46 protein-coding genes, 1 tRNA gene and 1 pseudogene (1 of these 48 running past the window's edge) are annotated in these 57671 nt (G+C 64.4%); 16 read left to right on the top strand and 32 right to left on the bottom strand.

The features are described 5' to 3' along the window. Both BFAL_RS11395 and BFAL_RS09270 read left to right on the top strand, forming a co-directional pair. Nucleotides 1–219, top strand: partial view of a hypothetical protein gene (locus BFAL_RS11395; protein ID WP_055428093.1) — the 3' portion only. It extends 732 nt beyond the left edge of the window; 219 of the gene's 951 nt are visible here — the last part of the coding sequence; its start codon lies beyond the left edge, outside the window; the stop codon is at nucleotides 217–219. A 128-nt stretch (nucleotides 220–347) separates the two neighbouring features. Next, on the top strand, nucleotides 348–1493 hold the full coding sequence (locus BFAL_RS09270; protein ID WP_236691729.1) for an ATP-binding protein: 1146 nt from the start codon (nucleotides 348–350) through the stop codon (nucleotides 1491–1493). A gap of 257 nt (nucleotides 1494–1750) precedes the next feature. On the opposite strand, the gene BFAL_RS09265 is transcribed toward BFAL_RS09270, so the two are convergent. The 5 genes and pseudogenes from BFAL_RS09265 to BFAL_RS09250 form a co-directional block, all read right to left on the bottom strand. Then, entirely contained in the window at nucleotides 1751–3643 is a 1893-nt protein-coding gene (locus BFAL_RS09265) for a DUF262 domain-containing protein (protein ID WP_152973619.1), read from the bottom strand. Between the two features lie 183 nt (nucleotides 3644–3826). Continuing rightward, nucleotides 3827–3958, bottom strand: a pseudogene (locus BFAL_RS11660) (LPXTG cell wall anchor domain-containing protein); the annotation flags it as partial. A gap of 8 nt (nucleotides 3959–3966) precedes the next feature. Next, entirely contained in the window at nucleotides 3967–4788 is an 822-nt protein-coding gene (locus tag BFAL_RS11115; protein ID WP_160319052.1) for a hypothetical protein, read from the bottom strand. Between the two features lie 138 nt (nucleotides 4789–4926). Then, nucleotides 4927–5529, bottom strand: a complete 603-nt coding sequence (gene recR / locus BFAL_RS09255) for a recombination mediator RecR (protein ID WP_055428089.1) — start codon at nucleotides 5527–5529, stop codon at nucleotides 4927–4929. Between the two features lie 57 nt (nucleotides 5530–5586). Continuing rightward, nucleotides 5587–8382: a DNA polymerase III subunit gamma and tau gene (locus BFAL_RS09250; protein ID WP_055428088.1), complete on the bottom strand. Its 2796-nt coding sequence runs from the start codon at nucleotides 8380–8382 to the stop codon at nucleotides 5587–5589. 294 nt (nucleotides 8383–8676) lie between these two features. Between BFAL_RS09250 and BFAL_RS09245 the strand changes: the two genes are divergently transcribed. Further along, a complete protein-coding gene (locus tag BFAL_RS09245) occupies nucleotides 8677–9249 on the top strand; it encodes a TetR/AcrR family transcriptional regulator (RefSeq protein ID WP_306345430.1) in 573 nt (190 codons plus the stop codon). A 151-nt stretch (nucleotides 9250–9400) separates the two neighbouring features. On the opposite strand, the gene BFAL_RS09240 is transcribed toward BFAL_RS09245, so the two are convergent. The 7 genes from BFAL_RS09240 to BFAL_RS09210 all read right to left on the bottom strand — a co-directional run bounded on the left by BFAL_RS09240 (nucleotide 9401) and on the right by BFAL_RS09210 (nucleotide 14148). Further along, nucleotides 9401–10552 (bottom strand): diacylglycerol/lipid kinase family protein, encoded by a 1152-nt coding sequence (locus tag BFAL_RS09240; protein WP_174514773.1) that lies wholly within the window; start codon nucleotides 10550–10552, stop codon nucleotides 9401–9403. A gap of 165 nt (nucleotides 10553–10717) precedes the next feature. Next, nucleotides 10718–11140, bottom strand: coding sequence for an Rv3654c family TadE-like protein (locus BFAL_RS09235; RefSeq protein ID WP_236691728.1), 423 nt, complete (start codon nucleotides 11138–11140; stop codon nucleotides 10718–10720). Nucleotides 11141–11190: 50 nt separating this feature from the next. Then, nucleotides 11191–11631: a TadE family protein gene (locus BFAL_RS09230; protein WP_082440499.1), complete on the bottom strand. Its 441-nt coding sequence runs from the start codon at nucleotides 11629–11631 to the stop codon at nucleotides 11191–11193. Between the two features lies 1 nt (nucleotide 11632). Next, nucleotides 11633–11923, bottom strand: a complete 291-nt coding sequence (locus tag BFAL_RS09225) for a DUF4244 domain-containing protein (RefSeq protein WP_055428084.1) — start codon at nucleotides 11921–11923, stop codon at nucleotides 11633–11635. A 194-nt stretch (nucleotides 11924–12117) separates the two neighbouring features. Continuing rightward, on the bottom strand, nucleotides 12118–12567 hold the full coding sequence (locus tag BFAL_RS09220) for a DUF1893 domain-containing protein (protein WP_055428083.1): 450 nt from the start codon (nucleotides 12565–12567) through the stop codon (nucleotides 12118–12120). 4 nt (nucleotides 12568–12571) lie between these two features. Further along, complete coding sequence (locus BFAL_RS09215) at nucleotides 12572–13159, bottom strand: ECF transporter S component (RefSeq protein ID WP_055428082.1); 588 nt, start codon at nucleotides 13157–13159, stop codon at nucleotides 12572–12574. 80 nt (nucleotides 13160–13239) lie between these two features. Further along, nucleotides 13240–14148 carry a DUF362 domain-containing protein gene (locus BFAL_RS09210; protein WP_152973617.1) on the bottom strand — a complete coding sequence of 303 codons (909 nt, stop codon included), beginning with the start codon at nucleotides 14146–14148 and terminating at the stop codon, nucleotides 13240–13242. Nucleotides 14149–14838: 690 nt separating this feature from the next. Here BFAL_RS09210 and BFAL_RS11655 point away from each other — a divergent pair. From BFAL_RS11655 to BFAL_RS09180, 6 genes are all read left to right on the top strand, one after another. After that, the gene (locus BFAL_RS11655) at nucleotides 14839–16053 is read left to right on the top strand and encodes a hypothetical protein (protein ID WP_236691727.1); all 1215 of its coding nucleotides are present in this window, start codon (nucleotides 14839–14841) and stop codon (nucleotides 16051–16053) included. Nucleotides 16054–16082: 29 nt separating this feature from the next. Beyond that, on the top strand, nucleotides 16083–17135 hold the full coding sequence (locus BFAL_RS09200) for a TadA family conjugal transfer-associated ATPase (protein ID WP_055428102.1): 1053 nt from the start codon (nucleotides 16083–16085) through the stop codon (nucleotides 17133–17135). Nucleotides 17136–17148: 13 nt separating this feature from the next. Next, nucleotides 17149–18393: a type II secretion system F family protein gene (locus tag BFAL_RS11110; protein WP_152973616.1), complete on the top strand. Its 1245-nt coding sequence runs from the start codon at nucleotides 17149–17151 to the stop codon at nucleotides 18391–18393. 186 nt (nucleotides 18394–18579) lie between these two features. After that, nucleotides 18580–20817 carry an RNA degradosome polyphosphate kinase gene (locus BFAL_RS09190; protein WP_055428101.1) on the top strand — a complete coding sequence of 746 codons (2238 nt, stop codon included), beginning with the start codon at nucleotides 18580–18582 and terminating at the stop codon, nucleotides 20815–20817. 437 nt (nucleotides 20818–21254) lie between these two features. After that, nucleotides 21255–22535, top strand: a complete 1281-nt coding sequence (locus tag BFAL_RS09185) for an NUDIX hydrolase (protein ID WP_370696075.1) — start codon at nucleotides 21255–21257, stop codon at nucleotides 22533–22535. 136 nt (nucleotides 22536–22671) lie between these two features. Then, the gene (locus BFAL_RS09180; RefSeq protein ID WP_236691731.1) at nucleotides 22672–23331 is read left to right on the top strand and encodes a hypothetical protein; all 660 of its coding nucleotides are present in this window, start codon (nucleotides 22672–22674) and stop codon (nucleotides 23329–23331) included. Between the two features lie 486 nt (nucleotides 23332–23817). Here BFAL_RS09180 and BFAL_RS09175 read toward each other — a convergent pair whose 3' ends face one another. The 3 genes from BFAL_RS09175 to cbiM all read right to left on the bottom strand — a co-directional run bounded on the left by BFAL_RS09175 (nucleotide 23818) and on the right by cbiM (nucleotide 26835). Continuing rightward, a complete protein-coding gene (locus tag BFAL_RS09175) occupies nucleotides 23818–24540 on the bottom strand; it encodes an energy-coupling factor ABC transporter ATP-binding protein (RefSeq protein ID WP_201780453.1) in 723 nt (240 codons plus the stop codon). Between the two features lie 180 nt (nucleotides 24541–24720). Then, the gene (locus BFAL_RS09170) at nucleotides 24721–25581 is read right to left on the bottom strand and encodes an energy-coupling factor transporter transmembrane component T (protein WP_055428080.1); all 861 of its coding nucleotides are present in this window, start codon (nucleotides 25579–25581) and stop codon (nucleotides 24721–24723) included. 99 nt (nucleotides 25582–25680) lie between these two features. Then, a complete protein-coding gene (gene cbiM, locus BFAL_RS09165; protein ID WP_055428079.1) occupies nucleotides 25681–26835 on the bottom strand; it encodes a cobalt transporter CbiM in 1155 nt (384 codons plus the stop codon). Nucleotides 26836–27313: 478 nt separating this feature from the next. Between cbiM and BFAL_RS09160 the strand changes: the two genes are divergently transcribed. The 4 genes from BFAL_RS09160 to BFAL_RS09145 all read left to right on the top strand — a co-directional run bounded on the left by BFAL_RS09160 (nucleotide 27314) and on the right by BFAL_RS09145 (nucleotide 30334). Continuing rightward, nucleotides 27314–28042 (top strand): urease accessory protein UreE, encoded by a 729-nt coding sequence (locus BFAL_RS09160; protein WP_055428078.1) that lies wholly within the window; start codon nucleotides 27314–27316, stop codon nucleotides 28040–28042. 22 nt (nucleotides 28043–28064) lie between these two features. Further along, nucleotides 28065–28904, top strand: coding sequence for an urease accessory protein UreF (locus BFAL_RS09155; protein WP_055428077.1), 840 nt, complete (start codon nucleotides 28065–28067; stop codon nucleotides 28902–28904). Nucleotides 28905–29022: 118 nt separating this feature from the next. Then, nucleotides 29023–29631 carry an urease accessory protein UreG gene (gene ureG, locus BFAL_RS09150; protein ID WP_055428076.1) on the top strand — a complete coding sequence of 203 codons (609 nt, stop codon included), beginning with the start codon at nucleotides 29023–29025 and terminating at the stop codon, nucleotides 29629–29631. A gap of 73 nt (nucleotides 29632–29704) precedes the next feature. After that, the gene (locus BFAL_RS09145; protein WP_055428075.1) at nucleotides 29705–30334 is read left to right on the top strand and encodes a CYTH domain-containing protein; all 630 of its coding nucleotides are present in this window, start codon (nucleotides 29705–29707) and stop codon (nucleotides 30332–30334) included. Between the two features lie 132 nt (nucleotides 30335–30466). On the opposite strand, the gene BFAL_RS09140 is transcribed toward BFAL_RS09145, so the two are convergent. The 3 genes from BFAL_RS09140 to BFAL_RS09130 form a co-directional block, all read right to left on the bottom strand. Next, nucleotides 30467–31432 carry a co-chaperone YbbN gene (locus BFAL_RS09140; protein ID WP_055428074.1) on the bottom strand — a complete coding sequence of 322 codons (966 nt, stop codon included), beginning with the start codon at nucleotides 31430–31432 and terminating at the stop codon, nucleotides 30467–30469. Nucleotides 31433–31621: 189 nt separating this feature from the next. Then, nucleotides 31622–32635: a DUF8094 domain-containing protein gene (locus tag BFAL_RS09135; protein WP_055428073.1), complete on the bottom strand. Its 1014-nt coding sequence runs from the start codon at nucleotides 32633–32635 to the stop codon at nucleotides 31622–31624. Beyond that, nucleotides 32632–33744 carry a hypothetical protein gene (locus BFAL_RS09130; protein ID WP_082440504.1) on the bottom strand — a complete coding sequence of 371 codons (1113 nt, stop codon included), beginning with the start codon at nucleotides 33742–33744 and terminating at the stop codon, nucleotides 32632–32634. Before BFAL_RS09130 ends, BFAL_RS09135 begins: the two co-directional genes overlap by 4 nt. Nucleotides 33745–34105: 361 nt before the next feature. Here BFAL_RS09130 and BFAL_RS09125 point away from each other — a divergent pair, with 361 nt between their 5' ends. Beyond that, nucleotides 34106–35092 (top strand): FKBP-type peptidyl-prolyl cis-trans isomerase, encoded by a 987-nt coding sequence (locus tag BFAL_RS09125; RefSeq protein WP_055428071.1) that lies wholly within the window; start codon nucleotides 34106–34108, stop codon nucleotides 35090–35092. Between the two features lie 426 nt (nucleotides 35093–35518). Here BFAL_RS09125 and nucS read toward each other — a convergent pair whose 3' ends face one another. The 10 genes from nucS to BFAL_RS09075 all read right to left on the bottom strand — a co-directional run bounded on the left by nucS (nucleotide 35519) and on the right by BFAL_RS09075 (nucleotide 46578). Next, nucleotides 35519–36355: an endonuclease NucS gene (gene nucS / locus BFAL_RS09120; protein WP_055428070.1), complete on the bottom strand. Its 837-nt coding sequence runs from the start codon at nucleotides 36353–36355 to the stop codon at nucleotides 35519–35521. A gap of 1772 nt (nucleotides 36356–38127) precedes the next feature. After that, nucleotides 38128–38424, bottom strand: coding sequence for a F0F1 ATP synthase subunit epsilon (locus BFAL_RS09115; protein ID WP_055428069.1), 297 nt, complete (start codon nucleotides 38422–38424; stop codon nucleotides 38128–38130). After that, entirely contained in the window at nucleotides 38424–39911 is a 1488-nt protein-coding gene (gene atpD / locus BFAL_RS09110; RefSeq protein ID WP_055428068.1) for a F0F1 ATP synthase subunit beta, read from the bottom strand. Before atpD ends, BFAL_RS09115 begins: the two co-directional genes overlap by 1 nt. 9 nt (nucleotides 39912–39920) lie before the next feature. Then, complete coding sequence (locus BFAL_RS09105) at nucleotides 39921–40841, bottom strand: F0F1 ATP synthase subunit gamma (RefSeq protein WP_055428067.1); 921 nt, start codon at nucleotides 40839–40841, stop codon at nucleotides 39921–39923. A gap of 3 nt (nucleotides 40842–40844) precedes the next feature. After that, on the bottom strand, nucleotides 40845–42473 hold the full coding sequence (gene atpA / locus BFAL_RS09100) for a F0F1 ATP synthase subunit alpha (protein WP_055428066.1): 1629 nt from the start codon (nucleotides 42471–42473) through the stop codon (nucleotides 40845–40847). Nucleotides 42474–42585: 112 nt separating this feature from the next. Then, on the bottom strand, nucleotides 42586–43416 hold the full coding sequence (locus tag BFAL_RS09095; protein WP_055428065.1) for a F0F1 ATP synthase subunit delta: 831 nt from the start codon (nucleotides 43414–43416) through the stop codon (nucleotides 42586–42588). A 28-nt stretch (nucleotides 43417–43444) separates the two neighbouring features. After that, entirely contained in the window at nucleotides 43445–43963 is a 519-nt protein-coding gene (locus BFAL_RS09090; protein ID WP_174514774.1) for a F0F1 ATP synthase subunit B, read from the bottom strand. A 55-nt stretch (nucleotides 43964–44018) separates the two neighbouring features. Then, nucleotides 44019–44249, bottom strand: a complete 231-nt coding sequence (atpE, locus tag BFAL_RS09085) for an ATP synthase F0 subunit C (RefSeq protein WP_004219171.1) — start codon at nucleotides 44247–44249, stop codon at nucleotides 44019–44021. Nucleotides 44250–44301: 52 nt separating this feature from the next. Continuing rightward, the gene (gene atpB, locus BFAL_RS09080) at nucleotides 44302–45114 is read right to left on the bottom strand and encodes a F0F1 ATP synthase subunit A (protein ID WP_055428063.1); all 813 of its coding nucleotides are present in this window, start codon (nucleotides 45112–45114) and stop codon (nucleotides 44302–44304) included. Between the two features lie 429 nt (nucleotides 45115–45543). Beyond that, nucleotides 45544–46578 carry a homoserine O-succinyltransferase gene (locus BFAL_RS09075; protein ID WP_055428099.1) on the bottom strand — a complete coding sequence of 345 codons (1035 nt, stop codon included), beginning with the start codon at nucleotides 46576–46578 and terminating at the stop codon, nucleotides 45544–45546. Between the two features lie 158 nt (nucleotides 46579–46736). On the opposite strand from BFAL_RS09075, the gene BFAL_RS09070 reads away from it, so the two are divergent. Continuing rightward, nucleotides 46737–46813, top strand: a tRNA-Met gene (locus BFAL_RS09070). Nucleotides 46814–46961: 148 nt separating this feature from the next. Here BFAL_RS09070 and BFAL_RS11650 read toward each other — a convergent pair. Next, entirely contained in the window at nucleotides 46962–48941 is a 1980-nt protein-coding gene (locus BFAL_RS11650; protein ID WP_055428062.1) for a hypothetical protein, read from the bottom strand. 593 nt (nucleotides 48942–49534) lie between these two features. Here BFAL_RS11650 and BFAL_RS09060 point away from each other — a divergent pair. Beyond that, nucleotides 49535–51778 carry an alpha-1,4-glucan--maltose-1-phosphate maltosyltransferase gene (locus BFAL_RS09060; protein WP_055428098.1) on the top strand — a complete coding sequence of 748 codons (2244 nt, stop codon included), beginning with the start codon at nucleotides 49535–49537 and terminating at the stop codon, nucleotides 51776–51778. 109 nt (nucleotides 51779–51887) lie between these two features. Here BFAL_RS09060 and BFAL_RS09055 read toward each other — a convergent pair whose 3' ends face one another. From BFAL_RS09055 to BFAL_RS11645, 3 genes are all read right to left on the bottom strand, one after another. Next, nucleotides 51888–54737: a beta-xylosidase family glycoside hydrolase gene (locus tag BFAL_RS09055; protein WP_152973615.1), complete on the bottom strand. Its 2850-nt coding sequence runs from the start codon at nucleotides 54735–54737 to the stop codon at nucleotides 51888–51890. A 210-nt stretch (nucleotides 54738–54947) separates the two neighbouring features. Continuing rightward, nucleotides 54948–57269, bottom strand: coding sequence for a family 43 glycosylhydrolase (locus BFAL_RS09050; RefSeq protein WP_152973614.1), 2322 nt, complete (start codon nucleotides 57267–57269; stop codon nucleotides 54948–54950). 197 nt (nucleotides 57270–57466) lie between these two features. After that, nucleotides 57467–57671 (bottom strand): hypothetical protein (locus tag BFAL_RS11645; protein ID WP_236691726.1); only part of this gene is annotated, 205 nt, incomplete at its 5' end.

Here is a 57671-nt window from a genome sequence, read left to right as displayed (position 1 = left end):
CGTGGCAAGTTCTTCGAGATGGGACGCTCCCTGATGGATGACTATCGTGCGGTCTGCGCGAAATACCATGTGGACGAGCCGACCGAGCTGCGCATCATCATCGATCCGCAGACACACGCGATGCACACCGATGTGAGCTACGCGCCGCTCACCGGCGACGACCCGTTCATGACGTGGGTGTCGCAGGTGTACTCCTCGCTGCACCCGACGGCCGCATAGGCCGCCAAGCATGCCGCGGCAGACGGCGGGGGAGAGACGCCTTCGGGCGGCTCTCCCCCGCCGAAACCGTTTTAGAAACTTTTAGATTGTTTTAGATTTCGCGGTATCATGGCCGTATGGTAGCCAAAATGAACCCGTTCAAACCGAGTGCAGGGCATGTGCCGCCGGTGCTCATCGGCAGGGATATGGTGCTTGCGGATTTCGAAGAGGGGTTAGACAATGGTTCCGGCGCTCCGGGCCGCCTGATGCGGGTCACGGGGGCGAGAGGCATCGGCAAAACCGTCATACTGGCCGAATTCAAGCGGATGGCCGAACAACGAGGATGGCAAGTCATCAGCGAAACCGCATCGGCAGGCATGGCGCGACGCCTGCTCGACAGGCTGCGGCCGAAGCAGAGAAGCTTCAGCTTCTCGTTCGAACCCTCCGTCAGCGTAATGAACGTGGGAGGGAGCCTTGGCGGCATCCACTACGAGAAGACGCAGCTGCCGCTGACGCTGCGCGAAGCTATGGGTCTGCGTCTCGATGAATTAGAGAAACATGGTGGCGGACTGCTGGTGACCATCGACGAAGCACAGGCGGCCGAACGTTCGGACATGGTCGCCATAGCCACGGCATCGCAGCATCTGACCAGCGAAGACCGGAATATCGCATTCGTATTCGCCGGACTGCCTTCGATGTCTTCGAAATGGCTCAACGACGATGTCATGACTTTTCTCCGCCGGGCGCAACCGGAACGGTTGGGGGATGTCCCTCTGACCGCAGTGTCGCAGGCACTGGCTGACACATTCGACTCCACGGGAATACCGCTTGTCGGAGAACCGCTACGTATCGCGACTCACGCGACCGCCGGCTACCCGTTCATGATTCAATTGGTCGGATACCACATCTGGCACAGAGCCAGACGCCGCACGGCGAACATGAAAGGTGATGCCGTCGCGGTGACGGTGGAAGATGCCGAACTCGGCGTGGCGGATGCGCTCAGCCGTTTGGGCGACACCGTCCACGGCCCTGAACTGGACGGCCTCTCCCCCATCGACAAGACGTATCTCCTAGCCATGGCCCAAGACGACGGCCCATCCTCGACATCGGTCATAGCCGAGCGCATGGGCAAGGATGTGAAATACGCTGGCATCTACCGCATGCGGCTCCTTGAAGCACAGGTCATCGAGGAGAAAGGCTATGGGAAGGTCGATTTCGCCATTCCCTATCTGCGGGAATATCTGCGAGAGCACGCGGCCTACATCCGCATGACGCTGGGATTGCCGGACGACTGACGCCACACACGCCATCGACTCGTAAGATGCCTCCGTTTCCATGACATACCAGTCGACCGGCGAACCTTCGCGCGCGCTCCGCATTTGCGATAGCCCGAACAATGTCACCGGGAAACCACCAAAATGAACGCGGTCCAGCGACGATGACTTAAGCGACGATTCCTCGGAACTTCTACTCCCTCCTCCTATGTGTGAAGCCCAGCGGCACAACAGCCACCGGGCTTCACACATGTAGGGCCGTCCGACAAACCGCCAAATCAGTCAGTCGGCGAATCGCGATGCGAATCGACCACCTGGTACAGTGCCCAGATAATGTCATTCGTACGATGTTCGATGAGCTCGGTACGTCCTTGTTCATCGGCATTATCCAACTTGTCGAAGAATCCAGACGCCACCAAGGACCGTACGACCTCGTTATGCGAGTTGCGATAATGCCTGGCCTTATCCTGCACTTCGTCAATTCCGCTCTCTTTATTGAACTGACGTTCCAGCCATAGCAGATTGCCCATCTGATGGGTGTACGAATTCAATGTTGGCGAATCAGGCAGAATGTGTTCCACATTCCACACAAAATTCGCAGGGACACCCCAATCATTCAGACTCTTCACGAACAGGATGCGCAGCACCTCGCCAACACGCACATTACGCATGTCCTGCACCCTACTTTTATGCTTGTTGGTGTATTGGAAGTCCTTCTCCTTCCTCAGATACGCTTCATCCAGCGCCTTTCTATCCCACTGTGGGAGCTTTTCTGCGAAATCGGCCTGCATCTCTTTAACGATGCCCCGCACACTTTCCGAACCATCAGTTTTGCCATTGGTACTTGCGAAGAACACCCTTCGCGCGTATGAATAATACAGATTCGTCAAGCGGTTAGTCGAACGGTCGGTTAGCGTATGCAGTATATTGAACGCCAGCAGAAAATCCAATGTCTGACATAGCTCCCTCTCTCTGATGGCCTTTTGCCGGGAAGCCCAGATTAAAGCGGAAATCAGAGCGAATGACTGTTTGAACAACAGGACATCAACGGACGCATACAGGTTCCTCCTAATTGCCATGCGGTATGTCTTGGAGAATGACTGATAGTCGGTGAAACCATGCATATCGGCCACTACCTGTGAGTAGCTCTCGGCCAATTCAAGGAATCGCTCAAGCTCAGCTGAGGATGCGTTCTCATATCGCTCTTTGAACTTATCGTACAGAGTTTTTTGGTCGCTTTTCGGCTGCGTCACCTTCCAAAACAAATCGAAGTATCCCTCCAGAGGAACCCAAGGGGTGCGAACGCGCTGTGACTTCTTGTTATTGGTCAGATTGTCTTTGATTGCAATCCATTGTCCCTTTGCCCGGTCCCTTGGCTGTGGAGAGAGATGCGAGAACACGAAGTTCTTGATGAGGTCAACGGATTTCAGATGGCTTCCCTTGGAATTGATGGCCTCGAAAATCTCATTGATCTGATCTTCCGAGGTCACCGAGATGATGATGACCTTCGGTGTCATAATCTGTTCATAGACGACGCTGAGCCTTTGAAGATACTCCGCCCCCTCTGGAAGGTTCTTTTCCAGCTGTTTCTCCTCCAGATGCGCATACAGATAGTCATAGGCATCCAGAAGATACTGCTCCGCCTCGCAATTCGCCTTCAATGACCTGCGCGACGAGGGCACGTCGAATACCAGCTTCTCCAACAGCTCATTGCCAGTCTGCAGGACAAGCGTGTTCTTGATATCGGACTCGTAGATCTCCTGCGTCTTCAGCTTCTGTTCGACAATCATGTCGGCAAGTTTGGCAGATTTTCTACTCACCTCCGGATCCTTATTCTTGCTGGCTTCCGATAATTGACTAAGACGATGTGCAAGCGCTCCCAGCAACAGGTATGTGGTCGTCAAACGTTGCTGACCATCGACGACGTCAAAATGGACATGCGACTTATCCCATTCTCCCCGCAGGAGAATGGTGCCGAGGAAATAGGATGTCGGAATCAAACGTCCTTCCTGGCAGGCGATATGGGAGATGATGTCATCAAAGAAAGTCTCCACCACCTCCTTCGTCCACGAGTAATCACGCTGGTACCTCGGTATTTCGAACCAATTGTTATTCCTGCCGAAGATATTACCGATGTTCTCCACATACGGTGTGAAATCACCCGCGCTCATATTTGTCTTAATCCCCCTGATGTATGTGGTCAAGGCCTGATTCCATCAAGCGCCGTTGCCCATATGCCTTAGTACGTTTCATAAATCATTGTACGACGAATTTGGCTGGCCGACCCGTTGCGGGCCGGCCAGCCTATAGTCAATGCACGGTGTGAATCACCGGCTGTCAGTCACCAATCCAACTCACGCACGCAGGGAGCGCTTGGTGGAACGGGACTTGAGGAACACGGTCACGCCGGCAGCGGCGAGGAGCACGGCGACGGCGGAGAACAGGATGGTGCCCGCGGCGCCGGTCAGCGGCAGCTGCGTGGCGGAAAGAGAGCTCACGTCGCCTTCGTACACCTTGAATTCAGCACGGTCAACGCAACGCCGTCCGTGCCGGCCTTCTGCCAAGAGACGGAACCGGCCTTGAACGTCTCTTGCTCCGTGGACTTCGCATCAACGATGTTTGTTCCGAGGACACCGGTGGCATTGTTCACATTCGGATTGGCACCCGTGATGGCGGTACCGGCGAGGAACGGCTTGTTGGCCGCCCACACAAGCTTGTGGGTGGCGTTGTCCTCAATAGTGAGTTCACCGCTCTGATAGACAATCAGGTACAGGCCGCCCTCGGTGAAGGTGAAGGTCAGGGTCGTGCCATCGTTGGAGGCGGTAGGAGTGATGTCGGTAATCGCGGAATCCTTAAGCGCGTTCACGAACTCCGTGGTCTGTTGCGCGGTTAACGCAATGCTGCCCAGCCAGTCCTGCTGGGTCCTGTAGGTAGTGTTGGACGCGTCGTATCCGACGGCGGTGAAAGCGTCGTTGACGGCGTCAGCGGTGGCAACGCCCTCCAACTGCACGCCACCGGCACCGTTGGCCACGTACTTGGCGAACTCCACATACTTGAACGTGCATAGGTTGCTCTGCAGGTTGTTCGTATCGACCGGCTGCGTGTAGAGCTGCTGATCGTCGGTCGAGATGACCGTGATGGCATTGCCGCTGATGTTTGCATCACCTTCCGCGGCATTCGCGGTGCCGGCGCCGAGCCGAACGACGTGCATGACTCGCGCAACATCGGCATCGGCACGGGGCTCGCCGTGCTGTTCATGGGCTGGGTGGCGCTGCTGCCGTGACGCAGGCGCAACACGATGTGCATCATGCACCACGCCGCGTTCTGGCCGTACGACCGCCCCGCCGAACGCCAGCCCGCGAACGACACGCTGATCCGGCGGCCTTCCGCCGAAGAGTAGCCTTCCGCCGAAGAGTAGCCTTCCGCCGAAGAGAAGCCGGCCGCCGACTAGGCCTCAGGCCTCGCGGCGGCCGGCGAGCGCACGTCCGAGCGTGATCTCGTCCGCATATTCGAGGTCGGAGCCTACCGGCAGGCCGCTGGCGAGTCTGGTCACCTTGAGTCCGAGCGGCCCGAGCAGACGGCTCAGATACGTGGTGGTCGCCTCGCCTTCGATGTTCGGGTCGAGCGCGAGGATGATTTCCTTGACTTCGTCGGTCTTGAGCCGTTCGAGCAGTTTCGCGATGTTGAGGTCGCTTGGTCCCACGTTCGCCATCGGATTGATGGCGCCGCCGAGCACATGGTAGAGGCCGCGGTATTCGCGCGTGCGTTCGATGCTCATCACGTCCTTCGGCTCTTCGACCACGCAGATCGTGGTGCGGTCGCGGCGCGGGTCGGCGCATACCGGGCAGGGGCTCGTCTCGCACACGTTGCCGCACACGTCGCAGAACCGCACCTTCGCTTTGACTTCGGTGATGGCGTCGGCCAGGTCGGCGGCCTCCTGCTCGTCGGCGCTGAGCAGGTGGAATGCGATGCGCTGCGCGCCTTTCGGCCCGATGCCGGGCAGTTTGTTGAATGCGTCGATGAGGCGCTGGATCGCGCCGTCGTACGCCAATGCCATAAGGTTCGTCCCCTTCCGTCGGTTGGTTCGTCAACCGTGGTAGTCGTTTCGGCGTGGTTATTCGTCGTGTTTCGGTGCCGCGTGCATGTTGCGCGGGTTGCGCGGGTCGTCGGCGGCGAAGGTCTCGACGTTCTTCACCTCGAACAGTCTGCGCAGTTCGTCACGGCTCATCGCCACGGCGCTGCCGAGCGATTCGTCGTCCATCGAGTATTCGTCCTCATCGGCGGAGACCTGCGGCGCAGTCGGACGTGCGGACTGTTGCTGCACGGCGGCGGCCACGCCGAACGTACCGGCCGCGCCGGGCGTGCCGGACACAGTGGACGCCGCGTCCGGCATGCCTGCGACGCGGGGAGCCGGGTTCCACGGATCGTCGGGCTCGTCGGGCGGCGGCACGTCCTGCCACGGGTCGTCCGGTTCCGCAGGTCGGTTCGCGACGGGCGGACGTTGCGGGGCGGCGGCCGGCGCGTTCCGCGGACCGGCGGCCGGCGTCTGCGGGTTCCACGGATCGGGCGACGCTTGCGGCCGCGCCGGGGACGGCGCCTCGGCGGGGACGGCGGGTGCCGCGTCAGCGCTCTGCGTCTGCTGCGTGCCGGCCCACGGGTCCGGCGACGACTGCGGTTGCGTCGTTCCCTGGTGTGCGGGGCGGGGTGGCGTCGGCTGCGCCCACGGGTCCGTGTCGTCGCTCAGATCGGGTACGGCGACATGCTTGTGATGATGCTCGGCGGTGCCGTGGTCCGCAGGCGCCGTGGCCTGCGGGCGGGGTGCTGGCTGCGCCCATGGGTCGTCGTCCGGCAGTGCCGACAATGACGTTCGGGCTCGATGGCTGTCGTCGTCCGTGGAGGACGGTGCGTCGCCGTGCTGTGCAGACGACTGCCCCTCCTGTTCCCTCGCGGTGCCGGCCGCGTCGCCGGGCCGGTTCTTCGCCGCGGCGGCCTGCAGGTTCTCCTGCAGCAGCTGTGCTTTGATCTTCTGCTGTTCGTTGGGCGGCAGTTTGCTGAACGGCGGTGTCTTACGGCCGTCGTCCGTGCTGGGCGTGGGTGCGAGATCGGTTTGTTCGCCGAACGCCTTGCGCACTTCGGCACGCACGATCGCGACCACCTTGTTCGTGCCATCCACCGGTTCGGAGGCCACGGCAAGCGCGAACGCGTACTTGTTCAGCGCGGTGTCGAAACGCAGCCACACTCGCGGGCGACCGGTCTTCGGGTATGTGGCGACGAACTTGATGCGCGCCTTATCGCGCGCCACATAGCGGCGCACGTCATCAGGCAGCGTGGCGAGCATCGCATCCCACTTCTGATCGGGGGTACGGGTGTCGAGTTGTGCGGAGGCAGCAGACTGCGCGGGTGCCGCGGACTGGACAGACGCTGTGGACTGGGCGGGCGCGGCAGACTGGACGGACGCAGTCGCCGGAGCCACCGAGGTATTCGGAGCCGCCGAGGACGCGGGCGTTGCCGAGACATCCGAAGCCGACGAAGCCGTGGCGGCTGCGGCCGCTCCCCCACGTTCCTGCGGGCGCGCGGTCTCCTGATGCTGGTTACGGGCCGCACCGGCGAAGCCGCCACCATGCGGCCCGATCGTGGCACCGGCGAAACCGCCTCCACGCGGTCCAGTCGAAGCACCGGCGAAGCCGCCATGCGCACCCGCCGAAGACGCGCCGGAGGCCGCCGCACCAGGCATGCCGCCGGGTGCCGGCGCACCCGCACCGGCGTTCACGCCTGCCGCACCGGCGGCCGCCGTCGCGAACCCGTGCTCGCGGCCGGCGAGCAGACGGGCGGCGAGCAGTTCCAAGCGCATGCGCGGCGAGATCGCACCGGTCATCTGGCCGAGCGTCGTGTTGATGATGTCGGCGATCGCGGTAAGCGGCCCCAGTCCGAGCGCGGCCGCCTGACGGTGCAGATCGGCCATGTCTTCGCCCTCGGCGGTGTCGGACAGCACGTTCTCCGCGCGGTCGCCGGCCAACGTGAGCACGAGCAGGTCACGTACGCGGGCGAGCAGGTCCTCGACGAACCGGCGCGGGTCGAACCCTCCGACCACGACCTTCTGGATCACGCCGTACAGCGCCTTGCCGTCGGCAGCAATCACCGCATCGACCGCCTCGCCGATCAGCGCCTCCGGCGTGAAACCCAGCAGCGCGACCGACGCATCATGCGTGATCACGCCATCGACCGAACCGACCATGAGCTGATCCAGCACGGACAACGTGTCGCGCACCGAACCGCCGCCGGCGCGCATCGCGAGCTTGAGCACGCCCGGCTCGGCCTTGATGTGCTCCTGTTCGCAGATCTTCTCCAGATACGGTCCCATCACTTCGGCGGGCACGAGCCGGAACGGGTAGTGGTGGGTGCGCGAACGGATCGTGCCGATCACCTTGTCCGGTTCTGTGGTGGCGAAGATGAACATCACATGCTCGGGCGGTTCCTCGACGATCTTGAGCAGGGCGTTGAAGCCCTGCGGCGTGACCATGTGCGCCTCATCGAGAATGAAGATCTTGTAGCGGTCGCGCGCCGGCGCGAATCCAGCACGTTCGCGCAGTTCACGAGCATCGTCGACTCCGTTGTGCGAGGCGGCGTCGATCTCGACCACGTCGATCGAACCGGGGCCACCGGTGGCGAGGTCCTTGCAGGATTCGCATTCGCCGCACGGGTGGGAGGTGGGTCCCTTCGCGCAGTTCACGCACCGCGCAAGGATGCGCGCCGAACTGGTCTTGCCGCAGCCGCGCGGACCGGAGAACAGGTAGGCGTGCGTGAGCTTGCCTTCGTCGAGGGCGCGCATGAGCGGGACCGTCACCTGGTCCTGGCCGATCACTCCCGCGAAGGTGTCGGGCCGATAACGGCGGTACAACGCCAAAGCCATCGCTTGTTCCTACTTTCTTTCCTAGCGGCGCCGGTCGGAGCCTTCAATCCGGCCGAATCCAGCCGCCCGACCACACTGCCCTCTAATCTATCCCAACCGGCGCACGTCACACTCGAGGCGGTTTCCACCGGCGCACGTCACGTCGGAGGCTGACGCGCACGACGTGCGATGTGCGATGCACGGACCGGCATCGTGTTCCGGCATCGCGCGGCACGGCATGCGGCCCACGCGCACGCGTGTCCGCCGCCGCGCCCTGCATACACTGGACATATGAGCATTGACACGACGTCAACCATGACCGGCAAAGGAGACGCACGACGCCTCGCGATTGTGCGCGCGGCACGGGAGATCTGCATGGAGAAGGGCTTCTCCAAAATCACCGTGAGCGACATCGCCGCGCGCGTGCATATGACCAGATCGTTGTTCTACCACTATTTTCCCGATAAGGACGCGGTGGCGGACGCCGTTCTCGACGACGTGGTCGAGGAGATCCTGGCCAAGCTCGCCGAGTGGGACTCCACCCGTGAGACCGGCAACATCGACAAGGCGCTCGACGACATCGTGCACCTGACCCGCGCGCTGATCGCCGACGAAAGCCCGTTCTCCGCACGTATGATCCATGAGGGCAACGCCGAACTGTACATCCGGTTCATCGACCGCATCGCCGACCGCATCGCCGACTGGTTCGAGCGGGCCACCGTCCACGATTTCGAGATTCACCATGGACTGCCGATCACGAACGTGCACGAGACGTTCTTCATGCTGATCGTCGGCCTCATCTCGCTGCTGCGATCGCACCCCGACATGACCGACGCGACCATGAGAAGCATCATCGCGCAGACCCTGCACATCACCTCCTTTCTGTAGGTCCCGTGTTGGTTCCCGCCCGCAGGCGCCCCATCCGTAGACGGTTCCGCCCGCAGACGCACCATCCGCAAGCCTCGTGAGGCATCTCGGCCGCGGCGCAGGCGGCGCTCCTCACGCGCACCGTCACCGACACACCGTCACCAACGCACCGTCACCGACGATCGTCGTCAAACAAACCGGTCACCGGGTCACGGCCGTCACGCCGCAGCATGGCGAGCACCTGCTCCTCGCCGTGCTCCCGCCCCTGGAGGCACGCCACCGCCGGAGGCGCCAGCACGCGCAACGCGCGACCGCACGACCGCACCGCGACCGGCAACCGCCCGATGTACTCGCCGTCCGCCATGAGCACCGGCGGCTCATCGCCTTCGCCGGCCCGTGAGATCTCGACGCCGCGCACCCGCTTCCAGCCGAACACCCTCGACCCGAGCAGTTTGCCGTTGTACCCTTTGGAAATCGCGTCCGCGATCTCCAAAGGCCCCGGCATATGGTCGATCCACACCAGATCGAGCAGACCATCGTCGAACCGCGAGTAGGGTGACACCTCCAGGCCTCCGCCGATATGCCGCGAGTTGGCCACGGTGAGCATCGGGGAGATGAGGTCGTACTCCTCAATGCGACCGTCGGCCAACGTGGCCTTCACGTGGTATCCGTACCGCCTGAGATGGGTCACCTCGGCCAGCACGGCGGCGAAATAGCGCAGCGAGCCGCCCGGAAGCCGCGAATGGTTGGCCCGGTCGTTGATGCTCGCGTCGAGTCCGCACGACAGCATGCCCGCATAGTAGCGGTCGAACGCCGGCTCCCCCGCGGTCTGCCCCGGCATGGCCGGCAGTTCCTCGCCCATGGTCGGGTCGGTGGCGACGGCACCGGCGAGCGCCGTCACATGGCCCATGTCCACGTCGATGTGCGTGCCTCGCACGATCGCGCCGACGATGCCCTCCACTGCGGTTTCGATACGATTGACCGGCAGTTTCAGCCCTCGAGCGAAGTCGTTGCCCGAACCGGTGGCGACGATGCCGAGCGTTTTGCCGCTGGATCCCACGGCGTTGGCGCCGAGGGCCACCATGCCGTCGCCGCCGACCACGACGAGATGGTCATAGTCGTCCGAACGTCTGCGGACGTTCGCCAGGGAATCGTTGAAACTGTTTCCCGTCAGGTCGATGACGCGGAACCCGTGCCGTTCGCCCGCTTCGGACAGCAACGCATGCACCCGCTTCCCGATCCTGGCTCCGCGCCCTTTGTCGGACAAGGGGTTGCCGACCATGGCGACCACGCCGTAATCCTCGCTCTGCTCAGTCATACCCACACGATAACCGCACGATGGGCGAAACCGCCAGAACCGTATGACACGACACGGTCTGGCATGCGCGACGCGACACGGCACGACAAGGTACGACATGAGCGACGCGACAAGACGCACCTTGAGGGCCTTCGCCTGTCGTCCCGCCATCATCCGCAGCCGTTCAATCGCCTACGGCGTGCCGGCCGGCGCGCACGGCACCGGCCCGGCGCGTGCATCGACGACGATGTGCGGCATGAACGGAACCCGCGTGTCGATGCCCACGCTCACCGTCACATCGCCGCCGAGTTCGCCTCCCACCGTGCAGGACGCAAGGTTCCCGGCATGTGCGGAGGCCACCGTTCCGGCGACCATGCACGGGTCGGCGGCACCGTCGCGCAATGCCACCGCCGCAGACAACGCGGCCAGATCCGCTGCGGAGCGCGCCGCCGCGCGGACCGTCAGCAGACGGCCTGCGACGGCGACGGACGACATCAACGCGGCTGCGAGCATGATGAGCGCCACGCCGGCGAGCGTGCCGGAACCTTCATCCGCCTGCCGTCCTCCACGGAGCAGCGCGCGGGATTCCACATGGGATTCCGCATGAGGCTCCACGACGGCCCCTGCGCCGGAGTCCAGCCCCGCGTGGGTTCTGGTACGCGCTCTCACGTGACCACCCCCACGGCCCGGGCCTCGACCTTCGTGGGCAGCACGCCCATCGGGTCGGGAATCACCGGGCATCGAGCGGTGACGGTGACCAGTTCGCCGTCACGGGCGATGCTGACGGTGACGCCGTCTTCGCCCACCGCCGACGCGGCGGCCGAAGGGCCGGCGTCCGAGCCGGCGGCGACCAGTTCCCTCGCGGTCGCGGACGCCGCGTCCTGACATCCGATGGACACCATCACCGTGCGCGCGAGCGACAGCAGCAGCACCGCCATGACCACCACGGCGGGCAGCACCGTGGCGAATTCCGCGGTGACGGCACCGGCGTCGGAGCCCGAAGGCCCTGCGCCGGAGAGGGCGGGGAGCAGGCGAGGGGAAGAGACGGCCGCAGTCTGCCGCGGCGGCCGGCGCGCCCGCTGTTGGGGGTGGCACCATGCAATCATGTCATCCTCCCATCATCAATGCCTTCTTGACGATGTCGAGCAGCATCTTGCGCACGGCATCGGATTTCAGTATGGCGACGAGCAATGCGGCGAATCCCGTGGCGGCGACGAGCACGACCGCATACTCCGCGGTCGCGGCTCCTTCCTCGGGTTCGGCGGAGAGGGTGCGCATTCGGGCGTCCATCACGCACAGTCTGGCACGGCACGTCTCACGGAGACGCTCGGCCCGTTCTCTGGCGCGGATGAAGATGCCTGCCTGCCCTTCGCCGTTGACGGGGATGGCGGTGTCCATTGGAGTTCCTTTCCTTCAAGGTGGCAGCTGCCGATTTGTGGTTGTTGGGTGGTTACGGGTACCGATCGGTCACTCCACTGTGCATGGAAAGGAGCCCGGAGCACAATGCGTTCCGGGCAATGTGGTCAGAGCCCCCGGGTTATCCACATCCCGGGCGTGTCATCCACATCATTGTGGATAAGTGGTCGCGCCGGTCAGCGTCGCATGAGTTCGGCGACGGCTGCGCGGATGGCGGGTTCGGCGGCGATGGGATCGTCGATGGCGGCGACGGACCGTTCGATCGGGCAGACGCCGGTCCGCGCACGGTTGAGAATCACCGGCACCAGGGTGCCATAGGAGGCGGCGATGCCCTGCGCGCCAAGCGTGGACAGTCCGGCCTCGCTCATCGTTTCGGCGTATACGGCCACGACGCCGAGACGCGCGTACAGCAGCGCGGCCCCTTTGCCGACCACGCGGTCGGCGGCCGAATACCCGACGAGGCTGCGGCCGTCCGCGAGCCATTGCAGCAGCGGCCGTACGCCACGTCCGAATCCGGTGAGGATCTCATCGGATTCGCCGGTCCCGTCCCCGCCGCGGCAGGCCACGCAACCAATTGCGGGATCGGACCGCAGCACGTCTGCCGCGCGCTCCACATCGGAGGTCATGGCGTCAACGCCTGCGGTCCACGGCGAACATGATCGCGGGAACGGCCACCCACTGCAGCACGAGGCCCGGCAGGCCGGTCAGGACCGCGGCCCACACGGACGCGACGGTCATGGTCGTGTTGCCGAGGAAGGCGACGGCCACGGCGATGGCGAGCGCGTCGACCAGTCTGCCGGCGATCTGCGCGCCGAACAGTCTGACGAGCCAGCCGAGGGGCGAAGGCAGTGCGGACGGCAGCCGCACGCCGCGCAGCAGTCCGGCGGACAAGCCGTAGGACGCGAGTTCGATGACCATGAACGGGACCATCGGCGCCATCGGCATGCCGGTCAGCGCGAAGCTGATGACCGGTGCGAGTGCTCCGGTGGCGACGCCGGCGTACGGCCCGGCCAGAAGACCCACCAGCAGCACGGGAAGGTGCATCGGCAGCAGCGTCTGCCCCAGCATCGGTCCGAGGCCGAGCGAGGCGCCAGCGAGATGGAAGATCTGCGGCAGCGCGACGGCCGCGACGACGGCGAGCGCGGCCGCGACGGTCTGGACCTTCGCCGACGGCAGTGTGCGGATGTCGATGCGGGCCTGTGCGGATGAAACGGACATGATTGATGCTCCTTCTGTTCCCTGTGCTCTGTTTCCTATGCCGTGTTTCGTTTGTTTCGCGCGTTTCCGCCGGATTCCCCTCAGCGGGAGTCGAGGTCGACGAGCCGGTATTCGCGCGACCCCAATCCCATCTCCACGGCGTGTTCGATGATGTGGATGCCGTGGCGGGATTCGATGCGTTCGATGAGCGGCTCCTTGTCGTCTTCGGACACGTAGACCATGTCGACGCACGCCTGGTCCACGGCCACCGGGTCGAGCGAGGCACAGATGCCGATGTCCGCCATGACGGGCGCGCTCGGGTGCCCGTCGCAATCACAGTCGACAGACAGGTTGTTCATCACGTTGATGAAGAGCATGTCGCCCTTGAGCGCGTTGAACACGGCGGTCGCGGCTTCGGCCATCGCCTCGAGGAAGGCGTCCTGGTCGCCGCTGAACGGCTGGGTGAGGATCTCGTCCTGGCCGGAGTGCAGGCGCTTCTTGCCGCGCGACGAGGCCATGCCGATCGAGATGTTCTTCAGCGCGCCGCCGAAACCGCCCATCACGTGCCCCTTGAAGTGGGAGAGCACGGCGTAGTAGTCGTAGTTCGGGAAGTGCGACCCCACGATGTCGGCGGTGATGCGCCGGCCGCCTTCGACCGGAATCTCGATCTCGCCGTCCTCGTCCTGGATGTCGCAGGGGGCGATGTCCGTGAACCCGTGCTCCCTGATCGTCTTCCAATGGTGTTCGGAGGTGTCGCGCGTGCCCGCATAGGCGGTGTTGCATTCGACGATCGTGCCGTCGAACCGTTGGACGAGGTCCTTGATGAGTGCGGGCTGGAGGTAATGCGTGTTGCCGCCTTCCCCGGAGCTCAGTTTGACGGCCACTTTGCCGTGCGGTCTGGCGCCCAGCGCCTCGTAGACGCGAATCAGGCCGGCCGGGCTGATGTCACGGGTGAAATAGACCTTCGCGGCCATCGGATAATCGGTTTGGTGTTCCAGCGTCAGTGCCATGATTGCCTCCCTGTCCCCTCCCCATCGTACAGCGGGCCGTTTATATACGAAAAGACCCGCCGAAGCGGGTCTTTTCTACAAGCTCAACCTGGAAAGCAGAATCTCAACACAACATCATCGTCGCAACGGTAAGTCTTTCCAATGCCCGTCCAACGTATCGGTCCTCGTGACCATTACACTTTGTGGGCTCTGCTCTGTTCGGTTGTTCTTGTACTCCATAATCTAGGCGCGCGTTCCCGGGCCCGCAACCCGCATCAGGAAGTTGTTCCTTTCTTTTCGCAATTGATCGTTCGGAGGCGTGAAACGAACTCGGATGGCCTTTCATGTTCGCTTCACGACGGCGATCCGTGCTGTTCTGTGCGGTTCGACCGGACGACGGCGTGTCGCTGAGCCCTCATATCCGGCCGGCGCCGGGTTCGCCCCCGCGCCCGTCGCTTCATGTCCGTGCCGATCTCGCACCGACGTTCCTTCCGTCCCGCCCGGACATCAACGGATCGCGAATCCCTACCCACCCCACAGTCTTCCCCAAAGGGACTTTTCAATTGTGGACGAGCATGGCACCCAAATGTGGATAACCAGCCGAAAACGGTGGATAATCTTCCGCAACACGCCGATTCGGATGGGCTCCGTCCACATTGCCCGTACGGCTTGTGCGCGAATCACCCCGCGCTGTTCAATCGAATCATGAACGTGACAGCATCATTACCGGTACCACCTCCGGGCGCACGCCCCGCGGCTCAGACCGCCCCCGCACGCCCGGAGTCGTCGCCTCCGCCCGTCGTCGCGACGACGGCGGACCGGCCGCCGCCCCGCCGCTACTACGTCATGCGCACGGGCGACGGCGAGTCCGATTCCCCGCCGCGCGCATCATCATCCGCATACGGTCCGCCGCGGACTACGATTCGCGACGCGGCGACCGTGACCGGTACGAAGCCGCACCGTTCCCCGGCGCCGTTGCGCCCGAAGACGCGCAGTCACGCGATTTCCAGCCCCGTCCACCGCCGTTCCATGCCCAGACGGACCGAGGCGTCACGCGCCCAGACGCCATACTCCGGCTCCACACGTGCGGGCGGCGTGCGCTACGACGCCGCCGGCGCGGAACCACACGGCACCGTCGTCGTGTTCACCTCGCCCAGCGGCGGCATCGGCACCAGCACATTGACGGCGCTCACCGGTTTGACGTTGCACGGCCGCGACATGGAGTGCGCATTGTTCGACGCTGACCTGGACGGCGGCGGGCTCGACGTGCTCCTCGGCATCGAGCATGAGCCCGGTCTGACGCTGCAGGACCTCGACGCGCCGCTCGGTCATATCGAGGGCGAGGCGTTGAACCATGAACTGCCGCAATGGGACGGCATCCACGTGCTCGCCCACACGCCATGGCGTGGCGGACGCCCCGATTGGTGGGAGTTGGAGGCGGCGGCGGAAGCGCTGGCCGACGCCAACGACGTCGTATTGGTGGATGCCGGCAGGGGCGGCGCCATACCCCACGTGCCGCCGTTCGCCAAGGCACGGCAGGTCATGGTCGTCGACCTCACCGTGCTGGGCATGGCACGGGCGAAAGCCCATCTCGAATGGCTGCACGGCGCGACCGACGGTGCGGGCGTGGGAGGCGAGCCGCCCGTCATCGTCGGTGTCGAGCCACGCGGAGCGCCTCGGCACCGTACGGCGTCGTCCATGGCACTGACGGAGGCGATCGCCTATCTCGGCGAGGACGTGATCGGCCCGTTGCGCGTCACGCCCTCGTTGTGCGCGGACATGCTGGAGGGGCTCGGCATCCGCTCAGTGCCCAAACACAACCGCCGCGCCGTCGGCGCCCTGGCCGACGAGATCAGGGCGACGGGCGGACGCCGTCCCGCCGCCGGTGAGGAGCCCACGACCAGGGGAAGGCGGCGATCGGCATGAACCGCACGGCCCTTGTCGAACGGCGGCGCATGTCGCCCCGGCACAGGCCGGGAGCCTCCATCGCGTTCGGACCCCTCGACGTGATCGTCCGGGACCCGCAGGTCACCGACGTGGCAGTGACCTGCGACGGTCGCGTCTGGGCGGATTTCGGCGAGGGCATGCGTGAACGGGAACCGCGCATGCCGTTCCGCGATCCCGGGGTCGTGCGCGACTACGCGGTGCAGTTGTGCGCGCAGCTCGGCCGCCGTCTCGACGACGCACGCCCCATCGCCGACGCCTCCAGCGAGGACGGCGTGCGCGTGCATGCGGTGATCGCGCCCATCGTGCCCCACGGCGCGGCGATATCGATCCGCCTGCCGGACCGCACAGCGGCCACACTGACGGAACTGCACCGCCGAGGGCTGTTCCCGGCGGAGTGGATGCCGGTGCTGCGCGGTCTTGTCGCGAGACGTGGCACGGTGCTCATCACGGGCGGCACCGGCGCCGGCAAGACCACACTGCTCAAGGCGCTGCTCGCCGAATGCGACCCGCAGGAGCGCATCGTCACCGTGGAGGAGGTGCGCGAACTCGGCGCGTTGCCGCTCGCCGACCATGTCTCGATGGTCACGCGCGAGGCGAACGTGGAGGGCGCCGGGGCGGTCGGCCTGCCGGAACTGGTGAAGGCGACGCTGCGCATGCGGCCCGACCGCGTGGTGCTGGGCGAATGCCGCGGCGAGGAGATAGCCGATCTGCTGCGCGCCTACAATTCCGGCCATCACGGCGGCATGACCACCCTACACGCCGACGGGGTGGCACGCGTCCCCTCCCGGCTGACGGCGCTCGGTCTGCTCGCCGGTCTTACCCCGCAGGCGACGGCCATGCTCGCGCAGGGCGCCTTCGACGCGGTGCTGCATCTGGAGCGGGAGCACGGGCGTCGCAGAATCGCGCAGATCGGATTGCTCTGCTCAGATGCAGGAGCGGCAGGCGCGGGGCTGGCCGGCGCGGGATTGACCGGGCGCCCGCTGTCCTTGTGGCCGGGAGACGGCCCCGCGCAATACACCCGGGACTGGCCGCGTTTCGCCCAACAATGGAGACCGATATGACATGGAGATCGATATGACCACGGCCACGCTCACCATCATCGCCATATCGGCCATCGCGCTTGGCACGGTGGCGGCGCTCATACCCGCCCTCCGCACCTCCTTGACGATCCGACGCCATGCGCACGGCGGCAGGGCGGGCGCCGCGGCGGTCCCCGAGCGGATCGGCATCGACGCGACGATCGCCGCACTCATCGCACAGGTGAAAAGCGGCGGCAACGTAGTAGAAGCGTTCGAGGAGCAGGGCGGCATGCGGTTCGCCACGCCACGGGTGACGGCCGCACGCGCCGAAGCCGTCCTTCGGGCGCGCGCCACGGCGGACGAATCCGACCACGACATCGCCGCCACGGCACGACGCCTCAGCGCCGCATGCCGTCTCAGCGAGAAAGCGGGATGCGCACTGTCGCGATGCCTGGAGGCCGCGGCCGACGACCAACGGCGCGCCCGGCGCACCGACGAGTTGAGACGGCAGACGTTCGCCATGCCGAAGGCGACGATCCGGCTGCTGACCGCGCTGCCGGGCGTGACCGTCCTGCTCGGCGAACTGCTGGGAGCGCGCCCGATCGCGTTCCTGCTCGGTTCGCCGCGAGGATTGCTCTGCCTCACCGCCGGAACCGTATGGTACGTAGCGGGACTGGCATGGACTCGACGGTTGCTGGGCGAGTTCTCCGCGCGTGCGCCGCACAGCGACCTGCCCATCACGATGGCCATGCTCAAAGCCGTGCTCGTCCAAGGGGCGTCGATACCCGGCGCACTCATCGCCGTGGGTGATGCCTTCGCGGAAGACGTCGGCACGACTACGGCACGAACCGCATACGCCGGGCACTCCGTTTCCGTACGAGCCGGATGGCAGGCACGCACCGGACGCATTGGGCCAGCCGGAACGGCGAAGCGGACGACGCATGGCGGACGCACCGCGGAAGACTCCCGTATCGCGGAAGACGCACGCCCCGCGCGGCTGCGTGCGGCGGGATTCGCGCTGACGCGCGGCGCGACCTGGCATGAGGCATGGATCGGCGGCGCCGGCGGCATGCCGGCCGACCCTATCCGCGATTGCCTCGGCGAAGCGTGGAAGCACGGCTCATCGCCGACGGGGCGCCTCGAACTCGCCATCGAGCGCTACGAACGCGACAAGACGGCCGCCATCGAACAGGCGGCGGCCGCACTGTCGGTACGGTTGCTCGCCCCGACCGGCCTGTGCTTCCTGCCGGCGTTCATGTTCATCGGCGTCATTCCCGCGATCGTCTCATTCGCCATGTGAGTGTGAGGAAGGCGAACAGTTCCCGGCCACCCTGCCTCGCCTCTACCGCCAGTCGCACAGGGCTGCCGTGCGGCACCCCGCACGGACGGCGTCCCGCACGGCAGACATGGCCCAAAATGTGAACTCGCGTTGAACTTTGGCGCGTACACCAGCGGCGCAACCGTTTCAAGGCATAGGATGACAATCATGGCACAGATTTTTGACGCACCATCGAAAGCGATTCTGCGAAGCCAAATCGCAGAGCACATCGCCGAAACCGACAAGAACGATAGGCGCGAGACCTTGGAGGGCGAGGCCCCGCTGCCGACCGACCGCTTCTTCGACCGCGAGCTCAGCTGGCTCAAGTTCAACAAGCGCGTCCTCGAGCTCGCCGAAGACGAGGCACAGCCGCTGCTGGAGCGCACCAGCTTCGCGGCGATCTTCGCCAACAATCTGGACGAGTTCTTCATGGTCCGCGTGGCCGGCCTGAAGCGCCGCATCGACTCGGGCATCGCCGTCCCCTCCGCCGCCGGTCTGAGCCCGCGCCAGCTGCTGCGCTCGATCAGCGAGCAGGCTCACGCGCTGCAGAACGAGCACGCCCACTACGTGATCGACAAGCTGTTCCCGGCCCTTGCCGAACAGCACATCGTGCTGCTCAGCTGGGACAAGCTCACCACCGCCGAGCAGGAGCGCCTGTCGCGCTACTACCGCCAGCAGGTGTTCCCCGTGCTCACCCCGCTCGCCGTGGACCCCGCCCACCCGTTCCCGTACATCTCCGGCGGCTCCATCAACCTCGCCGTGATCGTCGAGAACCCGGCCTCCGGCAAGTCCCACTTCGCCCGCGTGAAGATCCCCGGCAACCTCAACCGTCTGGTGCCGGTCGACGACATGACCGATGAGGAGTCCAAGGAGGAGCGTTACGGCTTCATCACGATGGAGAACCTCATCATCGCCCATCTGGAATCCCTGTTCCCGGGCATGATCATCAAGGAGGCGCGTTCCTTCCGCGTCACCCGCAACGAGGACATCGACGTCGAAGAGGATGACGCCGAGAACCTGCTCAACGCTATGGAGAAGGAACTGCTGCGTCGCCGCTTCGGACCGCCGATCCGCCTGGAGATCTCCGACCAGACCAGCCCGTTCCTCTCCCAGCTGCTCGCTGACCAGCTCGGCGTCACCCCGGAGGAGGTGTACCGTCTGCCGGCCCCGCTCGACATGACCGTGCTGTTCGAGCTCGGCGGCATCGACCGTCCGGACCTGAAGAACCGCCCGTTCATCCCGACCACGAACCGTCAGATCGCCGAGGTCGAGTCGAGCCGCGCGCAGGACATCTTCGCCGCCATCCGCGAGCGCGACATCCTGCTGCACCACCCCTACGACTCCTTCTCCACGTCTGTGCAGGCCTTTCTGGCGCAGGCTGCTGCGGATCCTAAGGTTCTGGCCATCAAGCAGACGCTCTACCGGACCAGCTCCAACTCGCCGATCATCGACGCGCTGATCGACGCGGCGCACGCCGGCAAGCAGGTGCTTGCCCTGGTGGAGATCAAGGCCCGCTTCGACGAGGACGCGAACATCGCGTGGGCCCGCAAGCTCGAACGCGCGGGCGTGCATGTGGTGTACGGCATCGTCGGCCTCAAGACCCACTGCAAGCTCATCGAAGTGGTTCGTCAGGAAGCCGACGGCCTGCGCCGCTACTGCCACGTGGGCACGGGCAACTACAACCCGAAGACCGCCCGCATCTACACCGATCTGGGTCTGCTCACCTGCGATCCGGTGGTCGGCCAGGATCTGACCCGCCTGTTCAACCAGCTCTCCGGCTACGCGCCGAAGTCCAGCTTCCACCGTCTGCTCGTCGCCCCGCGCACCATCCGCACCGGCCTCATCCAGCGCATCCGCCGCGAGGAGGACGCCGCCCGCGCCGGCAAGGAGGCGTGGATCAAGATCAAGGTCAACTCCGTGGTGGACGAGAAGACCATCGACGCGCTGTACCGCGCTTCGCAGGCCGGCGTGAAGATCGACATCGTCGAGCGCGGCATCTGCTCGCTCAAGCCCGGCGTTCCCGGCCTGTCCGAGAACATCCGCGTGCGTTCGATCCTCGGCCGCTTCCTCGAGCACAGCCGCATCTACGCGTTCTGCAACGCGGACGGCCCGCAGATCGGCGAAGGCCCGCTGTCCGGCCCGGAGGTGTGGATCGGCTCCGCCGATCTGATGCACCGCAACCTCGACCGTCGTGTCGAGGCACTGGTGCGCATCACCGCGCCCGAGCAGATCCAGGAGCTGCTGGACTACATCGACCTGCAGATGGCCGATTCCACCTCCAGCTGGCACATGCTGCCGGACGGCTCCTACGAGCGCCACTCCAAGGACGAGGAAGGCCGCCCGCTGGTGGATTGCCAGGAGTACCTGATTCGCAGGCACACCCGCCGTCGCGGCAACCACAGCTGAACCGGAACGGTTCACGGCCCGTTCGCAGTCTTGGTCCGTTCGGTTGAGCCGTGAACCATGACCGAATCCAATCGACACGATGCGCCCCCGCGAGCAGGAAGCCCGCGGGGGCGCATCGTGTTACCGGCCATCGTGTTACCGGCCATCGTGTTACCGGCCATCACCAGCAACTACCGATTCCGCACATGCACGTCCTCAGCCACATCCCACGGACGCCGATGCCCATATAGATGCCCGCATAGCGGTCCCGCAGGTGGGACTTCCCTCCCCCGAACACGACGAACCGGCGCCGGCGGCGTATGATGGGCATGGCAGTTCGTTAACGTTAACGCAGTTGAAGGCCGGCCCCTCTACGGGTCGGCCTTCGCCGTTCCTACGGAGAAACTACGTAGAGAACCACGTACAATCGAAGGGTGAGCAAGAAAATGAGCAAGATCGTGGAAGCGGCGGGCGGCATCCTGTACCGACGCCGCCGATTGCCGGACGACGTTGCACGATGGCGCGCCGACGAAGGCTCCTCACTGGTCATGACGACCACCGGCAAACATCACACATCAGGAACCAACGCCACAGCCGAAGGCCTCCGCCATACCTCGACGGTATCCGGCACCACACAATCGACCACGAGCGGCGCAGTCACCGGCAACGCAGCCACGACCAGCGCAACCGCAACACACACAACCACCAGCGCAACCACAACCCCAGCATCCACAAACACCGACACCACCCGCACCACCCCGCTGTTCGACGACATCGAAGTCTGCCTCGTCCACCGCCCGAAATACGACGACTGGAGCTGGCCGAAAGGCAAGGTCGACCCGAACGAATCGCATATGCACGCCGCCGTGCGCGAGATAGGCGAGGAGACGGGTCAGGCTGTGGCGCTCGGCCCGTACCTCGGCGACATCGAATACCCGCAGTCCGAGGAAGGCAGCAAACAGCGCCACACCAAGAACTACGCGCCGAACGTGAACACGAAGCACATCCGTTTCTGGATGGCCACCGCGATCTCCCCCGTCGACAAGCTCAAGCGAAGCGCCGCGCTCGGCCCCGTGCACCGCGCCGATGTGGGCGAAATCGACGACGTGATCTGGCTCACCCCGGACAAGGCGCGCAAGAAGCTCACCCACTCCACGGACAAGGAGATCCTCGCCCTGTTCATCGACCGCCTGCAGGAGGGCGCCGCGCACGCCGTGCCGATCATCATCGTGCGCCACGGCAAGGCGGAGGCGCGCAAATCCTGGAAAGGCACGGACGCGAACCGCCCGATCACGCCACGCGGCGCCGCGGCAGCGTTCGCCCTCACCCAGGAGCTCGCCTGCTTCAACCCCGTCCGTCTTTCCACCTCGCCGTGGATCCGCTGCATGGAGACCTTGGAGACGTTCTCCTGGCAGACCGGACGCGACATGGTCAAACTCGACCCGCTCACCGAGGACGCGTTCGCCGCGGACCCTCAAGGCGCATGGGACTGTTTCCTCTCGGAAATCGAGTACGCGCTCGCCCACCGCATACCCACGGCGATCTGCATGCACCGGCCGGTGATCGGTGGTATATTCAACCATCTGCGCGGCCTGTGCGTCTCCGAAGCGCTCGCGAAGCGTCTGCTCGCCAAGTCGCCCTACATGCCCACCGGCAGCGCGTTGGCGATGTTCGTCATCGAGACGCCGAGGGGCCCCCGCATCATCGATATCCAGAAGGTCATTCCGCTTGTCTACTAGTTTCTCCGCCACTGGAAGCACCGGCAACACGGGCAACGGTTCCGTGCTCGCCTCCCGTTCCGGCTTCGTCCCCACGCCCGGCTCCTCGCCGCGCCCGTCGCGCCCCGGTCAGCTCGCGCCCGCCCTGCTCGAGCAGATGGCGGGCGGACGCGATCCGGGCGCCATCAACGAGATGGCGCATTCGTCCGCCGCGGCCCTCCTCGACCGCGTGCGTCACAGCGAGGATCCGATGGTCGTCGAACGCGTGCTCACGGTCGTCGAACGTGAAGGCGTGGACGACATCGCCGAATTGTGGAGTTCGTCGCCGGCCGATTCGCTTCCCGGCGTGCTGTGGCGCTTGTACATGCTGCGTACGTGGATGCGCGCGCATCGTGACGCAATCGCGCGCCTGTGGCGGGTCGGCGAGCCGGTCGCGACGTCCGCGTCCGCAATCGCCGGCGTCGATCAGGCTCCGACCGAGGACGATATCGCGCGTCTTGCCGATTCGATTCTCTCCGGCGCGTTCACCGGTGATTTCGCCGTGGCGATGGAACGCGCGGCGGCGTTCACCGACGTGGTGGCGCTAGGATTGCGCATCGAGGCGAAGCATCTCGCGGGGCAGGCGACGATGCTGGCCGGCGATACTGCGAGATCGGGCAAGGAAGATTCCGCAAACAATCGGAACGACCGGAACGATCACGCCAAATCCCGTGCCGGCCAGGCGGCGCGTCTCATGCACACGGCGGCGAACCTGTTCGTCACGGCCAAGGACTTCCACCACGCCGCGACCCTCTGGAGGCGCGGCAAACTGGAGTAGCGGCGCGGCGGGCGGCGCAGGCAGGAATAAGAAACCTGCGGGCACTGCAGTACCGGTGCCGCACGCAGTACTCGTGCGGTACCGGTGCCGCACGCAGTAACGGCGCCGCGGTACGGACGCCTCAGTACTCGCACCGCGAGGATAAGAGAAAAGCGCCGAACCATGAAAGCGCCTGTCGGCGCAAGGGCCGCTCGCGGCGGCAAAAAATGGAGCCCGGGGCTTAAGCATGGCCCGACGCGGGTAACAGTATAACCCATCCGCGCGCCCTTGCCACGCCGTGCTGAGGCGATCCCATCCATCACCACGCGCATCAGCCACTAGTATTTCGCGTCGTCAATTCGTTGATGAATTGGCTACCCCTCAGACCCGCTTCGCGGGCCGGCTCCCCCGACAAGGGGAGCCGGGAATGGGATAAACGATTTTTCAACGCAGGATGCTAGCCACGCCACGCACATCGCTCACCGGCCTCGCACCACTTACGTCCCGTCATTCCTGCGGCACGACCCGTACGACGCGCGCCTCCAGTCGCTCCACGATGTCGTGATGATGCGTGGACAGCAGCACCGTCTTGCCGGCCTCCACGAAGGAGCGCAGCACCCGCACCACCACGTCCGTGTTGCGCTCGTCCAAACCGTCGGTGGGTTCGTCGAGCACGAGCAGATCGGGGTTCATCGATAGACAGCAGGCGATGGCCACGCGCTTCTTCTCCCCGCCGGACAGGCGGTACGGCGCACGGTCGCGCAACCGTTCGAGTCCGAACAGCGCAATCATGTCGTCGACACGACGACGCACCTCGGCTTCGTCCAATCCCATCTGCATCGGCCCGAACGCGATCTCCTCCGCGACGGACGGGCAGAACAATTGCGTATCGGAATTCTGGAACACGAATCCGATCCGCTGGTGCAGCGCCTTCGCGAACAAGCTGTTGCGCTCCTCGACGCGCACCCTCGTCACCGCCGTGCCGCAGAACCGGTAGGTGCCGGCATCGGGGAACTCCAACGCGTTGATGATGCGCATGATAGTGGTCTTGCCCACGCCGTTCGGCCCGAGCAGCGCCACACATTCGCCGCGCCGGATGGTCATCGAGAAGTCGCGCAGCACCGTGTCCGCTTCCTGTGAATCAGCTCCGGCTCCATACGGGTCATGGTATGAGAATCCGATATGGTCCAGCTCCACCAGAGGCCCGGACTCCCCTGCCGCGTCGAACACGGCACCGTGATTCCCGCGATTCGCACGATTCGCACGATTCCAACGACCCACGAAACCCACGCGACCCACGCGCCTCCCGTCATCGACCATCAGCGGCCACCTCCGCACTCTCCGTACCCGTCACTCACCATACCGTTCCCGCCCCGCCATCGCGGCTCCCTGTGCCCGCGCCGTACACGCTCATCCCGCGTACACCGCCAATGCCGTCATCATCGCGACGCACGCCGCGTACACGCCGTTGCGCCAGTCGAGCAGCCGCTCGCGCCGGACGTGGTACACGCCGTCGAAGCCGCGGCAGACCATCGCCTCGGCCATGCGCCGCGCCTGCCTGTTCGCGGTGAGGAACAGCACGCCGATGAGACGGCCCGCGGAGGTGAGCTTGGTGCGGTCACGCCCGATGCTGCGCAGACGAAGCGCGTCGAGCAGCTGCATCATCGCGCGGCCGAGAATGTCGATGAACTGGATGGTCACGTCGCAGATGTACACCACGGCGTTCGGGCATCCGACGGACCGCAGCCCGGCCATCAGCCGGTTCCACGGCACGGTGCGCGCCAACGCCACCACCATCGACACGGCCACGAACGCGCGCACGACCAGGCGCACGGGCGCGCTGTACTGCCCGACGAACACGCCCGGCAGCGCGACCACCGCGCTCAGCGCGCACACCGCGAGCACCGGCGGCAGCAGCGCGCGGATCATGCGCGCGGGGCGGGCGGCGAGCATGACGAGCACGACGGCGAGCATCACGTATGAGAACAGCATGTTGCGCGTCATGTTCATCGCTACGATGAGCACGACGATGCCGATGAGTCTCAATCCGGGGTTCACGGCGCACAGCATCCGGTCGACGGGACTGCGCCCAATCTGCAGCGACGAGCCGACCTGCGCGAGCACGCCGCCGAGATGCCCGAGATTGCGCTGGATGAAGGAGGTACGGTCCGGCAGGGGTTCGTAGTGTTCGGCGCCGCGCAGCCACGAAGGAAGACCCGCGGGCGCACAATCAGCACGTCGCCGCGCATCTGTCGCGCACTCAGTGCGCACCGCACGCTCCTCAGGGCCGCGCGGCTCACCGCCGTGCGCCCCACTTCCGCGCGATTCCCCCACGGATTCCTCCACGGATGACTTCCCCCACGTCCCCGGTCACGCCGTCTTGGCCGCCGCGGCACCACTGCCGCCGCCGCGCACGGCCAGCGCCAGCAGGCGGAACACGATGACGAGCACGGCGATGCCGATGACCGCGGAGAGGATGTACCCGGCGACGTCGGGCAGGCCGGCGAGCGAATAGTCGGGCAGGAGCGCGTTCCACGTGAATCCATGCGCGATGTACTGCGGCACGTAGTCGAGCCCGGTGGCGGCCATAAAGTCCTCGGAGCCCCACTCGCCCCACGCGTCACCGGTGGCGAGGAGTCCCAGCGGTGAGAGCAGCGCGACCACGCCGAGCGCGATCCACGCGGAGCGGCGCAGCCCGTCGCGGCGCGGCGCAGATGTGCCCGCAACACCCGCAACACCTGCAACACCCGCGACACCCGAGCCTGTGCCAGCGGCACCCGCGGCACCCGCCGCCGCAACATCCGCGACGCGCGCGTGGCGTTCGATGATCTCCGGCGCGGTGCGACGCACGAATTCGACGACGACGACGGTGATCAGGCCTTCGACCACACTGGCGACGGCGAGGTGCGGGATGAGCATCGCGGGGATAGTGACGGCGAAGGAGAGCGGGAAGTACAGCGCCTGCCCGAAGGCGTCGCGGAACAGCAGCGGCTGCACGCCGAGTTCGAGGGCGACGCAGAACGCGGCCAGGGTGATGCCGATGTAGCCGGCGACGAATTCGGCCACGCGTTCCTTCCATCCGGCGCGCAGCGCCTTGCGCAGCGCCACGTACAGGCCGTAGGCGACGAACGGCAGCACGAACGCCATGTTGAAGCAGTTCGCGCCGAGAGTGATGAGTCCGCCGTCGCCGAACAATAGCGCCTGCAGCAGCAGTGCGACGGACACGGCGACGGTCGCGTACTGCGGTCCGAGCAGGATCGCGACGAGCGCGCCGCCGACGCCGTGCGCGGTGGTGCCGCCGGGCGTGGGCACGTTGAACATCATGATGAGGAACGAGAACGCCGCGCCCGCGCCGAGGTACGCCATCTTCTGCGGGGTGGCGTCGCGCATCACGTGGCGCAGGCACAGCACCCAGACCGGGATCATGATGACCCAGAAGACGGCGCCGGTGGACGGCGAGATGAAGTTGTCGGGAATGTGCATCGCGAGGGACACGCCCTGCGGTTCGTATGAGGCACCGATCATGTCGGGTTCCTTTCTCTGGTCTTCCTCCCGAGCCGGCCGAATCGGCTGGAGGACGCCGCACAAGGGTGGTGTCCGCATCGTGGACATGGCGGCCGGTCATCCCTCGACCACTCGGAGACGCCCGGACGCCCTCCAATCGGACGGATACGTAATACCACATCCATGATGCAGCCTGCGAACGCCGCCGCCCGACATACTGCAATCATTGGCGACACGCCATGACGTACCTCGACGGGAATCCGGTTACGGCCGAATAATCCCACCATTTTCCCGCACATATTCCGAACGCCACACCACATGCCCGTTACATAACGACGCATCCGCTCCCTTACACTTGCTGTCCGAACAGCGGACACGGCAACCACGTGGCATGGCGCCTCCCTCACAACAGGGGCACGGCACACACCCGCGACCAGCCGCGCATCCGCCAGGAACCCCACGGCAAACCCGTGGCGAGACCCGTGAAAAGGAGGGGCGGATGATCGCCAAGGAGATCACCGGCAACGTCATCAGCCAGCGGTACGACGACGGCAAGCTCAACGTGCCGATCGAGTTCGACTGGTTCGAAACGGACAAGAAGCGCATGCGCAAGGTCGCCGAGGACGGCACCGAGTTCGGCGTGATGGTCGGCCGGACCATCAAGGACGGCGACGTGCTCGCGGAAACCGACGACAAACGCTACTTCGCGCGCATCAGGACGGCGCAGCTCATCGAGATCCCGGTGGATTCGATGAAGGAGATGGGCCGCCTGTGCTTCGAGCTGGGCAACCGCCATCTGAGCCTCAAGGTGGAGGACGACCGCGTGCTCGTCCCCTACGACCATCCGACGATGGAGTACACGAAGAAGATCGGCTACGAGCCGCACATCATCGAGGGCGGGTTCGACGGCTTCCTCATCGTCAAGGCGCATGCCGGTTCCGGCACCATCATCCCCGGCACGAACAAGACCACCGGGGACGTCGCCGAGGAGGAGCAGGAGGCCGAGGCGGACGCCGCGTTTGCCGCCGGCGAGCACACCGGTCACGCACACGAGCACGACGCGCACGACACGCACGACCATCACCATCATCATGTCGTCGAGGAGTCCGGCGTCGACGACGACCACCCGTACCAGCTCAAGCCCGACGAATACGAGTCGAACGGCGTTCTGCACCGCCCGGATGGCTCGCACAGCCACGACGGCGGCCGCACATGGCACACGCACTGAGCGGCGCGGCAGGAAACCGAAGATGACCACGCCCATCGCCGACATCGCCGCGCGCAACGACGCGCTGGCGCGTCACCTCGCCATGCTGCAGGTGTGCGACAGCGTCTTCCCGGTAGGCGCGTTCGCACTGTCGAACGGCATGGAGACGTTCGTGCAGCGCGACTTCCTGCGCACCGGCGGCGATTTCGAACAGTACGTGCGCGACTATCTCGCCGTCGCGCCGTACCGGGAGCTCGGGCAGATGACGCTCGCCGGCCGGTACGGCACGGACGGGCGACTCTCGCCCGACGGACTGGAACGCAGAATCGTCGAGCTCGACGCCCTCTCCTCGGCGCTCCAGTCGGCGCGGGAGATCCGTGAAGGCAGCGAGCGCATGTGCACGCGACTGCTCAAGCTCGTCCGCCAGATGGACGACCGCAGGCAGGGCGACGAGCGCGACGGGCAGATCATCGCCGTCCACGAGCACCGCACCGAACGCCAACGGCTCGAGGGCGCCGCGGATTCGCTGTACGGCTCGCCGAAGCTCGACCTGTATGCGTCGCTCATCGCGCAGGGCCGCTGCCGCGGCGTGCACGCGATCGCGATGGGCCTGTACGCGGCCGACCATGCGCCCGACGTGCGCGAGGCGGCCGTCACCTACGGGTATTCGCTGCTGAGCGCGTTGACCATGTGCGCGGCGAAGGCGATCCCGCTGAGCCAGTACGCGGGTCAGGTGGCGCTGCACGATTCGTTCCCGCGGCTCGTGCGCGCGGTCGACATCGCCATGACGCTCAGACCGGACGATCTGGGCATCTCCGGCGCCTACCTCGACATCGCGGCCATGCAGCACGAAACGCTCTACTCGCGGCTCTACATGAGCTGAACGCGTCGATCGGCGCGGCAGCGCGACCGCAACGGCGATCCCGACAACCCGGCAAACCCAACAATCCGACACCACTCACAAACCACAACACCACAAACCCAATCAAGGAGCGAACATCATGTCCTATGTGCGCATCGGCGTGGCCGGCCCGGTCGGTTCCGGCAAGACCGCGCTCATCGAACGCCTCACCCGCAAGATGGCCGACGAGTACAGCATCTGCGTGGTCACCAACGACATCTACACGAAGGAGGACGCGGAGTTCCTCATCGAACATTCACGTCTCGCGCCGGACCGCATCGTCGGCGTGGAGACCGGCGGCTGCCCGCACACCGCCATCCGCGAGGACTGTTCGATGAACCTGGAGGCGTGCGAGGAGATGGCGCGCACGCACCCGGACGTGCAGATCATGTTCGTCGAATCGGGCGGCGACAACCTGTCCGCCACGTTCAGCCCGGACCTCGCCGACGCGACGATCTACGTGATCGCCACCGACGAGGGCGACAAGATCCCGCGCAAGGGCGGCCCGGGCGTGACGCGCTCCGACCTGCTCGTCATCAACAAGGCCGATCTCGCGCCGCTCGTCCACGCCGATCTCGACGTGATGGCGCGCGATTCGGAGAAGATGCGCCACGGACGCCCGTACATCTTCACCGATCTGATGGGCGGCGCGGGCGTCGACGACGTGATCGCGTGGATCAAGAAGAGCGTCCTGTTCGAAGACATGTGACCGGCCGCGTCCGGTTCCCGCGGCACCGCGATTTCCGCGGTGTTCGCGGAACCACGGAAGCTACACTGGGGTTATGTCCGAGACTGTGAACGATTTCGAGTTCGAGCGGCGGTTCTTCTGCCGTGAGCTGCCGCCCGAATACGACGACGGCGATACGCCGACGCTCATCGTGCAGAACTATTTCGTCTACGAGGACAATTACGCGCTGCGCGTGCGGCTCAAGGCCCGTCACCTGCGCATCGACATGACCCCCGACCTCGACCCGCGCGCGGTGTTGGAGGATCATTGCGACGATTTCTCACGCGCCTACGTCACCGTGAAGGGGCCGTCCGTGGGCGGCACGCGCTACGAGGCGGAACGTGAAATCGACACGCGCATCGCGGTCGAGCTCATGCGCCGCGGCGGCCGTCTGATCATCAAGAACCGGTATTCCGTGTGGATCGCGGAGGACGGCTGGAGCATCGACGTGTTCGGCGGAACGAATGCGCCGCTCGTCGTCGCCGAGGCGGAACGCGCCACCCCGGTGACGAATCTCACGATCCCGAAGTTCTGCGTCACGGAGATCACCGACCAGCCGCGGTTCAACAACGACGGGCTGGCGGCGCGGCCGTTCGGCGAATGGCGAGACGACTTCGAGCGTGAACTGGCCGAGAACGGCCCGCACTTCCAACAGTTCTTTGGCCGCAACCGCATGGCGGATTAGCGGCGCTGATGCGCGATTGGCGCGGCCCCTCTGACGAGGGGGCCGGCGGCGTAGCCGACTGGGGAGAGACCACGGCCGGCAATGCCGCCAACAACACGTCATCGGCCAACGGCCGATTCCGTATTCCAACGCTCAGTACATGAGCGTGGCGAGACGGCGACGGGCCGCCTTGAGGCGCGCGTCGGTCGGCTCGGGAATCGCGAAATACTCCAGCAGGCGCTTGCGCACCGGCTCGATGTCGGCCTTGTGGCCGGCGGCCACGAAGTCGAGCAGACGGTCGAACGCGTCCTGGATCTGCCCGCCGATCATGTCGACGTCGGCGACGGCGAGCTGCGCCTCCACGTCGTCCGGAGCGGCCGCGGCGGCGGCGCGCACCTCGCGCACGTCCGCGTCCGCGGAACGCGCGAGCAGCAGCGCCTTCGCGCGTTCGCGCGCGGCGAGCGCGTCGTGCGGATCGGATTCCAGCACCGTGGCATACGCGGCCGCGGCGCCGGCGTAGTCGCCGGCCTGGGCGAGCTGGTGCGCCTCCTGATGCTCCGGAGGCACGACGTCGGCGGCGACGGCACCGGCGCCGTCCGTGCCGTCGTCCGACGGGTCGCCCGCGTACGGCGCGGTGCCGTTCACGCCGGCCTGCTGCGCCATCGCGACGATTTTCGGCAGCACCTGCTCCTTGATCTGCGTGAGTTCGTCGTCGGAGGGCAGCCCCTGCAGCAGCGGCATCGGGCGCCCGCCGATCAGTGCGAACAGCGCGGGCGCGCCCTGCACCTGCAGCGCCTGCGCGATGGACGGGTTCGCGTTCACGTCGATGCGCGACATCTGGATCTGGCCGTTCATCGCGTTCACCGCGTCGGCGAGCGCGCGCGCCATCGGGAAGAGACGGTCGTCGGTCGGGATCCACAGGAACAGGAGGATCGGGAACGTGGCCGAGGTGGTCACCATCGCCTGGAACGTGGCCTCGGTGGTGTCGATGACGTAACCGCCGGCCGCGGGCGCACCGCCGGCCTGCCCCGGCTCCGCCTTCACCTGATGCGCGAGCGCCTCCAGATCGACGGCTCCCGCCAACGAGACCCCGGGATTGAACTTCGGCTGATCGGCCATGCCATGCCTCCACTTGTCGTATCTTGTCGTGTGTCGTCGTATCTTGTCGTGTCTTATGCGACGTCCGCGACGATTCCCGCACCGTCATACGAACGTGCCATACGAACGTGCCATACGAACGATGCCGCCACCAATACTAGTGACGGCATCGGAGCGGTGCGGCGGCGTATCGCCGAGCATGAAACCCGGTCAGAGCGCCTCGACCTTGACGGGCTGCCGTTCGGCGCCGACCGCGGTGATCTTCGCGTCGGAACCGGCCGGTGGAATGTACATCGCGATGACGTTGACGTACGTGACCTTCATCGTGCTGGTGGCCTTGCCGTTGCCGAACAGCGCCTTCTCCGCGTCGGAGGCGGGCAGCGATTCGCGCCCCTCGCCCGCCTGACGCGTCCACGTGGAGTCGATGCGCGCGACGACCAGGTCGCCGCCGTCGGTGGAGCGCATGATCTTCAGCTGGTTCTTCGCCACGGTGAACTCCTGCTGCTGCGTGCCCTTGTTCGCCTCCATGCCCTGCTGGACGGTCGCGTTCAGCTGTGCGAGGTCGGAGCGGAAGAGGTCGTCGGCGAACTTGCTCTTGTATTCGCTGGAGTCGCCCTTGTTGAGCAGGTCTGCGTACCAGTCGACCGCGTCCTGCGGGGTGGCGACGAGCTTGGAGTCCTTGGCCTCGCCCATCTCGGTGCCGAGCTTCGGCACTTCGAACTTCGGCAGTTTCGCGCCCTGGAACAGGCGCGCCACACCCCACAGCTTGTAGTTCTGGCGGGCGGAATCCTGCGTCATGACGAGCAGTCGCTTCGACTGCTGGTCCGCGGTCGTGGTGGTGATCGTGAACACGCTACGCGGCCATCCGTCGTTGACGGGGATGACGGTCTGCGTGATGTCGCGCGGGATCGCTGCCTTCGCGTCGAGCGTGCCGGTCGCGGCCGCGATGGCGAGCTCGCTGGTGCGCACTTCAAGCTGCGGGCCGGTCAGGCGCGAGGACAGCCCGTCCGCGTTCTTCGCGTCGTTCGCCGCGTCGATCACGTCGAGGATGCTGTTGCGGATCTTCTTCTCCTGCGCGACGGTCAGGTCGGGCGTGCGGGTGGCGGATTCGGCCGTCGCGACCTTCGGCACCTGGCCTTCGCACGCGCCGAGGGAGACGAGCATGCCGGCGGCGAGCGCGAGGGCCGTGAGTTTGGCCGCGATGGTGGTCATGCGTGCGTTCATCGGGTCTCCTCCCCCTTCGTTCCGGCATCGTCCGTGGCGTTCGCGCCATCCGTATCGTTGTTCACGGCGGTGGTATCGTCGCCGACCTCCTGCGCGAGTCGCGCGAAATACGCCTGCAGTTCGTCCGGCGAGATGACCGACGTCGCCTCGTCGTTGACGCTCGGCGCGCTTTCGCCGTTCGCGGCCTCCGCGTCGGCGACGAGGTTGCGCGCGGACGGGTCGACGACCACCGGCGCCTCGGCGGCGACCGGCGCCATGGTGCCGGTGTCGGCGCCGGGCGCGTGGCGGCGCCGGCGGCCTCCCGAACGTTTCGTCTTCGGCGCGTAGCTCGGCCGGATGCCGAGACTGCCGGCGACGGCCTCGCCGAACGAGACCTCGTCCTCGACGTTCACGGGTTCGCTTTCGACGACACGCTTGCGGCGCTTGTGCGGCGGCATCGCGAACACGGTCGCGGTGAGCACGGCAAGCACGGCAAGCAGACCGCCGATGAAGTACATCGGCGTCGCGTAATCCGGCAGCGTCCGGCGCGTCCAGGTGAGCGACAGGTCGGCCGTAGTGGTCTTGCCGAGATCGACGATGGCGACGTCGGTCGCGTCGGCGGCGGTCGTCTTCAGCGAGGCCTCGCCCTTGCCGCACTTGACGGACGACCACATGTCGGAGTCCTTGAACGCGACGTCCGCGGCGGCATCCGTGGTATTCGCGGTGTTCGCGGCATCGTCCGCGGTGTCGCCGGACTCGCCTGCGGCGGTGTCTGCAGACGTGTCCGCGGCATCGTCCTTGCCGCCCTTCACCTGCTCGCTGGACAATGTCGCCCAATCGGACATGCCGGTCACGCGCGTGTACGCGGCGCCGGAGAGCCACCCGGCCGCATCCTTCGACGAGGCGGACGCGACGCACACGTCGCCGCCGCCGTTCACGTCGACGTCCAGACGCACGTCGCTGTCGACCAGACCAAGCACGTTCGGATCAGTGACGATATAGCGAGCGCCGCTCACCTTCGCATCGGCGGTGATGACGCGGCTCGGCTGCCAGATCGTCGCGTTCAGCAGACCGAGCGCGACCGCTGCGACCGCGAGCAGGCCGATGGCGGGCGTGACGATGCCGCGCATGACGAGGGCACGACGGCGGTCATGCACGCCGCCGGACTTGCCGGAACGCGGCGACTTGCGCGGTTTCGCGGGCTTGACGGATTCATCGGAGGTGACGGACGTATCTGTCTTGACGGACTCATCGGACGTGACGGACCCGTCGGAGGCAGCGGACGGCGCACCCGCGCCGGACGTAGCGAACGACGCGGCCGTTGCGGCATCGTTCCCACGGGAGTCGTCGCCGAAGGCGTATGCGTCCGCCGCGACGTTCTCGCTTTCGTTCTTGGATTCCTCAACACTCATAATACGAGCCATTCTACAATCCCGACCTGAGAGCCCGCAGAGAGGGCGAAAATCGCGGTTGACGGCTAGGGTGGTTCCTATGCGCAACACTTCTCATTCCGCTTTCCGCGCCGCCCTGGCGGCCGTCTGCTCGCTCGCCATGTGCGCGACGCTCGCCGCATGCGGCTCCTCGAACGACACGAAGGACTCCTCGAAGTCCTCCACCGACTCCTCCACCAGCTCCTCGACGAAGATGGACCAGATCGCCGGCGTGACGGCGACCGGCGAGCTCGGCAAGAAGCCGACCATCAAGTTCAATACGCCGATGACCGTGCAGAACAACACGTACGCCGTCGTGCAGAACGGCGACGGCGAAACCATCGAGAAGGGCGACCGCGTGTGCGCCCAAGGCATCGCGCTCAACGCGAAGGACGGTTCCGAGCTCATGAGCTCGTGGGAGAAGAACACTCCCGACTGCTCGATTCAGCTGTCCGACTCGAACCTCAAGCAGATCGCGCCCTACACGAAGATGGTGGGCCTCAAGCTCAACTCCACCATCGTGTTCGGCATCAACGACGCGAACAGCGCCGGCACCTCGTACATCCTCGCCTACACGCTTGTCTCGCGCTCCAAGGACCTGACCAAGGCCACCGGCGACGTGGTGACGGACGTGCCCGCGAACCTGCCGAAGGTGACGCGCGCGAAGGACGGCAAGCCGTCCATCGACATGAACGGCCAGGGCTCCGTGGATTCGCTGGTCGTGCAGACGCTCGTCAAGGGCAAGGGCAAGAAGCTCACCGAATCGAACACCGCCGTGGTGAAGTACACGGGCTGGTTGACCGACGGCACGCAGTTCGACTCCTCGTGGGACAAGAACACCACGCTTGACGCGGATCTGTTCAGCGACTCCACGAACGGGCAGCATCAGGTCATCACCGGCTGGCAGGAGGGCCTGCGCGGCCAGACCGTCGGCTCGCAGGTGCTGCTGATCATCCCGCCGGACAAGGCGTACGGCGACACCGCACAGGGTTCGATCCCGGCGAAGTCCACGCTCGTCTTCGTCATCGACATCCTCGGCGCGTACTGATCCGGTGCCGTGCGACTGCGCGGGCCGCGCACGGGCCATGCGGGCCGCGCACGCCGCGATCGAGGCGCTGAATCCGCGATTGCGGCCGCGGCTGGAATTGCGGCCGCGGCTGGAATTGCGGCCGCGGCTGGAATTGCGGCCGCGGCTGGGACCCGCGCGGTACTGCCGAAACGCAAGGCTCCCCTGTTGCTCCAGGGGAGCCTTTTCATATGCTCACAGGAAACGTACTGTGCCGTGGCCGCAAGAGACGGGGACTGCCGTAGGCTAGTGCCCTGCGCCGCAAATTCGTTCATCCCATTCCCAGCTCCCCTTGTCAGGGGAGCCCGCCAGCGCAGCGGGACTGAGGGGTGGTCAATTCACCAACGAATATACGGCGCGAGATACCACGAGCCGGGGCTGCGAAGTCGGGGACGCGACCCGTGGGGGCTAGAACAGGCGGAGGGCGTCGTCCTGCGTGCCCTTCATCTCCTCATAGTCGAGGATCAGACACCTGAAGCCACGGTCCTCGGCAAGCACGCGGGCCTGCGGCGTGATGGTCTGCGCGGCGAATATGCCGTGCACGGGTGCGAGCAGCGGATCGCGGTTGAGCAGTTCGCAGTAGCGGGTGAGCTGTTCTACGCCGTCGATGCCGCCATGGCGTTTGATCTCGATGGCGACGTGCTCGCCGTCCGCGTTCACGGCCATGATGTCGACCGGGCCGATGGCGGTCGGGTATTCGCGGCGCACGAGTTTGGCGCCTTCGCCTATGCGGTGGATCTGCTCGGCGAGATACTGCTGGAGATGATCCTCGACGCCGTCCTTGACGAGCCCGGGGTCGACGCCCAGATCGTAGGATTCGTCCGAATACACGTGGTACAGCGAGACCTCCAGCACATCCGAGGTCTTATCCGCAGTGACGCGCAGAATCTTCTCGGGGGTTGCCGGTGTTGCCGGATTTGCGGAGGCCGCAGAGGTCGCAGAGAACTCGCCGCCGGTGCTGGTGGAAGCATCCGTCACAGGTCCTGCACCGTCTGCCGATGCGGTACCGGCGGTAAGCCCGGTAACGGCGGGGTTCCCCCCTGTGATTTCAGACTGCGTATCCGGGGTGATCTCCCGGATGGTGCAGGGCGCGGCCATCCAGTTCAGCGGCTTGTACGAGCCCAATTCGGAGAAGACCAGCAGGCTGTTGTCCGCCTTGACGAGCAGCACGCGCTTGGCGAACGGCAGCGAGGCGTTGAGGCGTCCGGAGTATTCGGCGGAGCAATCGGCGACGAGAATGCGCATACCGTGCACTCTACCGCACGCCATGCTTCTCCCGGGCATCAATCAGAGTCCAGCGCCGCAAATTCGTTTATCTCATTCTCGGCTCCCCTTGCCAGGGGGGAGTGTCTCGCGAAGCGGGTCTGCGGGTGAGCCAATTCATCAACGAGTTTACGGCGCGGCATACTGGGGTGGAACGCCATCGCTGTTTTCGTGGTTGGTGGTTCATGGAAACGACCCGCTTGGAACGGAATCGGCGCTGGGAGACATGGGAAAGCCCGTCAGCGTCGCTTTCATCCCAACAGCGTTAGCACCGTTCCAAGCCTGGAACCAAAACGACACTAAGAGCCCCCTCAGCGTCACCATCGTTCCAAACCCGGAACGAAAACAACGCACCTGGCACAACAGCGCCGCCACGGAACACCGAAAACCTTGCCGGCATCGCTTTCATCCCAACAGCGTTAGCACCGTTCCAAACTCGGAACCAAAACGACACTAAGAGCCCCCTCAGCGTCACCACCGTTCCAAGCTTGGAACGAAAACAACGCTTGGCACAGACAGACCCCCGATCTGAGAGCGAATCTGCGCGGTTCGGTCTCGAACCTGCGCAATCTGGTGGAGAACCTGCACATAGGGGTCGTGAAAGCCGGCTTGCGCCGGGTGGGGCGATGCCGGAGGTTTCCTTGGAATTCCGGTCTTTTCGCGTTATGTGGCTTGTGTTCCGAAGTCTTACGGCGGGCTTCTTTCAGCACCCCCGTACGCAGGTTGGGGCCCGGACTGCACAGGCTACTCTCCGGATTGCGCAGGTTGTGACTTGGACTGCGCAGGTTGACCGTCCAATCGCGCAGGTCATACCCTGAACCGCCGAGGTTCACGACAAGGGGCTACACGGTCAGGCAAACAGGAGGCTTCCCAACCGAACAGACATGGGACTACTCGATCACGCAATCGTGAGGCTACACGACCGGACAGGTACGGGATTGCCAACCGAACCAGACATGGGCTACACGACCGGACTTGCACGGAATCGCCAACCGAACCAGACATGGGCTACACGACCGGACTTGCACGGAATCGCCAACCGAACACAGACATGGGCTACACGGTCGAACAAATATGGGACTGTCTGATCTCAGGGCGTTATGTCCTCGTACGCCCCGGCATGGGACACGGCATATCCGCATACGACTGCCGCAGTGGGCCGGCGTGCCTCGCAGCAACTAAAGGCGCAGCGTACCAGTACTCCCCCAGGCATTGGTATGTGCAACTCGTTCCATGGTGCGGTAACACCATTTCTCCATAACACTGGAGTCATGCGGTTTCTCAGATCAGGGGACCGCAAACGCCATTACGGCCCCGACCCTAGGAAGAAGCAAACCAACCAGCGGCGGATTGTACGGAGATAAGGCCGCTGCTCCGTAATTTCCGCCGCTGCCGACCGCTCAGCGGCGGATTGTACGGAGCAAAGGGTTGTCCTCCGTAATATCGGTCACTGACCATGTCCCAGCGGCGGATTGTACGGAGCAATGGGCCGTTCTCCGTATTCCCCGCCGCTGAATCTGGATAAGTTGGGAACAGGCGCTCCACCCCATCCACCCAAAGTGCCCACCCTCCCATGGTGCGGTAACACCATTTCTTCATAAGCCCGGAATCATGCGGTTTCCCCATACCGCACCATGGGTGATTTACCGCACCATGGGAAACACAAAAGCAGGACCCCAGCCATGCGGGGCATGGTCGGGGTCCTGAAGCAGCTGAACGCGAGCGGGTGCGCCGCCGGAACGACGCGCCTCGGCTCACTGCTCGGTGCTGGTGTGCTGCACGTCGCGGCCGCGCTCGACGGCCACGGTGAGCTTGTTCGAATCGAAGGAGATGAATCCGTCGGTCACCTCGAACATGTGACGGTCATCGTCGGGCTCGACCACAGTGAGCGTCCCCTGCTTGATGACCGTGAGCACCGGCTCATGGTTCGGCAGGATGCCCATGCCGCCTTCGGAGGCGGGGATGGTCACGCTTTTCGCCTCGCCGTGCCACACGGGGTGGTCGGCGGCGACGATGTTCACCTTCATCGTGGTCTTTTCCGATCCAGCCATCACGCACCCAGTTCCTTCTGCATGTTGTGCCACTTCTCTTCGAGATCGTCGATGCCGCCGATGCCGGAGAACGCCTGCTCCGGGACGTCGTCGTACACGCCGTCGCAGATGCGGGTGAAGGCCTCGATGGTCTCGTCGGCCGGCACGTAGGAGCCGGGGCGACCGGTGAACTTCTCGGCCACGTAGAAGTTCTGGCCGAGGAACTGCTCGATGCGACGGGCACGGTTCACGGTGGTCTTGTCCTCTTCGGACAGCTCGTCGATGCCGATCAGGGCGATGATGTCCTGCAGCTCCTTGTTACGCTGCAGAATCGCCTTGACGCGGTTGGCGCACTCGTAGTGCTTCTGGCCCACGTAACGCGGATCGAGGATTCGCGAGGTGGAGCTCAGCGGGTCCACGGCCGGGTAGATGCCCTTCGAGGCGATGTCGCGGGAAAGCTCGGTCGTCGCGTCGAGGTGGGCGAAGGTCGTGGCCGGGGCCGGGTCGGTGTAATCGTCGGCCGGCACGTAGATGGCCTGCAGCGAGGTGATGGAGTGGCCACGCGTCGAGGTGATGCGCTCCTGGAGCGCACCCATCTCGTCGGCCAGGTTCGGCTGGTAGCCCACGGCGGAAGGCATACGGCCCAGCAGCGTGGACACCTCGGAACCGGCCTGCGTGAAGCGGAAGATGTTGTCGATGAACAGCAGCACGTCCTGGTTCTGCACGTCGCGGAAGTACTCGGCCATGGTCAGTGCGGTCAGCGGAACACGCAGACGGGTGCCCGGCTGCTCGTCCATCTGGCCGAAGACCAGGGCGGTCTTCTCGAGCACGCCGGCCTCGTCCATCTCGCCGATCAGATCATTGCCCTCACGGGTACGCTCGCCGACGCCGGCGAACACGGAGACGCCGCCGTGGTTCTGCGCCACGCGCTGGATCATCTCCTGGATGAGCACGGTCTTGCCGACGCCAGCGCCGCCGAACAGACCGATCTTGCCGCCCTGCACGTACGGGGTGAGCAGATCGATGACCTTGATGCCGGTCTCGAACATCTGGGTCTTGGACTCCAGCTGGTCGAATGCCGGCGGGTTGCGGTGGATGGGCCAACGCTCGGTCACGGTGATGGTCTCGTCCGGCTTCTTGTTGAGCACGTTGCCCGCGACGTCGAAGACGTGGCCCTTGGTCACGTCGCCGACCGGCACGGAGATCGGGGCGCCGGTGTCGAACACGGAAGCGCCACGCACCAGGCCGTCGGTCGGCTTCAGGGCGACGCAGCGCACGGTGGAGTCGCCGAGGTGCTGCTCGACCTCGAGGGTGATCGTGGTCTGCTTGGCCTCGCCCTCCTCCTTCGCGCCCGTGTTGACGATCGTCACCTTGAGGGCGTTGTAGATGTCGGGCATGTGGCCCACCGGGAACTCAACGTCGATAACCGAACCCTGGACTCGGGTGACGCGTCCGTGGATCGGCTCGCCGTTGCTCTCGGAAGCCACAGTGGTCTGATTCTCAGCCATAGTGCGTTCCTACTCTTCCTTTGTATTCAGCGCGTCGGCGCTGCCGATGATCTCGGTAAGTTCCTGCGTGATCGAGGCCTGACGCGAGGCGTTGAGCTTGCGCGTGAGGTCGTCGACCAGATTGCGTGCGTTGTCCGTCGCCGTGTGCATGGCGTTCTGACGGCTCGCCGTCTCGGAGGCGGCGGCGGTCAGCAGGCACTCGTGGATACGCGACTGGATGTACTTCGGCAGAATCGCATCCAGCACTTCGTCGAGGCTCGGCTCGAACGCGTACAGCGGCGAGACGTCGGACGAATCGGAGGCCTCCTCCTCGGAGGCGCGGGCCGTCGGCGCACCGACGATCTCCACCGGCAGCATGCGCAGCACGCGAACCTTCTGGACGACCATGTTGATGAACTCGGTGTAGACAATGTAGAGCTCGGAGACCCCACCCTTGTCAGCGGGCTTCATGTAGGCGTCCATCAGGGTGTTGGAGATCGTCTCAGCGATTTCCACGCCGGGCTGGTCGGTGTCGCCCTCCCATGTGGCCGCGACGTCACGGTTGCGGTACTTGTAGTACGTCGAACCGCGACGCCCGTACACGAACAGCTCCGGCTTCTTGCCGGCACCCTCGAGACGAGCCAGCAGCGACTCGGTCTCGCGGATGATCGAAGAGGTGTACGGGCCGGCCATGCCACGATCCGAGGTGAGGGCGAGAACGGCCACGCGCGGGTTGTTCTCGTCCTTCACCGCGATCGGATGCGTGATATGGGTGTGTGCCACCAACGCTTGCACGGCATCGAAAATCGCATCGGTGTACGGCTTCGCGTTCAAGGCGACGTCACGTGCCTTGGCGATGTGCGAAGACGCGATCATCTCCTGGGCGTTGAAGATCTTCTCCAACGACTCGGTGGAGTGGATGCGTGATTTCAATGCGAGTTGCGAGCCCATGGCTTACTTCTCTCCCGCCACGATCTTTTCCTGCTCGACCGGTGCGGCCTGCGACACGTCCGGCTTCTTCTCGACCAGCGGCTTGCCGGCGGAGGAGACGAAGGTGGCACGGAACGCATCGACGGCCTTGGCCAGCTCCGCCTCGGTGTCGGCGGTGAAGTCCTCGGTCTCGCGGATGGTCTTGAGGATGTCGGTGTTGTGATCGAGGTAGTCCAGCAGTCCCTGCTCGAACGGCAGCACGTCCTTGAGCTCGAGGTCATCGAGCTTGCCGTGGGTGCCGGTCCAGACGGAGACGACCTCCTGCTCCATCGAATACGGATGGAACTGCGGCTGCTTGAGCAGCTCGGTCAGGTGGGCGCCACGGGTCAGCTGGGCCTTGGAGGCCGCGTCCAGATCGGAGGCGAACATCGCGAAGGATTCCAGCGAACGGTACTGCGCCAGGGAGATCTTCAGCGTGCCGGAGACCTTCTTGAGGGCCTTCGTCTGTGCAGCGCCACCGACTCGGGAGACGGAGATGCCGACGTCCACTGCAGGACGCTGGTTGGCGTTGAACAGGTCGGACTGAAGGAAGATCTGGCCGTCGGTGATGGAGATCACGTTGGTCGGGATGTAGGCGGACACGTCGTTCGCCTTCGTCTCGACGATCGGCAGACCCGTCATCGAGCCGCCGCCGAGGTCGTCGGAGACCTTCGCGCAGCGTTCGAGCAAACGGGAGTGCAGGTAGAAGACATCACCCGGGTAGGCCTCGCGCCCCGGCGGGCGGCGGAGCAGCAGCGAGATTGAGCGGTACGCCTCGGCCTGCTTCGACAGGTCGTCGAAGACGATGAGCACGTGCTTGCCGTTGTACATCCAGTGCTGGCCGATGGCCGAGCCGGTGTACGGGGCGATGTACTTGAAGCCTGCGGAGTCGGAGGCCGGGGAGGCCACGATGGTGGTGTACTCCATGGCACCGGCGTCTTCGAGGCTCTGTTTCACGGAGGCGATGGTGGAGCCCTTCTGGCCGACCGCGACGTAGATGCAACGCACCTGCTTCTTCGGGTCGCCGGATTCCCAGTTCGCCTTCTGGTTGATGATCGTATCGATCGCGATGGCGGTCTTGCCGGTCTGGCGATCGCCGATGATGAGCTGGCGCTGGCCGCGGCCGATCGGCGTCATCGCGTCGATGGCCTTGAGTCCGGTGGACAGCGGCTCGTCGACCGGGTGACGGTGCATCACGTCCGGAGCCTGGGCTTCGAGGATGCGTCGGCCTTCGCTCTTGATCTCGCCGAGGCCGTCGATAGGCTTGCCCAGCGGGTCCACGACACGGCCGAGGTAGCCGTCGCCGACGGGCACGGAGAGCACTTCGCCGGTGCGGCGCACTTCCTGGCCTTCCTCGATTCCAGCGAAATCGCCGAGGATAACCACGCCGATCTCACGGGCGTCAAGGTTGAACGCCAGGCCGAGCGTGCCGTCTTCGAACGTCAGCAGCTCATTGGCCATGCAACCAGGCAACCCCGTCACGTGCGCGATGCCGTCACCGGCCGTGTCGACATAGCCCACCTCCTGGGTGGGGGTGTCGCTCGGCTGGTAGGACGACACGAAGTCGTCCAAGGCTTTGCGTACCGAGGCGGGATCGATGGTCAGTTCTGCCATGATCACTCCTTCAATTGGTTTTCTTGCTCAGTGCAAGTCTGTTGTGTTCAGCCGCGCAGCGGGCGTTGCGCACGCACGCGCCGCGGCGTATGGGGATGGGGTCGGTCCCGGCTCAGTTCGCGCCGGCCTTCACCGTACGATGCAGATGTTCGAGCTGTGCGACCACGGTGTTGTCCGTGACCTCGTCGCCGACCTGGACGCGCATGCCGCCCAGCACGGACGGATCCACCACGGAATTGATGTGCACCGTGCGTCCGACCTTCGCCGAATAGATCTTCTCCAGGCGGTGGATCTGTTCGCTCGTCAGCGGGGTGGCGGTGGTCACGGTGACCATCGACTGCCCCATGTGGCGCGTGAACTTGTTGATCAGCCACTGGATGGTCTCCAGGTAGCGGCGGCGGCGCAGGTTGCACGTGGCGTGCTCGGCGAGGCGCATGGTCACCTTGTTGAGGCCCTTGCCGCCGAACAGCTCGCGGAACAGCGCGACGCGCGCCTCGCTGGTGGCCTGGTCGTCGTACAGCTTGGCGCGCACGACCGGCAGGGTCAGCAGGGCGGAATTCAGCTGGGAGAGCTCGATGGACACCTTCAGCGTGGCGCCGGTGGCGTCCGCGTAGTACATCATCGCGTCGACGCCGAAGTCCTCGACGGCGTTGGCGATGTGCCGCGCCTTGCTCCAGCGGCGGCCGACCAGATCGGTCATGATCTCCATCGTCATCGGGTGCACGCGGTCGCCGACGAGCGTCCTGACGACGGCCACCTTGTCGGCGACCGGGCGGGAAGGATCGGTCAGCGCGCGTTCCAGCGCGATGTTCTCATCCAGCACACGGGTGATCGTGAACAGTTCGTTGCCGATCCGCCACGCGTCCTCACGGGTGTCGCGCAGCTTCGGGGCCAGCGAATCACGCGACTCGCGGTCTGCAATACGAGATGCCTCTCCTCGCATGGTCACCTCCCTTTCTCGTTGCGGATGTTCACTTCTTGGCGTCCAGATCGTCAAGCATCGAATCGATCATCGACGTCTGCACGTCCTTGTCCTCGAGCTTGGCGCCGAGAATCTTGCCGGCCAGAGCGGTGGCGAGCGTGCCGACCTCGCCCTTGAGCGAGACGAGGGCCTGCTGCTGCTGCGATTCGAGCGAACGCTGGGCGTTGGCGGTGATCTGCGCCGCATCGGCCTCGGCGCGGGTACGCGCATCGGAGACGATGTGGGCGGCTTCCGCACGGGCGTCGTCGCGGATCTTGGAGGCTTCGACGCGGGCCGAGCTCAGCTGGGCCTCGTACTTGGCCTTGGCCTCGTTGGCGTCCTTCTGGGCCTGTTCGGCTTTGGCGATGCCGCCTTCGATCTTCGCGGCGCGCTCATCGAACACGGCCTGGAACTTCGGCAGGAAGAACTTGTAGAAGAATACGGCGACGATGACGAGGATGATCAGAGACCACACGATGTCATAAGTCTCCGGCAGGAACAGCTCAACGCCGCTTGCCGCTTCGGTCACCATAGCGTCTTCCTCCTTTCATGTCCTTGGAAATGCGTTTCTGATGGGCTTTCGATCACTGGAAGATGAACGCGGCGACGAAGCCGAGCAGCGCCAGCACCTCGACGAACGCCAGACCAAGGAACATCAGCGTCTGCAGACGGCCGCCGAGTTCGGGCTGACGGGCCGTGCTCTCGATGGTCTTGCCGATCAGGATGCCCAGACCAATGCCAGGGCCGATGGCCGCAAGGCCGTAGCCGACGACGTTCAGGTTGCCCGCAACCTCAGCGAGGGTAACGATATCCATGGTGGTTTCCTTTCTGGTTATTGCCGTGATAGCAACAGTTTCTAACCCTAGGTCAGTCGGCCTCGGGGAAGCTCATATTGATGTACGCGGTCGTCAGGATCGCGAAGATGTAGGCCTGCAGGCAGGCGACCAGCGCCTCGAACAGGAACATGAACATGCCGGCGGCGAATGTGATCACACCGAACGGCATCATCGCCTTGTTGGCGATGTCGATGAGGAAGAACTGCGTGGCCGACAGGCACAGGCCGAGGATGAGGTGGCCGGAGACCATGTTGGCGAAGAGTCGGATCGTCAGCGAGAACGGGCGGATGATGAGCAGCTCGAGCAGCTGGATCGGCGACAGCAGGATGTAGATCGGCGCGGGCACGCCCTTCGGGAAGAGCTCGTCGCGCAGGAAGTGGCCGAGGCCCTTCTCGCGGATGCCGGCGATCCAGTACTGGCAGAAGCACCACATGGCGAACACGAGCGGCAGGGTGATCGTGGCGGAGGCCGCGATGTTGAAGCCGGGGATGATGCCGCACAGGTTGAACACGAGCAGCGTGCAGAACACGGTGGTGACCATCGGCACGTAGCGCTTGCCGCGCAGCTCGCCCATCACCTGGTAGACGATCTGGTCGCGCACGAATTCGATGAGCCATTCGACGGCGCCTTGCCAGCGGCCGGGGATGAGCTTGACGCGGCTCGCGGTCACGCCCAGCACGACGAGCATGATGATGGTCGCGATGATGCGGACAAGGATGATTCGATTGATGGCGAACGGCGTTCCCTGGAACAGCAGTTCCGGAGGGAGAAAATCGTTTATGCTCGGGTATTCCGGCTGCGTCGCGCTTGCCAGCGTCCACGTGCCTAGTGCAGCACCAATCATTCGCGCCTCCTGCTTCTTCTGGTCAGGTGTCAGTTTAGACCAATCGGGCCGGCGAATGTGACACGTCAGTAACGTCCGTCGTCCGTCTTCCCTCTTCGGAGCCGTCGGCGCGGCATGGAGCCGGACCGGCATTCGGCTCCGAATGACTGACTGTGATTATTGGCCTGTCTTGGGACAATTCCAAATAGCCGGGAATCCGGCGTGTTGTCGCATTTAACGTTGCGCCGCCGCGGTTCGTCACGTGTCCGCGCAGGGGCGTCGCCGCTTTTCGTGACCATATTGTGACCATATCGACAGTCCACATAGTGACCATCATGCTGTCCGCCTGTCGAACTGCGACACGCGGCGCGCGACGCGCGGGACGTGTGGCGCGACGCGCACGCGACGTCCTGTCGCGCGTCGCGCACGTCCCGTCGCGCGAGACGCGCGTCAGCCGCGGATCACGCCGTATCCGTCGTACGCGAACGGCGCGAAATCGTCCTTGCGGGGGCCTCCCGGCTCGTGGCGGATGGACCGGTCCGTGCCTAGACGCTTCTGCGCACGCAGATCCGGCACCTCGCTCAAGTCGTACGGCGTGGTCTGGTACACCCAGTTCAGCCAGTTGCGCCACAGCAGGTTCGCGTGCGCGCGCCATGCGAACAGCGGTTCGATGGACGGATCGTCATGCGGGAAATAGTTGACCGGGAACGGCACGTTCGTCATGCCCTTCGCCATGTCGCGCTCGTACTCCTCGGCGAGCGTGTACTTGCCGTACTCCCAGTGCCCGAGCGCGAACACCTCGGAGAAGTCGCGCGTGGCGATGAGTCCCGGGCCGGACTGCGGCCCCCAGGTGAGGATCTGCAGATCGTGGTTCGCGCGCACGTCGTCCTCGTTCACACCGGCGAGACGCGAATGCGGCTGGAGGTCGATCTCGTCGAATCCGTTCGTCAGGAAGCAGTATTCGTCCTGCAGGTACTGCGGGAAGACGCCGAAGATCTTCTCGGCGTAGTCGACCTTGCGCACGCCGTAGCGTTCGTAGAGCGCGCCCATCGCGCCCCAGCACAGGTACATCGTGGAGAACACGTGCGTCGACGCCCAGTCGAGTATGGTCTTGAACTCCTCCCAGTAGTCGACCTGTTCGAACGGCAGATGCTCGACCGGCGCGCCGGTGACGACGAAGCCGTCGTAGTAGTTGTCGGCGAACGCGTCGAGATTCTCGTAGAACTTGAGCAGATGGTCGGCCGAGACGTGCGTGGACTCGTGCGTGGAGGTCTTCATGAAGTCGACCTCGACCTGCAGCGGGGATTTGGAGATGAGACGCAGCAGCTGGGTCTCCGTCTCGATCTTCTTGGGCATGAGGTTCAGGATCACCAGTTTGAGCGGGCGGACGCGCTGACGCTCCGCCTCGGGCTTCTCGAGCGCGAAGATGCGTTCCGAGTCGAGTATGGCTCTGGCCGGAAGGCCGCTGGGGATCTTGATAGGCATGTCTTCATTATGGCCGTCGTGCGGATATGCGGCATAATCCGCGGTCATACTTCTTTGTTATGGCCGATTATCATACGCGCGACACGCCGAAGACGCGAGAGCTTGACATATACGCTTAAGCCCGTATCTTAGATAGAGCTGTCACAAAGACAAGCCGTCGCGGGGTGGAGCAGCTCGGTAGCTCGCTGGGCTCATAACCCAGAGGTCCAAGGTTCAAATCCTTGCCCCGCTACCAATACAAGGCGCCGGGAATCACAATGATTTCCGGCGCCTTTCGTTTATTCTTCATACTCCGCGCGATTTTGGTGCGCAAATCACCCGATTGGCGCACCAAAATCGCGCGGAGATGGAGATAGAGAAGCCGGGGATGGAAGATATGGGGATTACAGGCTGCGGCGACGGATCACGGCGAGCATGAACGAGCCGACCGCGAGCGCGGAGACGCCGATGCCGAACGCCGCCGCCACGTTCACGCCAGTGACCGGCAGCGGTTCCTCGGGCTCGCACGGCTCCCTCGGTTCACCGGGCTCCCCGGGCTCGCACGGCTCCTCCGGTTCCGACGGTTCCTCCGGTTCGCATGGCTCCTCCGGCTCGCACGGCTCTTCCGGTTCACAAGGCTCCTCCGGCTCGCACGGCTCGTCCTCGGTCACGCGCGTGTGCTCCCATTTGTCGTCGTACCGGCTGGCGGCGGGCATCACACGGTCGTCGCCGGCGAACTTCCATACGAACACGTACCAGCCGTGCGTTTCGGCGATGATCTCGACCGGTTCGCCGTGTGCGTCGGGCGAACCGGCGCCCACGCGGATGCGCCCGTTGACGGCCGGATAGTCCCATGTGCCCACGAGCCGGTGGTTGGCGTCCTCCTTGGGTTCCTGGGCTCCTTCGGGTTTGAACGCATCGTCGTTGGAGGGGTCGTTCGGATCGCCCGACCACCATACGCTCACCTGGGCGAGCGGCTGATCGGCGCCGATCCCGTAGGTCTCGTCCCCGGCGAACGAGCCGTGGTCGTCCGGGAATCCGCTGACCGTGATCGTGTCGCTCAGATGCGACCCGACTTGCGCGGAATGTTCGGTCGCGTTCGATTCGACCTCCACTTTCGCACGGTTCGAGTTGCTCTCCGCGGCGTCGAGGAACGGCGTGACCGTGTCGGCGAGCAGATACCCTTTCGCCTTGTCGCTTTGCTTCGACGCGTCGAACGCCCACACCCAGGTGCCGATACCGCCTCGCGCCGGCGCCCGGTACGGTTCGCCTTTCTTCGTCTTCGCGTGGGCCGTCACCTGTTGCCCGGAGCCGGTGAACGTGGCCTTGCCCCACGCGGCGGGCGTGTAGCCGCGGCGTTCGACGCGCGCGAGGAAGTCCTCGACGCTTTCGCCCGCCTGTGGTTCCATACGGTCTACGAGACGGTCGGAGGCGATGTCGTCGAAGTAGTATCCGTCGGCGACGAACTCCATTCCTTCAGGCCAGTGGCTGTCGTCGCCGGTGGTGCCGGACGTCACCTCGTCGGCGACGGGCTGACCCGCGTCGACGATCTTGCTTGACGTGACGGTGGCGAGCGTGGGCGTGAAGTCCTTGCGCACGCGGAAGGCGACGCCCACGTTGGACACGCTGTCCTGCCTGCCGAATCCGATGTAGTCCTGGTTGCTGTCGAACCGTTCGAGACGCAGGTTCTCGTAGCTGGAGTGCACCTTCACCTCGCCTTTGCCGGTCGCGGACCAGGTGTGGCGTATCGTGCGTATGTCGGTGGTGCCGGTGACGACCGCGCCCGCCGCGTGGCCGTCGGACGCGTCGAACTGCGCGGGGCCTTCGATGCGCAGGCTGTATCCGATGCCGGCGATGGCCTCACCACGCGCGTTGACGACGCGCACGTCCACCCATCCGCTGCGGATGCCGTCGACCACATCCGATGTGACGCTGATGCCCGTGGGCACGCGCGCTTCGGCTTCGGCCCACAGTTCCGCCGCGCGGGCGTCGAGTCCGGGGTGTTCCTGTCGGATCTGGGCATAGTGTCGTTGCCATTGCGCGGGATTCGTGTCGAAATGATCGTGTACGAGGATGCCGATCGCGGCGTGTGTGCGTGCGTCGCGATGCTCCCTGTAGTGGTCGGTGAGCCATGCGATGTTCCTCGCGGCCTGACTGTCATCGACGATGCTTGACGAGCCGTAGTCGCTCGTGGACTTCTTGCCCGCTTCCATGCAGTAGACGAGACGCCCGTCGCCGGTCTTGCGGATGGCGCCGATGGAGAGCGTGTCGCCGTCGATGGCGTAGTTCAGGTACGTGTTGTCCGGTGGGAGCTGAAGCCCTGCGGCGAAGGCCGTTGGAGCGGCGCATAGCACCATCGCCGTCGCGGCGAGCAGCGCCGCCATGGTTTCGGCCGCCGCACGCGCCGCGTTACGGCAACCGTGCAGGATGCCGGCTTCCCGATGTCCGCCGCGAGGCCGTGGCCTCGACGCGCCCGGCGGGCCTCCCCGCGCGGACGCCGAACCGTGCATGGTTCCGTCATGTGAGACATCTGGCCTGCCATCGTGTTCCTCGAACATAACCGTTCCTCCCTGTCGTGGGGCGCCGCGCGGCGTCCCGTCCGTGTCGTCCGCGCTGACCGCCGGCGGACCCTTCCAGACTGGCAGACGCGCCCCATCGTGCGCCTGTTTTCCGGGGATTGTGGTCGGAGCCCCCTCGCCCGCGCGTGTTGTGGATAACCCCAAACGGTTGCTTATCCACATCGCGCCGATTCGGGGGTGCATATGGCGAGGTTTTCCACAAACGTTGTCGCCCTTCCACCGGGTTATCCACAGTGGCGGGCCTGCGGCCCCGAATATTGCGCATACCCGTCCCTACAATGGGTGCCGTGGCACATCCAGACCGTGCGTCCGTCCATATGACGACAGCGCGGTCACGCGTCAGAAGTAAGGAGGAGGTCGCCATGTCGAAGACGACCAGCAGCGAGATGAGTAACGCCATGGCTGATACGAAGGCAGCAGAGAGCAGTACCGCGGACGAGGCGAAGAAGGGCGCCCGAGCCGCGAAGACCACGAGGAAGCGCACTGCCACACATACCACTACGCGCAGGCGCAAGGCCGCGCAGCCGGCCCAGATCGCGGTGACCGTCGCGGGCGAGACCCCGGCGCAGCCGATTCCCGTCACCGAACCGGGCCAGTTCGGCCGCATCAACATCCTTGACGTCACCCCGAACGAGGAGCGCGGCATCTACCCGGCGCGCGTCGAACTCGGCGAACCGTTCGAGGTCACCGCACAGGTGTTCATCGAGGGGCGCACGAAGGTCGGCGCGACCGCGGTCGTGCGCAACCACCGCGGCAAGGAGATGCAGCGTCTGCCGATGACGTGCGTCAACGCGGGCCTCGACCGTTGGGCCGTGACCCTCACCTGCGGCGAGCACTCCGACGTCAAGCCGTGGGAGCCCGAGTTCGCGCAGGTCAAGCGTCAGCTCGGCGAGTGGAGCGTCACCGTCGAAGGTTGGGAGGACACCTACCGTTCCTGGCTGCACGACGCCGCCATCAAGGTGAAGGTGAACGACGATGTCGAGAACGCGCTGATCTCCGGCGCGCAGCTGCTCGACCGCTGGGCGCACACGCGCGACGCGAAGCTCAAGGCGCCGCAGCGCAAGGTGCTTGAGGAGGCCGCCAAGACCATGGCCGACAAGACGCTTTCCCCCGAGCAGCGTCTCGCCGCCGCCACCGGCGACGAGGTCGCCGCCCTGCATGAGACCAACCCGCTGCGCGACGGCCTGTCCGCGAGCGCGCCGCAGCGTTTTCTCGTGCAGCGCCCGAAGTCCAGCTTCGCCGCCTGGTACCAGTTCTTCCCGCGTTCCGAAGGCGCCTACGTCGATCCGGAGACGAAGAAGATCGTGCAGGGCACGCTGAAGACCTCCGTCTCCGGTCTGGAGCGCGCGAAGGCCGAGGGCTTCGACATCGTCTACCTGCCGCCGATCTTCCCGATCGGCGTGACGAACCGCAAGGGCAAGGACAACACGCTGGTCGCCGGTCCGGATGATCCGGGTTCGCCGTTCGGCATCGGTTCCGAGCTCGGCGGCCATGACACGGTCGACCCGCTGCTCGGCACGATGGACGATTTCAAGGCCCTGTGCGCGAAGGCACATAATCTGGGCTTGGAGATCGCGCTCGACTTCGCCCTGCAGTGTTCGCCCGACCACCCGTGGGTCAAGGAGCATCCGAACTGGTTCCGCACCAAGCCGGACGGCACGATCGCGTTCGCCGAGAACCCGCCGAAGAAGTATCAGGACATCTACCCGATCGACTTCAACGCGGACATGCCCGGCATCGAGCGTGAGGTCGAACGCGTCATGGATCTGTGGATCGAGGCGGGTGTGACGATCTTCCGCGTCGACAACCCGCACACCAAGCCGGTGCGTTTCTGGCAGGACGTCATCGCCGCCGTCACGAAGCGCCACCCGGAGGTGCTGTTCCTCGCCGAGGCGTTCACCCGCCCGGGCATGATGCGCGCCCTGAGCTACGTGGGCTTCACGCAGTCGCACTGCTACTTCCCGTGGCGCAACACCAAGGAGGAGCTCGAGGAGTACCTGCAGACCACGAACGGCGACGACGGCTACTACCAGCACAACACGTTCTGGCCGACCACGCCGGACATCCTCACCGCCTACGTGCGCGACAACGGCATCGCCGGCCACGCGGTGCGCGCGGTGCTCGCCGCGATGGGAAGCCCGAGCTGGGGCATCTACAACGGTTTCGAACTCATCGAGAACAAGCAGCGCCCCGGTTTCGAGGAGCAGCGCAACAACGAGAAGTACGAAATCAAGGTGCGCGATTGGGATTCGGCGGACAAGTACGGCATCGCCGAACTGCTCACCTCGCTGAACCGCATCCGCCGCGAGCATGTGGAGGCGTTCAGCTACCACAACCTGCATGTGCTGGAGACGAGCGATCCGAACATCATCGCGTTCGCGCGCCACACGCCGGCCGAGCTCACGAAGTCCGGCAAGCCGGAGACGCTGGTCGTGGTCGTGAACCTCGACTGCCACAACGCGCATCAGGCGACGGTCCACTTCGAGATGCCGGAGTTCGGCGTCGATCCGAAGTGGGGCGCGCATATGCGCGACGAGCTCACCGGACGCGATTTCGCCTGGAGCTGGGACAACTACGTCTCCCTCGCCCCGTGGGCCGATGTCGCGCACGTGTTCCACGTGGTGCACGAGTACGGCGAGTGAGCCTATTCGATTGACTCACTGACCCGTCTCGCGTAATCAGGGGATACGAAGGGGGTCGGTTCACACAGTGTGAACCGACCCCCTTTCGTATGTTCCGTGCGGATTACGGTCAGGCGTGACGCTTGCGCCAAACCGTCAGACCGACACCGGCAACGGCCAACGCCACCACGGCGCCGGACAGGCCCAGCACGGCGGTGCCAGTGGACGGCAGACGATGGGACGGCTGCTGATCCCCATCCTGATCGTCCTTGCCATCGTCCTTGCCATCGTCCTTACCGGCATCATCCTTGCCCTGATCGCCGTCACCGGGATCCGGAGTCGGGTCCGGACTCGGATTCGTGCTTTTCTCACGGTCGACCGCCAGTTGGGCCAACTGCACGGACAGCGCGCGCTGTGGCGCATCGACTTCGTTCTGCGTGGAGGGGTTGGAGACGAGCGCGGTCTCGGCCTTCTTCAGCAGTGTCTGCAGTTCGGCCCAGTCCTCCGCAGGATATTCGTCATGCCGCAGTGATTTTGCCTCGGCGATTGCCGCTTGCAACCGGTCGGTGGATACGGCTTTCCCATCGGCGCTAAGCACGTCGCTCAGGCTGTAGTAGTCGAAGTCCACGTAGCCGCCGGTGACGGCCTTGGCATAGTTGAACAGACCGATGCGGTATCCCTTGAAGTGGGAAAGGCTCCAATCGTAACCGAAGGGTCCCTGCTGCCCTCCCAACTCATTCCAGGTCCTGCCGTCGAGGCTGTAGAGGTATCGGATGGTCAGTTTGCCGCTGCTTTCGTCGAGCACGTTGTCGCTTTTGAGCCACACCTCGGTGTGATCTCCCAGTTCCACCGTGGTACCTTCCACGAAGGACTCGACCTTGTCACGGTCGATGGTGTCGTCGATGATGTTGCCTTCGGCGTCCTTCTTGCCGTTATCGTAGATGCGTTTCACCACGCCCAACGTGCGTTTGCCGTTTTCCTGACGCACCGCCGCGTAGGAGAAGCTTCGCGTGTAGGTGGCAATGCCCGCGGTATCACCGTCCTTCATGCCGCTTACGTCCATCTTGGTTTCGATGGACATGTTGCCTCCGAAGGTGCGTTGCGAAAGCATGTTACGGGCTGTTTCGAAGTAGGTGAGGTCGCCGTGCGTGCCCTTCATGTATTTTGCGGTCTTCGATACCGTGTGGCCGTTGGTCAGCCTCAGCCATCCGTCACGGTCCGTCAGAGACCAGTACCGATTGTCCGGGTTGTGCGCCCACTCCCAGACCATGTCGAGGTTGGAGCCGTTCGGCTTATACTCTTCCGGAACAGCGTATTCCTTGGTGCTGTCTCCCTTCATCGAGATATCGTCAACGAAGAAGTTCATCAGGTCGTTCGTCGCATCAGGGGTCGCCGTCCAGGGTGTTTCGAAGAACACTTCCGCACTGTCCGCGTCGAATTGTTCGGGCAGCGTGTATGTGCCGCTGATCTGCGTCCATTCGCCCTTACGCGCGTTCGCCGATGCCATCACGTAGGCCTTGTTCTTGTCCCGGATGGTGAAGTTGAACGTCTTGTTGTCCGGGCCTTCCTTGTACAGCACCCACGCGGATAGCTGATACGTGCCGCCTGCGATGACCTTGCCCTTCACCGATTGGGAGGGGCCCGCACCTGTCGCGGTTCGGTCGGTCACCTGCAGCGAGTTCGGCGCGCTGTGGTTGGTTGTGTAGCCGAGGGAGATCTTGGCCTGTTCACGTCCTTCCCAGCCGGATTGTCCGTTGACTTCGCCGTTGACGATCACTTCGCTGCTACCCGCTTCCGGAGCTTCTTCCAGCGTCCACCAGTCTTGGTCCTGATAGCTTTGATGCGGGGCGTCGTTGTCGAAGTCGTCGGAATTCACCACGCCCTGCAAGCGCACAAGACGCTCCAGTTCGTCCGGCAGGGCAATCGGCTTGTCGTAGACGTCGCCCGCCGTCACATGGTTATCGTCGCCGAAGACGGGCCATCCGTCGTCTCCCCATACGGCGGGAATCAGACCGGGGATGCGGCCGGTCGGATAGGTGTCGCGGAAGAAGAATCCCTCCCAGTGTGTTCCTTTGCCGTCCGGGTTTGCCACTTCCACCAGACTGCCTTGGGCGAATCCGCTGAGCGCGTACTTACGCGCCTCGTATTTTGTGCCGTCCAGCAGGTCGGTGGTCCGCAGCAGCATGACCGTGCGTCCGTCCTTGCCCCAGTAGATGGTCGGCGTGTAGTAGTAGTCGCCGATTTTGAAGACCTGCGAGCCTTCGAATCCGTGGGGCACTTCACCCAGCGCGTCCTTGAACTGTTCTGCGGAGATGATGTTCTCATGAGTCTCCACCACGGTCTTCAGATCGCTTTTGTCGAGCTTGTATTCGTTGACTCCGGAGATGATCCAAGGATCGTCATTGTCGTCGAAGTACAAGGACGGATCGTGGAATCCGCGTCCCAACGTGACTTTGGTCCAAGTTCCATGTTCGATGTCATCGGTGAAGTAGATGAACGCACCGCCCAAGTTATTGGTGTTGAACAGCACGTAGAACCGGCCGTTATGGTATCGGATGGACGGAGCCCACTCCCCTTCTCCGTACGAGCTGGCGCCATTGCGCAGCGAGGAGGCGTCGCTCATGGAGATACGGTCATAGACGTAGGTGACGATTCGCCAGTTGACCAGATCGTAGGATTTCATGATTGGGGCTCCGGGACTGAGCTCCATGGTGGTGCTCACCATGTAGTACACGTCGCGCCCTTCCTGGTTCTTGGGATCGTCTTTGGGCAGACGCATCACGCTGATGTCAGGCACGTCGGAGTTGAGCAGCGGAATCGAGTACGTGCCGTCCGCGTTGTCCGTCGTCGTGTAGCTTCGATCGGACGTGTATGGGATGTCCGCAGCCGATGCGGGGATGCATACCGTGGCGCCCAAACCTAACGTCACAGCGCTGGCGACCACGCCGGCAAGCCGGCGCAGCACAATGGATGTGTTCATAGATTCCCTTGTCGTATTTATCTCATGTTTGTGTATATGACAGTCCTACGGGCACAGTGGGAGGACGCGCCGGACCGTCAAAGTGGGGTTCGCCGCTGGAAGAAAAGACGACGAACCTCGTGACCGTCAGTGACGATCAAGCCGCCGCTGACGGAGACTCGTCAGGGGACGAAGACGAATTGTGGGCCGGACGCGCCGCTCCGCAATGGGTCATGCGCGGCGTTTGCGCCAAACCGTCAGACCGACACCGGCAACGGCCAACGCCACCACGGCGCCGGACAGGCCCAGCACGGCGGTGCCAGTGGACGGCAGACGATGGGACGGCTGCTGATCCCCATCCTGATCGTCCTTGCCATCGTCCTTACCGGCATCATCCTTGCCCTGATCGCCGTCACCGGGAGTCGGATCCGGATCCGGATCTGGATTGGTGGCATTCGCGGTGAACACGTAGCCGGTGATGTCAAACAGTTCCGGATTGGAATCGTCGTCCTGTGCTCCACGGAAGGTGAAGAACACGTTGTGTACGCCGTTCACACCGGACAGTTCCGCCGTGTAGTCGTTGTAGACGCCGCCGTCGCCAGCGGGGATATCCACTACGGCCACGGGTTCGGTGTCGGTGCCGTCAAGCCTCACTTCGATCCGGCCGCCAGCCTTGCCTGCCGCATGGACCGTGATGGACTTCGCGCCCTGCTCACCGAAATCGACCTGTGACAGCGACGTCCATTCGCCGTCGTTGATGTTGCTGAGCTTCTGCCCTTCCGAATTGTCCGCAGTCAGGTCGACCACGCGCACGCCGGATGACTTGTCGTAGGCGTCCTGAATACCGGAGTCCCATGCAATGGTGGAGGCGCTGATGCCGCCGTCCGGGTATGCGTCAAGCTTCCGGACCTGATCGAGCCCCTTCTTCGTCATCGGGATGTCGGCGATACTGCCGTCCTCGTTGATGGTAATCGGGTCGACATGCGTGTTGCGGTAGCCGCGTGCCTTATCGAGGTTGCCACCCTGCGTCAGCTCCTTGGCCACGGTCTGCGCGTGGTAGACCATGTACCAAGAGTCGCCGAGCCGGACCATCGCATGATGGTTGTTGCCGCCTACGTCGAAGTACTTGCTCGGGTTCTGCATGATCTCCCCCTGGTAGGTGAAGGGGCCCATCGGGTTCTTGGAGGTCATGTAGGCGATGTTGCCATAGCCGATGGTATGGCCGTCGATTACCTTGTCGTGACTGAAGTTCGTGCAGTACGAGTAGTAGTAGGTGTCGCCGATTTTGGCGATGCCGGAATCCTCGAACATGGCGGGTGCGTCGATGGGCTTCGCGTCGCCCACAGTGCTGATCATATCGTCGCCGAGTTGGATGACGCGAGCCGTGTTCGGATGCTCGCGCTGCCCCTCGGGCACGCCGCCGCCATAATAGAGGTAACCAGTGCCATCGTCATCGGTGAACACGGCCGGGTCGAACAGCCACACGACACCCTGCGCAGCCTGAGTGCCACCCTTGATAAGCAGTTCGCCACGCTCATCATGCCACGGCCCCACCGGAGAATCAGAAGTTAGCACACCAATGCCGCTGCCTCCATTAGCGAAATAGAGGAAGAACTTCTCTTTGCCATCGATGGTCTTATGAGTCACTGCCGGAGCCCACGAGTGCGAGGCCCACTTGGCCACACCCTGCTCTCCAGCTACACGGATGTATCCTTCATTGCGCCAATTGACCATGTCGGCGGTGGACAGCACGTTGATGGTCTTCACCGAACTGAAGGAGTTGTCTTTGATGTTGCCTTTAGAGTCATACTCGTAGTCGTAGGTCAACGATCCGTCCGCATTGACGGATGTGGCGTCGCCGGTGGTGTATACGTACACACGTCCGTCATACTCCATGGCCCACGGGTCGGCACCATACCAGTAGTCGATAATCGGATTCGATTCACCAATCTGCTTGGCCGCTTTGGCGGTTCCTTCAGGACGAACGATGGGTTCCGACGCGCTTCCGTTCAGCATGACGTCATCCACCAAGAAATCCCCGGTTTTGCCACTGTTCCACGAGGTCTCCACCACAAGGTACGGGCTCTCGTAGTCACCGTTGCCTGACAGTTCTGCGGAGCCTGTGACTTCCGACCACGCACCGGACTTCACTGCTGCGGTCGCAATCTGCCCGCAGCCACTGCCGTTGCCAGAGCAGATGGTGATGTTGAACACGGCATCTTCAGTGGATTTGACCCACATGGATCCCGTGTAGTTTTCACCTTTGGCCACTTTGCCGTTCAGAGACTGAACCACGCCAGCGTCGGTGGAGGCGCGACCAGATACTTTCAACGCGGTTTTGCCGCCATGTACGTCATCACCCACTGCGGCAATCTGCGCTTTGCTGGAATCCCATACGGTGCCCGGCTTCCATGCCGTGGTACCGCTCTCGAAATCACCGTTTTCCACAAGATTGACGCCTGCGGTCTCCTCGGCAGACGCCAAACCGTCAAGTGCGGGCAGGGAAAAAGCGAAGCAACATGCGATAGCAGCTGCCGACGCACTGATTTTCACTAGGGGGGGGGGACAGACATTTAGAATATACTCCTTCTTTCCGCGATACCGACTTCGGTATCAATTTGTCGAGTCGATGCAACTCGTACACACGTGCTCGGAATTCCTCCACACTGATTACCCTGTACGAAGAGCATCGTTACCCTCATCGTTCTCTCCAATGAGCGACAAGCGCTATTGTAGGAGTCTCCCACGTATCAGACCACTTCAATCCCAGTTTTGCAGATAACAGTTTGATAACATTTTCTTGCGCGCAGCGCGAAAAATACGCGCTTCACCATCATGTGTGGAGCAACATCGCACCACACATTCGGGGCAATCTCTTGTGTGGGGCAGAGATGTTCCACACAAGCACCTGAGCAATGTCGTGTGGAGCGCCAGTGCTCCACACAGTGAGCCCAA

The organism is Bifidobacterium aesculapii (assembly GCF_001417815.1).
GTDB classification, from domain to species: Bacteria; Actinomycetota; Actinomycetes; order Actinomycetales; family Bifidobacteriaceae; genus Bifidobacterium; species Bifidobacterium aesculapii.
The sequence above is the reverse complement of the archived record's forward strand: the minus strand, read 5'-3'. Positions and strand labels throughout refer to the sequence as shown.

Bases quoted from the DNA above. Each gene is read 5' to 3' on its own strand.
- BFAL_RS09270 (WP_236691729.1), top strand. From the start codon at position 348: ATGAACCCGTTCAAACCGAGTGCAGGGCATGTGCCGCCGGTGCTCATC.
- BFAL_RS09265 (WP_152973619.1), bottom strand. From the start codon at position 3,643: ATGAGCGCGGGTGATTTCACACCGTATGTGGAGAACATCGGTAATATC.
- recR (WP_055428089.1), bottom strand. From the start codon at position 5,529: ATGGCATTGGCGTACGACGGCGCGATCCAGCGCCTCATCGACGCATTC.
- BFAL_RS09250 (WP_055428088.1), bottom strand. From the start codon at position 8,382: ATGGCTTTGGCGTTGTACCGCCGTTATCGGCCCGACACCTTCGCGGGA.
- BFAL_RS09245 (WP_306345430.1), top strand. From the start codon at position 8,677: ATGACCGGCAAAGGAGACGCACGACGCCTCGCGATTGTGCGCGCGGCA.
- BFAL_RS09230 (WP_082440499.1), bottom strand. From the start codon at position 11,631: ATGATTGCATGGTGCCACCCCCAACAGCGGGCGCGCCGGCCGCCGCGG.
- BFAL_RS09225 (WP_055428084.1), bottom strand. From the start codon at position 11,923: ATGGACACCGCCATCCCCGTCAACGGCGAAGGGCAGGCAGGCATCTTC.
- BFAL_RS09220 (WP_055428083.1), bottom strand. From the start codon at position 12,567: ATGACCTCCGATGTGGAGCGCGCGGCAGACGTGCTGCGGTCCGATCCC.
- BFAL_RS09215 (WP_055428082.1), bottom strand. From the start codon at position 13,159: ATGTCCGTTTCATCCGCACAGGCCCGCATCGACATCCGCACACTGCCG.
- BFAL_RS09210 (WP_152973617.1), bottom strand. From the start codon at position 14,148: ATGGCACTGACGCTGGAACACCAAACCGATTATCCGATGGCCGCGAAG.
- BFAL_RS09200 (WP_055428102.1), top strand. From the start codon at position 16,083: ATGTCGCCCCGGCACAGGCCGGGAGCCTCCATCGCGTTCGGACCCCTC.
- BFAL_RS11110 (WP_152973616.1), top strand. From the start codon at position 17,149: ATGACCACGGCCACGCTCACCATCATCGCCATATCGGCCATCGCGCTT.
- BFAL_RS09190 (WP_055428101.1), top strand. From the start codon at position 18,580: ATGGCACAGATTTTTGACGCACCATCGAAAGCGATTCTGCGAAGCCAA.
- BFAL_RS09180 (WP_236691731.1), top strand. From the start codon at position 22,672: ATGGCGGGCGGACGCGATCCGGGCGCCATCAACGAGATGGCGCATTCG.
- cbiM (WP_055428079.1), bottom strand. From the start codon at position 26,835: ATGATCGGTGCCTCATACGAACCGCAGGGCGTGTCCCTCGCGATGCAC.
- BFAL_RS09160 (WP_055428078.1), top strand. From the start codon at position 27,314: ATGATCGCCAAGGAGATCACCGGCAACGTCATCAGCCAGCGGTACGAC.
- BFAL_RS09155 (WP_055428077.1), top strand. From the start codon at position 28,065: ATGACCACGCCCATCGCCGACATCGCCGCGCGCAACGACGCGCTGGCG.
- ureG (WP_055428076.1), top strand. From the start codon at position 29,023: ATGTCCTATGTGCGCATCGGCGTGGCCGGCCCGGTCGGTTCCGGCAAG.
- BFAL_RS09145 (WP_055428075.1), top strand. From the start codon at position 29,705: ATGTCCGAGACTGTGAACGATTTCGAGTTCGAGCGGCGGTTCTTCTGC.
- BFAL_RS09140 (WP_055428074.1), bottom strand. From the start codon at position 31,432: ATGGCCGATCAGCCGAAGTTCAATCCCGGGGTCTCGTTGGCGGGAGCC.
- BFAL_RS09135 (WP_055428073.1), bottom strand. From the start codon at position 32,635: ATGAACGCACGCATGACCACCATCGCGGCCAAACTCACGGCCCTCGCG.
- BFAL_RS09130 (WP_082440504.1), bottom strand. From the start codon at position 33,744: ATGCGCGGCATCGTCACGCCCGCCATCGGCCTGCTCGCGGTCGCAGCG.
- BFAL_RS09125 (WP_055428071.1), top strand. From the start codon at position 34,106: ATGCGCAACACTTCTCATTCCGCTTTCCGCGCCGCCCTGGCGGCCGTC.
- nucS (WP_055428070.1), bottom strand. From the start codon at position 36,355: ATGCGCATTCTCGTCGCCGATTGCTCCGCCGAATACTCCGGACGCCTC.
- BFAL_RS09115 (WP_055428069.1), bottom strand. From the start codon at position 38,424: ATGGCTGGATCGGAAAAGACCACGATGAAGGTGAACATCGTCGCCGCC.
- atpD (WP_055428068.1), bottom strand. From the start codon at position 39,911: ATGGCTGAGAATCAGACCACTGTGGCTTCCGAGAGCAACGGCGAGCCG.
- BFAL_RS09105 (WP_055428067.1), bottom strand. From the start codon at position 40,841: ATGGGCTCGCAACTCGCATTGAAATCACGCATCCACTCCACCGAGTCG.
- atpA (WP_055428066.1), bottom strand. From the start codon at position 42,473: ATGGCAGAACTGACCATCGATCCCGCCTCGGTACGCAAAGCCTTGGAC.
- BFAL_RS09095 (WP_055428065.1), bottom strand. From the start codon at position 43,416: ATGCGAGGAGAGGCATCTCGTATTGCAGACCGCGAGTCGCGTGATTCG.
- atpE (WP_004219171.1), bottom strand. From the start codon at position 44,249: ATGGATATCGTTACCCTCGCTGAGGTTGCGGGCAACCTGAACGTCGTC.
- atpB (WP_055428063.1), bottom strand. From the start codon at position 45,114: ATGATTGGTGCTGCACTAGGCACGTGGACGCTGGCAAGCGCGACGCAG.
- BFAL_RS09075 (WP_055428099.1), bottom strand. From the start codon at position 46,578: ATGCCTATCAAGATCCCCAGCGGCCTTCCGGCCAGAGCCATACTCGAC.
- BFAL_RS11650 (WP_055428062.1), bottom strand. From the start codon at position 48,941: ATGGCGGCGCTGCTCGCCGCGACGGCGATGGTGCTATGCGCCGCTCCA.
- BFAL_RS09060 (WP_055428098.1), top strand. From the start codon at position 49,535: ATGGCTGATACGAAGGCAGCAGAGAGCAGTACCGCGGACGAGGCGAAG.
- BFAL_RS09055 (WP_152973615.1), bottom strand. From the start codon at position 54,737: ATGAACACATCCATTGTGCTGCGCCGGCTTGCCGGCGTGGTCGCCAGC.